Here is a 55630-nt window from a genome sequence, read left to right as displayed (position 1 = left end):
GGTCGGGGGCAGGGTGCTCAGCAGGCTGCCGTCGCGGTCGCGCTGCTGATAGTCCGCAGGGGCGAGGGCCGACAATGGTTTCTCGACCCCGGGGAAATCCGCAAACAGGTTGTTGAAGCTGCGGTTTTCGGCGTAGATCACCACCACGGTTTTAACCTGTTCGTGCAGGGCCTTGTCCAGCTCTTGCGGCGTCAGCGGGCGATCCACCGGCTTGCCGGGTGCCTCGCTGGTATTGCCGCAGGCACTCAGGGTCGCACCCACGCCCAGCACGGCCGCGCCTCCCAGGAAGCGCCGCCGGCTGGTGTCGACTGGCGGTTTGGCTTCAATGTCTTGGGAAGGGCGGTCTTTGTGCTCGTCGCTCATTGCGGGGAGTCCATGCAGGTTAGTTGTTGCAATATGTTTCGCCGGAACGGTAGCAATGGAATGTGACGGAACGAAGACAGCGGTGTGATCATGTGGGCATGCTTCCTGATCCCAAGCACTGCTAGACTGGCCCGATATTGCATACCGCAGAGGTGCCCCATGAAACCTTCAACTGCCCTGGATCTCAAGAGGGCTGCCGTGCGTGAAGTAGTAGGACGTTTCCATACCTCCAACCCAAGGGTGTTTGGGTCCGTTTTGTTGGGGACTGATAAAGACGGCAGTGATCTCGATTTACTGGTTGATGCGCTACCGGGAGCGACCCTTTTTGACCTTGGTGGGCTGCAGGTGGAGTTGGAAGACTTGCTCGGGGTAAACGTCGATTTGCTGACGCCTGGCGATCTGCCTCTGAAGTTTCGTGCTCAAGTCTTGGCTGAGGCCCGGCCCGTATGATCTCAAATCGGATTGGCGACTACCTGGAGCACATGCGCCAGGCATCGTCCGACGCGATCACCTTTGTCGAAGGGGTGAGCAAACCTGAGTTTTTTGAAGACAAGCGTACCTAACAAGCCGTGATCATGAGTTTGATCATCATCGGCGAAGCGTCGACCAAAATAATGGATCAACATCCAGAGTTTGCAGCCGCCCAACCGCAGGTGCCTTGGCGCAGTATGCGCGGGATGCGCAACCGGATTGCCCATGGTTACTTCGACATAAATCTTGAAGTGGTATGGGACACGGTTCAGCACGCGCTACCTGAGCTGCTGAACAACCTGCCAGCCGCACCCGCCTGAAGAGCGGGTGCAGCTTCAGATAATTAAGGCATCACCGGCGGCAAATATTTAAGCGTCGTGCCCAACGCCCACAGCAGGAACAACACCAGCGGCGTATGCACCAGCAACTGCACAAACGAAAAGCCGATCAAGTCCCGCGCCTTCAACCCCAGCACGCCCAGCAGCGGCAGCATATAGAACGGGTTGATCAGGTTAGGCAGCGCTTCGGCGGCGTTGTAGATCTGCACCGCCCAGCCCAGGTGATATTCCAGGTCGTTGGCGACCTGCATCACGTACGGCGCCTCGATGATCCACTTGCCGCCGCCCGACGGGATAAAGAAGCCCAGCACCGCCGAGTACACACCCATCAACAGCGCGTAGGTGTCGTGGGACGCGATCGAGGTGAAGAAGGTCGAGATGTGGTGCGCCAGGGTCGCGCCGTCACTGCCTTTCACCACGGTCATCAGCGCGGCAATCGAGCCATACAGCGGGAACTGGATCAGCACCCCGGTGGTGGTGGGTACCGCACGGGCCACCGCATCGAGAAAACTGCGCGGACGCCAGTGCAGTAGGGCACCGACCATCAGGAACAGGAAGTTATAGGTGTTCAGCCCCGAGATCGCGCTGATCGCCGGCTTGGTCGAGAATTCATGGAACAACCAACCGGCGGCCAGCAACGCCAGCAGGATGGTCAGCAACGGGCTGTGCTCCAGCCACTCGCCCGGACGGGTCGGCGGTTGCGGCTTGGGCATGTTGAAGGCAGGGTCGATACCGCAAGCCTTGGCGTCACGGGCGGAGTTCGGCCCGGGCGCGGTGGCGTAGGCGATGATCAGCGACACCACGATCAGCGCCAGCAACAGCACGCCGGACTGCCACAGAAAGATGGTGTCGGTGAACGGGATCATCCCGGTGATCGACAGGATCGACGGCGGCAAACTGGCCGGGTTGGCCTGCAACTGCGCCGCTGACGACGACAGCCCCAGCGCCCAAACAGCACCCAGGCCGAGGTAGGCCGCAGCACCGGCCGCGCGGTAATCCATGCGCAAATCCGTACGCCGGGCCAGCGCACGCACCAGCAAACCACCGAACACCAGGGACAGGCCCCAGTTGAGCAACGAGGCGACCATCGAAATCAGCGCCACCCAGGCCACGGCAGAACGGCCGTTCTTCGGGATGCGCGCCAGGCGGTCGATCAACTTTACGGCGGGCGGGGAGCTGGCGACCACGTAACCGCCAATCACCACAAAGGCCATTTGCATGGTGAACGGGATCAAACTCCAGAAACCGTCACCAAACGCCTTGGCGGCCTCGGTCGGCGCGGCGCCCATGCCCAGGGTCGCCACGGCGACAATGATCACGGCGAGGGCGGCAAACACCCAGGAGTCAGGGAACCAGCGCTCGGCGAAGTTTGAACAACGCAGGGCGAATCGGGCGTAGCGGCTGTCTTCGATAGCATCGGCCACGTTCAGTACCTCTATTTGTATTTATTATGGGGGCGGCAGTTTTGCTGCATGTTCCTCTACGGCTATTCATTTGGGAATGTAGTTATCTTCATTGATCAATGAGTAAAGCAAATATATCCGGCGAGATTGCCATCACCGGGCCCAGCTCATAACCTGCAGGCCATTTTGTTTGTCTGCCGAGCTTTTCCATGACTGCCACCTCTTATCCACAGGCGCAGCGTTTCTCCCGCTCCGACTACAAAACCCTGGGCCTGGCTGCCCTGGGCGGGGCCCTGGAAATCTACGACTTCATCATCTTCGTATTTTTCGCGCTGACCCTCAGCCAGCTGTTCTTCCCGCCGGAAATGCCCGAGTGGCTGCGCCTGCTGCAAAGCTTCGGCATCTTCGTCACGGGCTACCTGGCACGCCCACTGGGCGGAATCCTGATGGCGCACTTCGCCGATCACCTGGGGCGTAAACGGGTGTTCAGCCTGAGCATCCTGATGATGGCGCTGCCGTGCTTGCTGATTGGGATCATGCCCACCTACGCACAAATCGGTTATTTCGCGCCTTTGATCCTGCTGGCGTTGCGCATCCTCCAGGGTGCGGCAGTGGGCGGGGAAGTGCCCAGCGCCTGGGTGTTTGTCGCCGAACACGCTCCGGACAACCATCGTGGTTATGCCCTGGGCTTCCTCCAGGCCGGGCTGACCTTCGGCTACCTGCTCGGCGCGCTGACGGCGACGCTGCTGGCGCAAGTCTTCACCCCGGCCGAAATCCTCGACTACGCCTGGCGCTTCCCGTTTCTGCTCGGCGGCGTGTTCGGCGTGATCGGTGTCTGGCTGCGGCGCTGGCTCAGCGAAACCCCGGTGTTCCTGCAAATGCAGGCCCGTCGCCAGGCCGGCGCCGAACTGCCGCTGCGTACCGTCCTGCGGGAACATCGCAGCGCGCTGCTGCCGGCGATGATCCTCACCTGCGTGCTCACCTCGGCCGTCGTCGTACTGGTGGTGATCACCCCGACCATGATGCAGAAAACCTTCGGCATGAGCCCCAGCCACACCTTCGCCCTGAGCGCGTTGGGCATCGTGTTCCTGAATATCGGTTGCGTGTTGGCCGGGCTCCTGGTGGACCGCATCGGCGCCTGGCGTGCGGTGTTGGTCTATAGCCTGCTGCTGCCGGTGGGGATTGCCGTGCTCTATGCGAGCCTGATTGCCGGTGGCGTGTGGCTGGGCGCAGCGTATGCAATTGCCGGCTTGAGTTGCGGGGTGGTGGGCGCGGTGCCGTCGGTGATGGTCAGCCTGTTCCCGGCGCAGGTGCGGGTGTCGGGGATTTCCTTCACCTACAACATTGCCTATGCGCTGTGGGCGAGTACCACGCCGCTGATGTTGATCGCGTTGATGCCGACCAGCCCGTGGATCTGCGTGGGGTATTGCGTGGTGATGGGCGCGGTGGGCGCAGTGAGTGCGGCGCATTTTGGCAAGCGCCAACCTACCTGATCGTTCCCACGCTCTGCGTGGGAACGCCTCACTGGACGCTCCGCGTCCGCTTGTGTGACGCGGAGCGTCACGGATGCATTCCCACGCGGAGCGTGGGAACGATCATTACGTCAGGAAGTGCCACATCAGCAGCGTGCCCACCAGGCCCACCACCGACACAATGGTCTGCAACACCGACCACACCCAGATCGTCTGCTTCAGTTGCAAGCCGAAGTATTCGCGCACCATCCAGAAGCCGGCATCGTTGACGTGGCAGAAGAACACCGAGCCGGCACCAATCGCCAGGGCGACCAGTGAGCTTTGCGTCGCCGCCAACCCCGCCATCATCGGCGCGAGGATGCCCGCCGTTGTCGTGGTGGCGACGGTCGCCGACCCCGTGGCCTGACGCAGCGCCACCGCAATCAACCAGGCCAGCAACAGGTACGGCATGTGCGCGCCTTCGGCCACCTTGCTGATGGTCTGGCTCACGCCGGCATCCAGCAGGGTTTGCTTCAACCCGCCACCGGCGCCGATGGTCAGCAACAGCACCGCGATCGGCGCCAGCGCCTTGCGCAGGGTGTTGCCGACATCGGCCCGCGGCATGCCGCTGGCCCAGCCCAGGCAGATCACCGCGGCAATCACCGCCAGGCCCAGCGCGATCAACGGCTCACCGAGGAACTTCAAGGTCAGTGCCACCGGGCTTTCCGGCGACATGGCAACCTTGGCCAGGGTGCTGCCGAGCATCAGGATCACCGGCAACAGGATGATCAGCAGCGACACACCAAAACTCGGCTGGCGCGGCGCCTTGGGCGGAGCACTGAACAGCGCGCCAATGTCGGCCGGCTCATCCACGTGCATGCGCTTGGACAGCCAGTTGCCGTACAACGGGCCGGCCAGAATCACGGCCGGTACCGCCAGGCAGAAGCCCAGCAACATGGTCAGGCCCAGGTCGGCGTGCAACGCGCTGACCGCAATCAGCGGCCCCGGATGCGGTGGCATCAAGGCGTGCAGGGTGGTCATCCCCGCCAGCGCCGGAATTGCGATTTTCAGCAGCGGCTGGTTCGAACGCTTGGCCATCACGAAGATGATCGGCACCATCATCACCAGGCCCACTTCGAAGAACAGCGGCAGGCCAATCACCATCGCCACCAGCGCCATCACCCACGGCAATGACTTGCCTTTACCCAACCCCAGCAGGGTGGTGGCGATACGATCGGCAGCGCCGGATTCGGCCATCAACGCGCCGAGCATCGAGCCCAGGGCAATGATGATCCCGGCTTCACCGAGAATCGCCCCGGCGCCTTTGCTGAAGGCCTTGGCCACTTCTTCCGGCGGCAAGCCCGCGCCGACACCCGCGATAAACGTACCGATCAGGATCGACAGGAAGGGCGGCAGCTTGGTCGCGCTGATCAACACAATGATGCTGGCGATGGCCAGTAATACGCAGAACATGAGGCGGGTGTCGTGAACCATCCACGCGGCAGTCGATAACTCCAAAACGGGACTCCTTATCGAACAGGTTGGCTAATATGTTTCTTTTTGTTTCCTGCTCGAAAAGCATACCTGATACAACGGTTCCAGAGCGTTCATGTTCAATTTTGGTGCGTATGGCTTAACGCTCAGCTGACGGCGAGATGACAATTTTGCAACTCGTGCCGGTGGTTTTGGCCTAGAGCTCTATGATCAACCGGACGACCACCCACGAGGATATTTCATGAGCGCAGGACACAGCCACGCCCAGGTACGCGCCGGCCACGAACGGCTGTTATGGATCGCATTGGCACTGACCGGCAGCTTTATGATCGCCGAGGTGATCGGCGCCTTTATCACCGGCAGCCTGGCGCTGTTGTCCGATGCCGCGCACATGATGACCGACGCCCTGGCGCTAGGGATTTCCCTGGTGGCGATCCAGGTCGCCAAGCGCGCCGCCGACCGCAAGCGCACCTTCGGCTATGCGCGTTTCGAGATCCTGGCGGCAGCGTTTAATGCGCTGCTGCTGTTCGGCGTGGCGTTCTACATCCTGTATGAGGCGTATCAACGCTTGCAGGCGCCCGCCGAGATCCAGTCCACCGGCATGCTGGTGATCGCGGTGCTGGGGCTGATCGTCAACCTGATTTCCATGCGCTTGCTGAGTGCGGCCAGCGGCGAAAGCCTGAATGTGAAGGGCGCTTACCTGGAAGTCTGGAGTGACATGCTCGGCTCCATCGGCGTGATCATCGCGGCGCTGGTGATCATGTACACCGGCTGGGGCTGGGTGGATTCGGTGGTGGCGGCAGCGATTGGCTTCTGGGTGTTGCCCCGCACCTGGACGCTGCTCAAGGAAAGCATGAACGTGCTGCTGCAAGGTGTGCCGGATGGCATTGATATCGACAAGGTGGAGCAGGCGATTCGCGGCGTTCCCGGGGTCAAGGACGTGCACGACCTGCATATCTGGGCCCTCACCAGCGGCAAAAATGTGCTGAGTACTCATCTGGTGGCGGATTCGGCGCAAGGCAGCGAGCAACAGATCCTCAGCCAGGTGACGGAGTTACTGCATGAACAATTCGATATTTCCCACGCCACGATCCAGATCGAAGGCGAAGGTTTTCAGCATGACGAGCATGACGAGGTGCATGCCTGACCGTCACTCACGGTCTTCCAGCACATAACCCACGCCGCGCAAGGTATGGATCAACTTGCGCTCGAACGGGTCATCAATCTTTGCCCGCAGGCGGCGGATCGACACTTCCACCACATTGGTGTCGCAATCAAAGTTCATGTCCCACACGAACGAGATAATTTGCGTGCGCGACAGCACCACGCCGCTCTGGCGCATCAGCAGGTGCAGCAGGGCGAACTCCTTGGTGGTCAGGTCGATGCGCTGCAAACCGCGAAACGCCCGGTGGCGGCCCTGATCCAATTCCAGGTCGGCCACCCGCAACACATCCGGCACCGGCGAGTGCACGCTGCGGCGCATCAAGGTGCGCACCCGCGCGAGTAATTCGGGGAACTCAAACGGCTTGACCAGGTAATCATCGGCGCCCAGGTCCAGTCCCTTGATCCGGTCGGCGAGGCGGCCCTGGGCGGTCAGCATCATGATGCGGGTGCTGCTGTTCTGGCGGATGCGTTGCAGCACGTCCCAGCCATCCATCAACGGCAAATTCACGTCGAGCATCACCAGGTCGTAGGCGTGCTGGCGAGACAAATGCAGGCCGTCGGCGCCGGTGGCGGCACAGTCGACGATATAGCCACTTTCGCTCAATCCCTGGTGTAGATAATCGGCGGTTTTAGGTTCGTCTTCGATAACCAGAATACGCATGTCGAGGATCCCGCTGGGCAGTGGAAAAGTTGCCCGGAGCTTAAAGCAAAAGCCCGCGCCAGAGCCGTTGCTAACGGATTTGTAATGTTATGGCCACTCCTCTGATAAGTACCGAAAGTTACATTGCCCACCTGTTAATTCATGGGCATGGAACTCTTGTTATGCCAACTTTTGTCCGCACGTTTATCGGCGCTTCGGTGCTGTTGCTGATGACGGTCCAGGGCGCAAACGCGCAAACCCTGACCCTCGAATCGGCCCTGCAAACCGCCTTCGCCAACAACCCCGACATGGCCGCTGCGCAGTGGGAAATCGACATCGCCCAAGGCGGTCGCCAGCAGGCCGGTTTGATCCCGAATCCGGTGGCCTCCTGGGATGCCGAAGACACCCGCCGCAACTCGCGCACCACCACCGTGAAACTGAGCCAAACCCTGGAGCTGGGTGGCAAGCGCGGCGCCCGGATTGATGTCGCCACCCGTGCCCAGGAGGCGGCCGCACTCACCCTGGAACAGCGCCGCAACGGTCTGCGAGCGGAGGTCATCGACGGTTACTACGGTGCACTTCGCGCCCAGGAACGCCTCGACCTGGCCCAGCGCTCATTGGCATTGGCCGAGCGCGGCCTGGTGGTGGCCAATGGTCGCGTCACCGCCGGCAAAACGTCCCCGGTGGAAGCCACCCGCGCCCAGGTGCAACTCTCGGAAATCCGCCTGGAATTCAACCGCGCGCAGATGGGCCTGAGCGATGCCTACCGGCGCCTCGCGGCCAGTACTGGCGCGGCCAGCACTGATTTCCAGGCCGTCGCCACCCAAGCCCAGGCCGCCCCGGCGTTACCGTCGCCCACGCAGTTGCTGGGGCGCCTGGAACAGACCGCCGAACTGCGCCTGGCCGAGCTGCAAATCGTCCAGGGCGAAGCGGCCCTGGGCCTGGAAAAAGCCCAGCGCATTCCCGACCTCGACGTGTCCATCGGCAGCCAATACGACGCCAGCGTGCGCGAGCGGGTCAACGTGGTGGGCGTGTCGATGCCAATCCCGCTGTTCAACCGCAACCAGGGCAACGTGCTGGCCGCGAGTCGCCGCGCCGACCAGGCCCGCGACCTGCGCAACGCTGCCGAACTGCGCCTGCGCACCGAAACCCGCCAGGCCCTGGACCTTTGGCAAACCGCGAATACCGAAGTGCGCTCGTTCAACCAACAGATCCTGCCCGCCGCCCAAAGCGCGGTGGACAGCGCCACCCGCGGTTTCGAGATGGGCAAGTTCAACTTCCTCGACGTACTCGACGCCCAGCGCACCTTGATTGCGGCCCGCACCCAATACCTCGCGGCGACCGCCCAGGCCACCGAAGCCTGGGTGCGCATCGAACGGATTTACGGCGACCTCGCCCGGTTTTGATTTTTTCAGGAGCGTTCCATGAACAACAAACACAGGATGGCGCTGGCCGTTGCGCTGATGCTGGCGTGGCCGGCCATCAGCGGTGCGGCAGAGGCGGAAGAAGAAGGCAAGATCGAGCTGACCGAACAGCAGGTCCAGGCCGCCGGTATTCAACTGGCCCCGGCGCAATCCCGGCAGATCAGCACTGTGCTTTCGCTGCCGGGCGAGGTGCGTTTCGACGAAGACCGCACCTCCCACATCGTCCCGCGTGCTGCCGGCGTGGTGGAGTCGGTGAAGGTCAACCTCGGCCAATCGGTGAAGAAGGGCGAGCTGCTGGCAGTGATCGCCAGCCAGCAGATTTCCGATCAGCGCAGTGAACTGGCGGCCAGTGAGCGCCGGGTGGTACTGGCCCGCACCACCTTCCAGCGCGAGCGCCAGTTGTGGCAGGACAGGATCTCCGCCGAACAGGATTACCTGCTGGCGCGCCAGGCGCTGCAAGAGGCCGAAATCGCCCTGAACAATGCCCGGCAAAAGATGAATGCCCTGAGCGGCAGCGCTGTATTGGTCGGCGGCAATCGCTACGAACTGCGGGCGCCGTTCGACGGCGTAGTAGTGGAAAAACACCTGGGTGTCGGCGAAGTGGTGAGCGAGACCAGCAACGCCTTCACCCTGTCGGACCTGTCCCAGGTGTGGGTCACCTTCGGCGTGTTCCCCAAGGATTTGAACAAGGTCCGGGTCGGCAAACCGGTGAAGGTCACGTCCTCGGAAATGGGTACCGAAGTGCTCGGAACCGTGGCCTATGTCGGCAACTTGCTGGGGGAGCAGACCCGCACCGCCACCGTACGCGTCACGGTGCCGAACCCCGACGCTTCGTGGCGTCCAGGGCTGTTCGTTTCCGTGCAGGTCGCCACCGACACCTACCCGGCCAAGGTCACCGTCCCCCAGGAGGCGATCCAGACCGTCGAGGACAAACCCTCGGTGTTCGTGCGCACCAGCGACGGCTTCATGACCCGGCATATCGAACTGGGCGTCAGCGAAAACGGCTTCGTCGAAGTGCGCCAGGGCCTAGACGCCGGCGCGCAGGTGGCCACCGCCGGCAGCTTCATCCTCAAGTCCGAGTTGGGCAAGGCCTCGGCCGAGCACGCCCATTGACCCTGCGAGTGATTTCCCATGTTTGAGCGCCTTATCCAATTCGCCATCGAGCAGCGCATCATCGTGCTGCTGGCGGTGCTGTTGATGGCCGGTGTCGGCATCGCCAGCTATCAGAAATTGCCCATCGACGCGGTGCCGGATATCACCAACGTCCAGGTGCAGATCAACTCGGCGGCGGCGGGTTTTTCGCCGCTGGAAACCGAGCAGCGCATCACCTTTCCCATCGAGACCGCCATGGCCGGTCTGCCGGGCTTGCAGCAGACCCGCTCGCTGTCGCGCTCGGGCTTGTCCCAGGTCACGGTGATTTTCAAGGACGGCACCGACCTGTTCTTCGCGCGCCAGTTGGTCAACGAACGCTTGCAGGTGGCTCGCGAGCAACTGCCCGATGGCATCGAAAGCATGATGGGGCCGATCTCCACCGGGCTCGGGGAAATCTTCCTGTGGACCGTGGAGGCGAAAGACGGCGCGCGCAAGGAGGACGGCTCAGCCTATACGCCGACCGACCTGCGGGTGATCCAGGACTGGATCATCAAGCCGCAACTGCGCAACGTGCCGGGGGTGGCCGAGATCAACACCATCGGCGGGTTTGCCAAGGAATACCAGATCGCCCCGGACCCCAAGCGCCTGGCGGCCTACAACCTGACCTTGGGCGACCTGGTCACGGCGCTGGAGCGCAACAACGCCAACGTCGGCGCCGGCTACATCGAGCGCAGTGGCGAGCAATTGCTGATCCGTGCGCCGGGGCAAGTCGCGTCCATCGACGACATTGCCAACATCGTCATCACCACTTCCGACGGTACGCCGATTCGGGTGCGCAACGTCGCCCAGGTCGACATTGGCCGCGAGCTGCGTACCGGTGCCGCCACGGAAAATGGCCGCGAAGTGGTGCTGGGCACGGTGTTCATGTTGATCGGCGAAAACAGCCGCACGGTGTCCCAGGCGGTCGCGAAAAAACTCGAAGAGATCAACCGTTCGCTGCCTGAAGGTGTGGTGGCCGTCACCGTCTACGACCGCACCAACCTGGTGGAAAAAGCCATCAGCACCGTGAAGAAAAACCTCTTCGAAGGGGCGCTGCTGGTGGTGGCGGTGCTGTTTCTGTTCCTCGGCAATATCCGCGCTGCGCTGATCACCGCGATGGTGATTCCCCTGGCCATGTTGTTCACCTTTACCGGGATGTTTACCAACAAGGTCAGCGCCAACCTGATGAGCCTCGGCGCGCTGGATTTCGGGATTATCGTGGATGGCGCGGTGGTGATCGTCGAAAACGCCATCCGCCGCCTGGCCCACGCCCAGCAGCGCCACGGGCGATTGCTGACCCGCAGCGAGCGCCTGCATGAAGTGTTTGCGGCGGCCAAGGAAGCGCGGCGCGCGCTGATCTTCGGGCAACTGATCATCATGGTGGTGTACCTGCCGATCTTCGCCCTCACCGGGGTGGCCGGGAAGATGTTCCACCCGATGGCGTTCACCGTGGTGATCGCGCTGCTGGGGGCAATGATTCTGTCCGTGACCTTCGTGCCGGCGGCCATTGCGCTGTTCGTCACCGGCAAGGTCAAGGAAGAGGAAAACCTGGTGATGCGCAGCGCACGCCGTGTCTACGCGCCGGTGCTGGATTGGGTGATGGCGCGCCGGCCGCTGGTGTTCGGCCTGGCGGTGCTGGCCATCGTTGCGTCGGGCCTGGTGGCCAGTCGCATGGGCAGCGAATTTATCCCCAGCCTCAGCGAGGGTGATTTCGCTCAACAAGCGTTGCGGGTGCCGGGCACCAGCCTGACGCAGTCGGTACAGATGCAGCAGCAACTGGAAAAGACCTTGATGGCCGAGGTGCCGGAAATCGAGCGGGTATTCGCCCGCACCGGCACCGCGGAAATCGCCTCCGACCCGATGCCGCCGAACATCTCCGACAGCTACGTGATGCTCAAGCCCAAGGACCAGTGGCCCGACCCGAAGAAGTCCCGCGAGGCAATTATCGCCGACATCCAGCGCGCCAGTGCGATTGTGCCGGGCAGCGTGTATGAACTGTCGCAACCGATCCAGTTGCGCTTCAACGAACTGATTTCCGGCGTGCGCAGTGACGTGGCGGTGAAGGTGTTTGGTGACGACATGGCGGTGCTCAACAAGACCGCCGGGGAAATCGCCGAGACCTTGCAAACCCTCAAGGGCGCCTCGGAAGTGAAGGTGGAACAGACCTCCGGCCTGCCGGTGCTGACCATCAATATCGACCGCGACAAGGCCGCGCGTTTCGGCCTGAACGTGGGCGATGTGCAAGACACGATTGCCGTCGCCGTGGGTGGGCGCCAGGCCGGGACGATGTACGAAGGCGACCGGCGTTTTGATATGGTCGTGCGTTTGTCGGACGCGCTGCGCACCGATATCGAAGGCCTGTCGCGGCTGTTGATTCCGATCCCGGCGCTGGCGAATAACGCGGCGGGGCAGTTGGGTTTTATCGCGCTGTCGGAAGTCGCCAGCCTGGACCTGGTGCTCGGCCCCAACCAGATCAGCCGCGAAAACGGCAAGCGCCTGGTGATCGTCAGCGCCAACGTGCGTGGGCGCGATATCGGCTCGTTTGTCGAGGAAGCCGGGACGGCCATCGACACTCAGGTGAAAATCCCCGCGGGCTACTGGACCACCTGGGGCGGCCAGTTCGAGCAGTTGAAGGAAGCTTCCGAGCGCTTGCGCATCGTGGTGCCGGTGGCGTTGCTGCTGGTGTTCGGGTTGCTGTTCATGATGTTCAACAACCTCAAGGACGGGCTGCTGGTGTTCACCGGGATTCCCTTCGCGTTGACCGGCGGGATCATGGCGCTGTGGCTGCGGGACATTCCGTTGTCGATCTCGGCGGGCGTGGGTTTTATCGCGCTGTCGGGGGTGGCGGTGCTGAACGGATTGGTGATGATTGCGTTCATTCGCAACCTGCGGGAAGAGGGGCGCTCATTGTCGGTAGCCATCAACGAAGGCGCCCTGACGCGCTTGCGCCCGGTGTTGATGACGGCGTTGGTGGCGTCGCTGGGGTTTATCCCCATGGCCCTGGCCACCGGCACCGGCGCCGAAGTACAGCGCCCGTTGGCGACGGTGGTGATTGGCGGGATTATTTCGTCGACGCTGCTGACCCTGCTGGTATTGCCGGCGCTGTATCACTGGGCGCACCGGCGTGAAGAACAGGAAGACCGCCCGATGCCTGACCAATAACCTGTGGTGAGGGAGCAAGCTCCCTCACCACAATGGGTTATTGGCAGATAGCGTTGGTATGAAGGGGAAACACCAACCGAAACACAGTGAAATCTCCGGGCTCGCTGCTGACTTCTGCCCGGCCTTGATGCAGGGTCATGATCGACCGCACGATGGCCAGCCCCAGCCCGGTCCCCCCTTCGGAGCGGGCGCGGCTGCTGTCGACGCGGTAGAAACGCTCGAACAGGTTCGGCAGGTGGTGCGCTTCAATCCCCGGACCCGGGTTGCCCACCGACAGCGAGACTTGCTGCCCGTGGGTTTCCACCTGCAACGACACCGTGGAAGCGTGTGGCGTATGCCGGATGGCATTGGACAACAAGTTGGAAATCGCCCGCTGAATCATCAGGCGGTCGCCATGCACCGAGGCATCACCGTGAAGGCTCAGGCTCAGTTGCTTGTCTTCGGCACTCAACGCAAACAGCTCCATCACCCGGCGCGCTTCATCGGCCAGGGACACGGGTGCAAACGAAACCCGCGCCGCCGGGTGGCTGACCTGTGCCAGGAACAGCATGTCGGAAACGATCCGCGCCAGGCGCTCCATTTCTTCGGTGCTGGACTCCAGCACCGCCTTGTACTCCTCGGGCGGTCGCTCCCGGGACAACGTCACCTGGGCCTTGCCCATCAAGTTGGTCAGTGGCGCGCGCAGTTCGTGGGCCAGGTCATCGGAGAACTGCGACAGCTGCTGCACACCGCCATCCAGGCGCTGCAGCATGAAATTGATGCCCTGCGCCAACTCGCCCAACTCGTTGGGCAAGTTATCCACAGCCAGGCGGTGGGTCAGATCCTGTGTGGTGACCTTGGCCGCGACGCGGCTGAACTGTTGCAGCGGTGCGAGCCCGCGTTGCACCACCCACCACGCGCCGATGCCGATCAGCAGCAACAGCAGCGGCAGGGCGATCACCGTGGAACGCAGGTAAGCACTGAGCAATGCCTGATCGTCCATGCGGTCCAGGGACAGCAGCACCCGCACGCGTTCGCCGCTGGACAGGCGCATCAGGCTGGAGGCGCTGAGCACCTGGTTGCCGTTGCTGTCGTCCCAGTTCAGGTAACCGAGGGTCTGGCGTGGTGCGAAGTCGGTCAGCAACGGTTCCTGTGGCTTGGCACCGACGCTCAGCAGCACCGCTTCATCGGGTGCGGTGCCGACGATGGTCAGGTAGAAATTGTCATGCCCCATCACCAGGTCCATCAGCGAATGCGGGCGGGCCTTTATGTCGCGGGTGTCCAGGCCGAGGGCGAGGCTGTGCTGGATCTGCTCCATCTTGCTTTCCAGGCCCTTGCGCGCCAGTTTCTCAAGCTCGTGGGTCAGCGCCAGGTAGGCCAGTGTCGCGAGCAGCACCACCAGGCCCGCGCCCATCAGGCTCACCGTCAGCCCGAGGCGCATCGACAGGCTGCTGGCTTTCATTGGCGGGCCTCCAGCACATAGCCCACGCCGCGAATGGTATGGATCAGCTTGACGTCACTCTGGTCATCGACCTTGGCCCGCAGGCGGCTGATGGAGACCTCCACCACGTTGGTGTCGCAGTCGAAATTCATGTCCCACACCAGGGAAATAATCTGCGTGCGGGTCAGCACTTCGCCGGACTGACGCATCAGCACATGCAGCAGCGCGAACTCCTTGGTGGTCAGGTCAATGCGCCGGGTGCCGCGATAGGCGCGGTGGCGGCGCGGGTCCAGTTCAAGGTCCGACACGCGGAAGACTTCCGGCACCGGTATGTGCTCGCTGCGGCGCAACAGCGTACGCACCCGGGCCAGCAATTCGGGGAACTCGAAGGGTTTGACCAGGTAATCATCGGCGCCCATGTCCAGGCCCTTGATCTTGTCAGTCAGCCGGCCACGGGCTGTGAGCATCATCACCCGTTGGTTGCTGTCGCGGCGCAGTTGCTCAAGCACTTCCCAGCCGTCCTTGGCCGGCAGGTTTACATCGAGAATCACCAGTTCATAAGCGTGTTGCCCGGCCAGGTGCAGGCCGTCCACGCCGCTGGCGGCGCAGTCGACCACGTAACCGCTTTCGGTCAGGCCCTGCTGCAGGTAGGCGGCGGTTTTTTGCTCGTCCTCAACCACAAGGATACGCATGGGGGTTTACCTTTTACTGATAGAGAGAGACTGAAATTCGAATTTTCCGAAGCCTGAAGGCTGAAGTAGCTACAGGGTCAATCAGCCAGTTTGTGACTGGTTGTTGCGGTGCAGAACGGGCGGGCAAAAAAAACGCCCCATCCGGGGCGTTAAAAATTCATCTCTTTCCAAAGGAGCTACACAAAAGCTTCAGAGATGAATGTGCTCGGTGTGCGCCGTTCAGATCGACTGCTTCTGTGCGTCGGCGGGCGCGGTCTCGGCCACGGACTGTTCACCGTGGACCTGCTGCTGTTGCTGGCGGAACTCGGCGAGGAACTGCCGGGAGCGGTCGGCGCCGTCGTCGGCGAATGCGAGGGTGGAAGTGGCGCCGAGAAAACTGATCAATAACAGGCGGGATGGCTTCATGACGTGTCTCCAAATAAGGCGTGTGCCGTTAGTTGTGACCAGTATATGAAGCGCAACTTAACGAGAAGGTGAGGCGCATATTACAGTTCTGACAGGCTTCAATTTGTGAACAGATGTTAGTCAACGGCAAATGAATGTAAGCATTTGCCGTTGTGTTCATTTACAGAATTGCCAATGGGTATTCGACAATCAACCGAACTTCTTCCAAGTCCGACTCAAAGGCACTTGAGCGAACGGTCGCCTGGCGCAAACGCAGCGACAGGTCTTTCAAGTTACCGCCCTGCACCACGTACTTCGCCTCGATATCCCGCTCCCAGCGGCGTTGATCGGTCAGCGGGTCGCCGGCCGCGTCACGGCGCATGTACACGCTGTTGGCGTTGCTGTAGTCGGCGCCGGTACCTTTGCCATAGCGGGTCATGAAGGTCAGGCCAGGAATGCCGAAGGCCTGCATGTCGAGGTTATAGGCGAGCATCCACGAGCGTTCCCTGGGCGAGTTGAAGTCGCTGTACTGGATCGAGTTGTTGAGGAAGATCGAGTCCGACATGCGCAGGTAGTCAAAGTCGTCATCGCCGTTGTTGCGCTGGTGCGACAGGGCCAGGCTGTGGGCGCCGACCTTGACCCCGAGCCTGGCGCTCCAGATGTTGTTATCGAACTCGCCAAGGCGTTTCTTGCCCTCGTCCACGGCCTTGTAATAGTTGAAGTCGCCAAACAGCGACACGTCATCGTTCAGCGGGTAGCTGGCGGCGCTGCCGAAGTAGTACTGGTCCCAGGCATCCTTCAGGCGGCTGGTGTACAGGCTGACGCTGAGGTGTTTGTTCACCTGGTAGTCGCCGCCGGCATAGCCGATCCAGGGTGAATCCACCTTGCCCGCATAAAACGTCGCGAAGCCTTTATCCATGCCGCTTTGAGTAGGCTGGCTCATGCCGCTCAAGTGCCCGGCCTGCAAGCTCAAGCCGTCAATGCTGGTGTTTTGCGCGGTGACGCCACGGAAGCTTTCCGGCAACACCCGCGAGTCGCCGTAGGCCACCACCGGGGTCAGCGGGAACACGTCACCGGCCTTGATCACGGTATCCAGCAGGCGCACTTTTACCGCGCCGCCGAGCTTGCTGTAGCCGTCCTCGGGGTGGTTGTCGCTGTCTACCGGCAGTACGCCGAACGAGCCCTTGCCGCCGCTGCGGCCGGTGCCGGAGTCGAGTTTCAGGCCATACATCGCAAACGCATCGAGGCCGAAACCCACCGGACCCTGAGTGAATCCGGATTCGAACTTGCCGATAAAACCCTGGGCCCAGGCTTCGGAATAGCCATTGCCGGTGGGGCTCGACTGGCCCTTGCGGTCATCGCGGTTGAAGTAGAAGTTGCGGGCCAGCACGTTCAAGGTGCTGCCTTCGATAAACCCTTCGGGTTTTTCTTCCACGGCCATGCCTGACAGCGGGGTGAGCCCCGCCAGGGCGGCAATCATGGAGAGTGAAAATGTGCGGTTAGTGCTCATGTAGCGCTCCTCGGTAGTGGCAGCTATCAGCTTCTTATCGATGGGGCATTCTTGTTGTGATGGTGCCCGGGCAGATAGTTGCAAACACGAGATAACGGCGAGGTGGCGCACAGATTACAATTTTGGAATTTCAATAAAACATAACGGATAAGTAATCTTTCGGTGAACTTTGCGACAGGCTTGGTTAGTTATTCTTGCTCTGAACTTTTAATTCAATAAGTCAGACGAGGACGCCCTCATGAATACCCTGAAAACCACTGTCGCTGCATTGGCCCTGATCGTTTCCGCCGGCGCGATGGCCGAAGGTGGAGGCGACCGCACCTTCGCCCAATTGATGCAAAACAATGAGCAAGCCATGGCCGCCTACGCCGCCAGAAAGGGCAAGCCTGCGCCCGAGGTGCTGGTGTATCGCTACGGCATGAAGCTGGACATTGCCAAGGTGGTGAATGTCACGCCGCCGATCCGCTCGTGCAGCGCGGTGCCGTCACGCATGACCTACGAAGACTCCACCGGCAAGCTCAACACGCTCCACTACCAAGTGATGGGCATCTGCCGTAACAACGGCAGTTGAGGGGCTGAAAAAATATAGTTGGGCAATGGGCTAAAGCTCTCTTAAGAAAATGCCGGCAGCGCCGATGCAGGTCAGATCCCGCCCTCATTTGCCCACCGGTGCCTCCATGTTCAACACCCGTCTCAAGCAGGAGCTGTCTGCTCTTCGCGAAGAATTATCCAGTTTGCAGCAGGTCAAGGAGAGCCTGGAAAGCGAAATGATGGCCCTGACCCTGGATCCCGAAGGGCGCATCGAGTCCGTCAATGCCATCTTCCTTCAAGAGATGGCTTACCAGGCAAGCCAGCTGCAAGGCCGCCTGATCGAGGATCTGGTGCCGGCGCACGTCAAGCACGACACCTTTCAACTGCGCTTCACGAACGCCCTGGTGCGTGGCGAACACTTCGCCGGTTCCGTACGCCTGATGCGCGGCAACGGCGATGAGGCGTGGCTGCGCTCCATCGTGCAACCGGTGCGTGGCAGTGACGGGCGTATCAAGCATATTTCGATGTACTCCAGCGACCTGACCCGCACCATCGAGGCGTCCCGCGAGCACGAAAACCTGATCACCGCGCTGGTGCGTTCCACGGCAGTGATCGAGTTCGACCTCAACGGTAATGTGCTGACGGCCAACGACCGTTTCCTCAACGGCATGGGTTACAGCCTGGCGCAGATCCAGGGCAAACATCACCGGATATTCTGTGAGCCGCAGGATGCCGGCAGCGTCGAGTACCAGCAGTTCTGGAAGCGCCTGAACGCCGGTGAATTCGTCGCGGGGCGCTTCAAGCGGGTGGACAGCCACGGGCGGGTGGTGTGGCTGGAGGCTTCGTATAACCCGGTGCTCGACGCCAACGAGCGGCTGTACAAAGTGGTCAAGTTCGCCACGGTGATCACCGACCAGGTCAACCAGGAACAGGCCGTGGCCGACGCGGCCAACATCGCCTACAGCACCTCGCTGCACACCGACAGCAGCGCCCAGCGCGGCACCACCGTGGTCACCCAGGCGGTGGAGGTGATGCGCGACCTGGCCAAGCACATGGAGCAGGCGGGTGAGGGCATTGAAGCGCTGAACGCCCAGTCCCAGGTGATTGGCAGCATCGTCAAGACCATCAGCGGCATCGCCGAGCAGACCAACCTGCTGGCACTCAACGCCGCCATCGAAGCCGCCCGCGCCGGTGAGCAAGGCCGTGGTTTTGCGGTGGTGGCCGACGAGGTTCGGCAACTGGCGTCGCGTACCAGCAAGGCCACCGAGGAAATCGTCGGCGTGGTGCGCCAGAACCAGGACATGGCCCGCGATGCAGTGGCGCTGATGACCGATGGCCGCCTGCAGGCCGAGCAAGGGCTGGCATTGGCGGCCGAGGCGGGCACAGTGATCGTCGAGATCCAGGACGGCGCCCAGAAAGTGGTCAGCGCTGTAGGGCAATTCGCCAATCAACTGAGCAGCTAGTCACCCGGGCTCATGCTTGAGGTATCGTAGGTTTTTTTTCCGAGCCTTTCGTCCATGAGCCCTAACCATCGCCGTCCCGTCCCGCTGTCCAAGGCCTACCGCTTGCTCAACCACGGCCCGACCGTACTGGTCAGCGCCGCGCACAACGGCCAGCGCAACATCATGGCTGCGGCATGGGCGATGCCGCTGGATTTCGAGCCGCCCAAAGTCGCCGTCGTGCTGGATAAGGCCACCTGGACCCGGCAACTGCTCGAAGGCGCCGGCACTTTCGTGCTCAACGTACCGTGTGCGGCCCAGGCCGATATCGTGCAGACCGTGGGCAACACCACCGGCAGCGAGACCGACAAGTTCGCCGCATATGGCTTGCAGACGTTCAGCGGCGAACACGCCGAAGCGCCGATGCTTGAAGGCTGCGTGGCGTGGCTGGAATGCCGCTTGCTGCCGGAACCGCATAACCAGCAGACCTACGATCTGTTCCTCGCCGAAGTGGTGGCCGCCCAGGCTGATGAGCGCGTATTCAGCGACGGTCGCTGGCATTTCGAAGGGCAGGATGCGCTGCGTACCTTGCACCATGTGGCGGGCGGGCATTTCCTGACGATTGGTGAGCCTATTGATGGGCGACAGCTTTAAGCCCAGTGCCAATTCTTCCGGTACAGCCTGGTTTTGTGGCGAGGGAGCTTGCTCCCGCTGGAGCGCGAAGCGGTCCCATTGTTTCCTGCCAATACACTTGGTCGGTAGATATACGACTGCTGCGCAGCCGAGCGGGAGCAAGCTCCCTAGCCACAAAGGTTGTGTTACCACTGGGTTTTGCTGAGCGCCTCGGCAAACGCCATCAACTTCGGCGAGTACTGCCGCGATGGCGGATACACCAGCGATATCGCCCGACTGCGCCCGGCAAAGTCCTCCAGCAAGGGCACCAGGCGCCCGGCCGCCAGATCTTCCCGCACCGCAAAGTCCATCACCTGGGCGATGCCGAATCCGCCCAGCGCACCGTCCACCAGCGCATCGCCGATATCAAAGATCAACCGCCCCTCGACACTCACGTCCTGCACCCTGCCATCGAGCATGAACTGCCAGTCCACCAGCCGGCTGGTGCGCAGGTTGCGCACGGTCAGGCAATTATGGTCCTTGAGTTCATCGACGGTCTGCGGCGTACCAAAACGCGCGAGATAAGCCGGGGCGGCGACGGTGACCCAGCGCAGCGGTGGCAGTGCCCGGGCGATCAGGCGTTGGTCCTGGATGTCGCCGGTGCGCAGCAAGGCGTCAAAGCCTTCGTCGACGATGTCCACCAGGCGGTCGGTCATTACCGCTTCAATGCGCAGCTCGGGGTATTGCAGGGTCAGCTCGCCGATCACCGGCATCACCACCTTGCGGCCAAACAACGAGGGCGTGCTGATCTTCAGCAAACCGGACGGTGAGGCACGGCGGTCGAGCATTTGCCGCTCGGCTTCGGCCAGTTCCGCCAGCAGCGGCGCGCTGCGTTCATACAGCATCTGCCCGTCGGGCGTGAGGCTGACGCTGCGGGTGTTGCGTTGCAGCAGGCGCACACCCAGCTGGTTTTCCAGCCGGGAAATGGCCCGGGACAAGCCCGATTGGGTCAGCCCCAGGTCTCCGGCGGCGCGAGTGAAACTGCGGGTTTCGGCGACGCGCACCAGCAGGCGAACAGCATTCAGATCCATGATTAAAGTCATTACTGAAAGAGTGATAGGGCTATTTATCATCTGTTGGGCATGAAAGAAACTGGCGCCTCTCATTTTCAGGCAGGACGCTGTGATGTCTTCTTCTCGACCCTCTGGCTGGATGCTGTTGCTGCTGGCAACCGCGCAACTGATCATCGCCCTCGACGCGACCATTGTGTTTGTCGCGCTGCCGCAAATCGGCAGCCACCTGGGTTTTTCTGCCCAGCAATTGCAGTGGGTGGTCAGTGCCTACAGCGTGGCGTTTGGTGGCTTCCTGTTGCTGGGCGGTCGGGCGGCGGACCTGTTGGGCAAGCGGCGCTTGTACATGCTTGGCCAGTCGCTGTACGCGCTGTCTTCCCTGGCGGCGGTGCTCGGTGGCAGCGCCTTGCTGCTGGTGCTGGCGCGGGCGGTGCAGGGCGTGGGCGGCGCGCTGTTGTTCCCGGCCACGCTGGCTCTGATCAACACCCACTACGCCGAAGGGCCCGCGCGTAATCGGGCGTTTGCCGTGTGGAGCGCGGCGTCTGCGGCGGGCCTGGCATTGGGCGCGTTGCTCGGCGGCGTGCTGACCCAGGCCTGGGGCTGGGAAGCGGTGTTCCTGGTGAACGTGCCGTTGGCCGGCGCCTGCGCCCTGGCGGCGCGCTACTGGATTCCCGCCGATGGCGAGCGGGCCCGCGGGCGCAACTTTGATATCAGCGGTGCGTTGACCGTGACGCTGGGCGGCACCTTGCTGGTGTTCTCCCTGGTGCAGGGGCCGGAGTGGGGCTGGGCGGCGCCGTCGACCCTGGGCTGCATGGTCCTGGCGTTGGTGCTGCTCGGGTTGTTTGGGTGGATTGAACACCGGGGCCGTGATCCGTTGATGCCGCTACGCTTGTTGGGCTATCGCGAGTTGCGCATGGCCATGGTGTTGACGGCGGTGTTCATGAGCAGCTTTGGCGTGCAGTACTACTTTCTGGCGGTGTACTACCAGCAGGTCTACGGCTACAGCGTGTTGCAGGCGGGGTTGGCGTTTTTGCCGGCAACGCTGGTGTGCACCGCGGGTATCTGGCTGGCGGAGCGTTCATTGGCGCGGCTGGGGTTGCGCAACACCCTGGTCAGCGGCCAGTTGGCGGGCGCGGTGGGTATCGCTTTGGTATGTGTGGCGTTGCCGACGGGGGCGGGGTTCTGGTCGTTGCTGCCGGGGATTTTCATCCTGAGTATTGGCCAGGGCATGACCTGGACGGCGATGTGGGTGGCCGCCGGGCTGGGCATCCGGCCGGGCGAGCAGGGCGTGGCGGCGGGCATGGCGTCCACCAGCCAGCAGATTGGCGGTGCGTTGGGGCTGGCGTTGCTGGTGTCGTTGGCGAACGCCGGTGGGTCGACGGGCGCGGCGCAGGCGGGCGGGATTGAACTGGCGTTGTGGTGGAGCGCGGCGATTGCCCTGGCGGGGGCGGTTCTGGCGTTAGCACTTAAAGAGCGCGCTATAGAGTCGGATGCGATTTCAGCAGCGACATAAATCAACTGTAGGAGCTGGCTTGCCTGCGATGGCGGAGTGTCAGCCAACAATTTATTAACTGACCCACCGCCATCGCAGGCAAGCCAGCTCCTACAGGTTGATCGCGTTTCAAGGCGGGATTTCAGCGCCCGAGCATCTTTACCCAGCGCGACGGTGGCATGCCGAAAGTGCTGCGGAACTGGCGGGTCATGTGGCTCTGGTCGGTGAAGCCGGCGGTCAGTGCCGCATCTACCAATGACTGGCCCTGGCCCAGCAGGCTGCGCACCAGGTCCAGGCGGCGCATGGTCAGGTAGCGATAGGGGCTGGTGCCGAACAACAAACGAAAATCCCGCGACAACGCCCAGCGGTCGCGGTTGGCGTATTCCGCCATTTCATCGAGGGTAATCGGCCGGCCCAGGGCACTGTGGATAAATTCCCGTGCGCGCTCGGCGGCCCGGTAGTCGAAGGTCTTGCGATTGACCGTGATGCCCGACGCGTTATTCAGCGCCTGGGCCAAGTCAAACATCGCGTCCTGTTCCTGCAGCGGGTCAATCGGGCAATCCAGGCTTTGCAGCAACACTTCACTGGCGCGGTACAGCCACGGGTCGCTGGACAATCCGCCGGGGATGAACGGTAACGGCTTGCCGCCGAGCACCTGCTGGATCAGCGCCGGCTCCACGTAAATCATCCGGTATTTGAAACCTTCCTCGCTGCCGGCCCAGCCGTCATGCACTTCATCGGGATGGATCACCATGGTCCGCCCCGGCAGGCTGTGGGTCATGCCGCCGCGATAGTGAAAGCTCTGCACACCGAACAGGGTACGGCCGATGGCATAGGTGTCGTGGCGATGGGGGTCGAAGCCAAACCCGGCAAAATACGCCTCGATGCGCTCCAGGCCACTGGCGTGGGGCGCGCGGTGCAGCCAGTCGAGAGAGGGTTTGATCATGGTGTCAGTCGCAGGTCGGGACGCAAATACGTTACCCCAGTGTGACCGGGCTGTCTGCTGCGGTCTTGAACGATTGTGCCACTGCTGAAATTTTGGGGGGCAGTATCGGTTTTGTGTTCAGGTATCGCTAATCATTAAAAAATGATTGTTTTACGATAATTAATCGTTTATTTTTCCGCCTCAAATTTCTGAGAGGCTTACCTATGAATTCCCAACGTCTTGCCCAGCTCAGCCAGCGCATGGCATTGCTTACCCTGTTGTTGATCGTCGCCATACTGCTGCTCAATACCGCCGCGTGGCTTTACCCGGTGCAAAGCGCTTCGTTCGGGTTTGGTTTCGCCCTGAGTGGTCAACAGATCGAGGGACGGGCGGAGATCGTTGCGACGTTCCCTTGGTGGCAGACACTGGGCGGCGTCCTGCTCTCCAGCATTCCCTTGATGGCGCTGGTGTCCGGTTTGAATCATTTGCGCCAGCTGTTCCAGAACTATGCTCGTGGGGAGTATTTTTCCAGCGACGCCGCGCAGCACTTGGGTAAAGTAGGCCGGGCCGTGGCACTGTGGGTGTTGCTGGATTTTCTGTGTGAGCCCTTGCTCAGTGTCTGGGTCACGATGAACGAGCCGGTTGGCCAGCGGCTGCTCACCTTGAGTTTTACCCCGCCCAGCATCGTGGCGCTGTTTCTCGCCGGCTGCATCTCGGTGATCGCGCGTATCCTGTGGCAGGCCAGTGAAGTGGATTCTGAAAACCGCACGTTTGTTTGAGAACAGCATGTCTATTGTGATTGAGTTGGACGTTATGCTCGCCCGGCGCAAGGTCAAGTCCAAGGACCTGGCCGCCGCCATTGGTATCACCGAACAAAACCTGTCATTGCTCAAGCAAGGCAAGGTCAAGGGCATACGGCTGGCGACCCTGGATGCAATCTGCAAGTATCTGGAGTGTCAGCCGGGCGACCTACTGGTGCATGAACCCGAACCTGAGCTGTAAACGGCAAGGATCTTTAATTCCCTGAAGGATGGATCAACCGATGCTTTTCCCAAGCCTGCCGTACGCCGCGCCTCTTCTGTCGCTGGCCTTGCTCTGGACCGTCGCGGTCGTGACGCCAGGCCCGAATTTCTTCAACACGGCGCAATTGGCCGCCAGTTGCTCACGCCGCCATGGCGTGGTGGCGTCCGCAGGCGTGGCCACCGGCACCGTGATGTGGGGCCTGGCCGGCGGCTTGGGGATCAAGTCATTGTTTACCGCAGCGCCGATGTTGTACCTCGCGTTCAAGATCATCGGCGGCTGCTACCTGATTTACCTGGGGTTGAAACTGTTCCGGCGCTCGGCACCGGCCATGGCCCAGAACCTGTTGCCCGACGAACTACGGCGCTCGTTGTTTTCCGCCTGGCGGCTGGGTTTATTGGGCAACCTGTCCAACCCCAAGGCGGCGCTGTTTGTCGCGACGATCTTTGCGTCCACCATGCCCCCATCACCGTCGCCGATGCTGCTGACCCTGGCCGTGATCACCATGGCGACGCTGTCATTCAGTTGGTATTCCTGCGTGGCACTGGTGTTTTCCAGTGAACGGATGGCCAACGTCTACAGCCGCTCGCGCAAGTGGCTGGACCGGTTTGCCGGTGGTTGTTATGTGCTGTTCGGCGCCACGCTGGTAGCGAATCGCTGACGGCTCATGGTAAGAAGCCTTACTTTCAAATGTGAGGCCGATCATGAGCAAGCTGCGGGTAGGGATTATTTTTGGTGGCCGTTCGGCCGAGCATGAAGTGTCGCTGCAGTCGGCGCGCAACATCGTCGATGCGCTGGACCGTTCGCGCTTCGAGCCGATCCTGATCGGCATCGACAAGGCCGGCCACTGGCACCTCAACGACACCTCGGGTTTCCTGCTCAACGAAGAAAACCCGGCGCTGATCGCCCTCAATCAATCCAATCGTAAACTGGCGGTCGTGCCGGGTAAGGCCAGCCAGCAACTGGTGGAAACCTCGAGCCAGGCCTCATTGGAACACGTCGATGTGATCTTCCCGATCGTCCACGGCACCCTCGGCGAAGACGGCTGCCTGCAAGGCCTGCTGCGCATGGCGGACCTGCCGTTTGTCGGCTCCGACGTGCTGGGCTCGGCGGTGTGCATGGACAAGGACATCAGCAAACGCCTGCTGCGGGATGCCGGGATTGCCGTGACGCCGTTCATCACCCTCAACCGCAGGAATGCGGCGCGTACCACCTTCGACCAAGCGCAACAGAAACTCGGATTGCCGATGTTCGTGAAACCGGCGAACCAGGGATCGTCCGTGGGGGTGAGCAAGGTGGGCAGCGAGGCTGAATATCACGCTGCTGTAGAGCTGGCACTTGGGTTTGATGAAAAGGTGCTGGTGGAGTCGGCGGTAAAAGGCCGGGAAATTGAATGTGCCGTGTTGGGTAACGAGAACCCCATCGCCAGCGGCTGCGGCGAGATCGTGGTGCGCGACGGGTTCTATTCCTACGACAGCAAATACATTGATGACCAGGCAGCCCAAGTGGTAGTGCCGGCGGATATCAGTGTTGAAGCCAGCGAGCGCATTCGTGCGTTGGCCATCGAAGCGTTTGAAACCCTGGGCTGCGCCGGGCTGGCACGGGTGGATGTGTTCTTGACGGATGAGGGCGAGGTGCTGATCAACGAAATCAACTCGTTGCCTGGGTTCACCCGCATCAGCATGTACCCGAAGTTGTGGCAGGCGGCAGGCATGAGCTACAGCGAGCTGGTGAGCCGCTTGATCGAGCTGGCGCTGGAGCGGCATGCGGCGCGTAAGGGGTTGAAGATCAGCCGGTGATTTTTACGGCGTTAGACTTGGGAGCGCCGATTACTTTTTCATGAGCGCGACTCCATTGTGGCGAGGGAGCTTGCTCCCGTTGGGCTGCGCAGCAGCCCTGAAAACTGAGTTTGGTGCTCTTGCTGAAAAAAACGCATCAACTCATTCTGGGGGCGCTTCGCACCCCAGCGGGAGCAAGCTCCCTCGCCACAAATATGGTGTTGCCGGAGAGGCTCTATTCGGCCGCTTTATCGTTGCGTTTTTCGCGAAATCCACGAATACAACAACGTCTTCCTCTCCGTACTGTCATGGGTCCTTCTGCGATAACTCGCAAACGCCGGCGAGCTGCAATACGTACACACTTCGCTTACCTCAACCTGCTCACGTTTTATCCCTGCCGCCTCCAGCAAGATCAGCGCATAGCGGCTCAAATCAAACCACGCACTCAAGGCCTGCCTGGGTTCTGGCGGCTGAATCTCCGGTGCCAACAAAGGCCCCGGCTGCTCGAACGTCCACGGCGCATTTCCATCCCGCCACAAATGCCCCTGACTCGCCTGCAACTGCGCCACAAACTCGCCACTCACCTCATAACAACAAGGCTTGATCGAAGGCCCAATCGCAATCCGCAACTGATCCAACGCGACACCCTCGGCGGTAAACCGTTGCATGGCATTGGCGATGATCCCGCCTTGCAGTCCTTTCCAGCCGCCATGTATCGCCGCGACAAATTCCCCGTCCTCCGAGGCCATCAGCAACGGCAGGCAGTCGGCGGTAATCACCGCAATCGGCTGCAGATCCCGGCTGAAAACCCCATCGGCTTCAACCGTATTGGCGGCGAGCTCCGGGCGCCATTCAATGGTCGTGGCGCTGTGCACCTGCTTGCAGATGAACACCTCGTCAGGCCGCAACGGATCGTCAATCGAACAAAACCCATGATCGACGCCCATCAGGGCGCCGAGGTTATTTGCCTTGTGCACGCGCAGCTCTCCAGTGAGTCAACTCAATCCCCCAGCGCTTCGCCTTCACGGCGTGGATCAGCCCCGCCGATCAACGACGCTTTGCCCTGCGCATCGCGCACCCGGACAATCGCCTGGGCGCCGCTGGTCATGTCGATTTCGCTCAGGGCGTGGCCCTTGTCTTTCAGCGCCTGTTTCAACGGTGCGCTGAATAAACCGGTTTCCAGCTCGGTCGCGCCGTTGCGGCTGCCAAAGTTGGGCAGGCCGACGGCCGCTTGCGGGTCGAGGTTCCAGTCGAGCATGGCCACCAGGGATTTGCTCACATATTCGATGATCTGCGAACCGCCCGGCGAGCCAACGGTGGCCACCAGCTCGCCGCTTTGACGATCAAACACCAGGGTCGGCGCCATGGACGAACGCGGGCGCTTGCCCGGCTCGATCCGGTTGGCCACCGGCTGGCCGTTCTCTTCGGGGATGAAGGAGAAGTCGGTCATCTGGTTATTCAGCAAAAAGCCCTGGACCATCACATGGGAACCGAACGCCGCTTCCACCGTAGTGGTCATCGACACCGCGCCACCCACGTCATCCACTGCCACCACTTGCGAGGTGGAAATGCGCAGCGGCGAGCGATCCGGCGCATAGGCCACTTCAATCCCGGCCGGCTTGCCCGGCTTGGCGATGCCCATGCTGCGCTCACCAATCAACGCAGCGCGGCTGGCCAGGTAATTCGGAGCGATCAATCCGGCAACCGGCACCGGCACGTAGTCCGAATCGGCCACGTACTGGGCGCGGTCGGCGTAGGCCAGGCGGTCGGCTTCGGCGATCAGGTGCACCGCTTCGGGCACCGGCTCCAGGCCTGCCGGGGAATCGGTTTTCACCGGCTTCAACGGCGCGAGGGCCATGCGCGGGTCACGGGCTTCCAGGGCCTGCAATGTGCCGAGGATCTGTGCAATAGCAATCCCGCCCGACGACGGTGGCGGCATGCCGCAGACTTTCCAGCGCTTGTAGTCAGTGCACAACGGCGCCCGCTCAACCGCGCTGTAACCCTTGAGGTCGGTCAGCGTCAGGCTGCCGGCGTTGCTGTTGCCCTGCACCTTGCGGGTGATTTCTTCGGCAATCGGGCCGTAGTACAGCGCATCCGGCCCTTCCTTGGCGATGCGTTTGAAGACGTTGGCCAGCGCCGGGTTTTTCAGCAGCGTACCGGTGGCCTTCGGGCTGCCGTCGGCGTTCAGGAAGTACGCGGTCATTTCCGGCGAGCGGGTGATGTAGCGGTCGGCGGCAATCAGGCTGTGCAAGCGCGCAGAAATCGGGAAGCCCTGTTCAGCCAGGCGAATGGCCGGCTCGAATAAGGTTGCCCATTGCAGATGGCCGGTCTTTTTGTGGGCCATCTCCAAGGCGCGCAACACGCCTGGAGTTGCCACGGACCTCCCGCCAATCTGTGCCTCGGGGAAGGCCATCGGCGTACCGTCGGCCTTCAGGAACAACCGCTCGGTAGCGCCCGCCGGTGCGGTTTCGCGACCGTCGTAGGCGTGCACCTGCTTGCCGTCCCACAGCATGATGAACGCACCGCCGCCGATCCCGGACGACTGCGGTTCCACCAGCGTCAGTACGGCCTGCATGGTAATCGCGGCGTCGATGGCCGAGCCGCCCTTGCGCAGGATTTCCCGCCCGGCTTCGGCGGCCAGCGGGTTGGCGGCGGCGGCCATATGGCGCTCGGCGTGGCGGGTGCTCATGTCGGTGCGATAGCCCGAGCCGAGCTCCGGGGCGGGCGGCAGTTCAGGCGCGGTGGCGCTGTGGCAGGCGGCGAGGGTGAGGGCGGCGGTGATCAGCGAGAGGGTGGTAAGGCGTTGGCGGTGGAAAATCGAAAGCACGCGATGACTCCGTTCATTTGAGAATGATCTGTTGTCCGTGGGGAGGGAATGTACCTCAGTGATTTGCTGGAAGGGAGATTGATCTGCATATGGTTGTTCGATACAACTATATCTCTTCATTCGGGCAAGAGGTTTTCCACGTGAACCGTTCCAGGCCAGACCTTATCGATCAGATCCGCTGTGCCTCACGCCTCATGGTGCGAGAGCTGGGTTTCATGCAGCCGAAGTTGGCAGCCAGCCGTTATCCACCGTCGTCGGTGCACACGATTGTTGAAATCGGCGAGCGTGGCGCATTGACGGCGGCTGAACTGGTCACCTTGCTGGGCCTGGAAAAATCCTCGGTGAGCCGCATGGTGCGCAAGCTGATCGAGGCGGGCGAGCTGGAAGAGTTTGCCAACGAGGACGATGCCCGCTCGAAAAAGCTGCGGCTCACCACACGAGGCCAGAAGACGTTACGCGACATTGAAACGTTTGCCCGGCGCCAAGTGGGCGAGGCGATTGGCGACTTGTCCAGCGAACAGCAACAGGCCGTCAGCCGCGGACTTGATCAGTACGCCGCAGCCCTGCAAACCCAACGCACCGGCGCCCGGCAGCCAAGGCACTACAGCATTGCCCGTGGCTACCGGCCTGGGGTGATTGGGCGCATCGCGCAGATGCACGCGGAGTACTACGCCAAGCATGCGAATTTTGGCCAACCATTTGAAAGCCTGGTGGCGGCGGACATGGCCGAGTTGATGGGACGCCTGGCCAACCCGCGCAACGAAGTGTGGGCGGTACTGGATGGGACGCAGATTGTAGGTTCGATTGCCATTGATGGCGAGGGCGAAAACGGCGAGGCGATCTTGCGCTGCTTCATCCTGGACCCGTCGGCCCACGGCCAGGGTTTGGGTAAACGGCTGTTGCAGGAGGCGCTGGATTTCTGTGACGGGCACCGGTTCCCGGCGGTGCGGCTGTGGACGTTCAAGGGCCTCGATGTGGCGCGCAAGCTCTATGAAAACGCGGGCTTTGTGCTGGAGTCGGAACAGGAGGGGCAGCAGTGGGGCAAGTCGGTGGTGGAGCAGTGTTTTGTGCGGCACGCTGTTTGACGCAACAGCGCCCCATGTCACGGGGCGCTGGCGCCTGGCCGGTTAAAAGTCCCAGCGCGTGGTGAGCATCACATTGCGCGGGGTGCCGTAGTAGGCCGTGTTATAGAACCCGATGTTGGTGTAGTACTGCTTGTCGAACAGGTTGTTGACGTTCAGCGTCGCGGAAAGATGTTCGCTGACCTGATACTTGGCCATCGCGTCCACCACCCAATACGCTTCCTGCGAGAATTCTTCGTTTTGCGCCTTGGGCCGGTTGTACACCACTTGCCAGCTTCTGCTCTGCCAGCGTGCTCCGCCGCCGAGGGTCAGGCGGTCCAGCGGGCCCTTGAGCTTGTACGAGGTGAAGAAGCTGAGCTGGTCCTCCGGCTCCCAAGTCGAAGCCTTGTCGCCATGCTCATCCCGCAGGATCTTGTGGGTGTAGCCGGCCTGGGCCTGCCAGCCCGGCGCCAGCTCGCCGGACATCTCGGCCTCGAAGCCCTTGGTCTTGGCCTTGATGCCTTTTTCGGCATAACCCAGGGACGGATTGGTAGGCGCGGCGTTGTATTCGGCGTCCGGCTCCGCGCGGTTGGTTTCATGCACTTCGAAGTAGGCCACGCTGGTGTTGAGCCGGCCCTCGAAGAACTCGCCCTTGAGGCCGGTCTCGTAGTTCTTGCCTTCATCCGGTTCCAGCAATTTGTTGTTGCGGGAGCGGCTGTAGCTCGACGGCATGAAGATGTCGGTGTAGCTGGCATACGCGGTGAAGTTGTCGTTCAGGTCGTAGGTGACCCCGGCGTAGGGCACCAGCTTGCCGGTCTCGGTGGAGTCGTCGTCGCCACGCAATTTGTAGTTGGCCACGCGGCTGCCGAGGAACAGGTTCAGGTCGTCCGTGAGGTTGAAACGTGCGGCCATGTAGCCGGCGGATTGCCGGGTGGTGGCGTCGATGGTGCGGGTCGGCGCGCCCCAGTCTGGCTCCGGCACATTGCCGTCGAAATTCCAGAAATCGATCTGGTTGTTGCCCACATAAGTGGGGGCGCCGTAGTCCTTTCCGGTCCAGTGGGAGTTCGAGGCCGACGCGCCAATCACCAGTTCATGGGTACGGCCCAGCAGGCTGAATGGGCCGCTGGCGTAGACATCGCCCGAGTCGGCGCGGGTATTGCCGGTGAACTTGTTCGCGTACAGGGACGACAGTCCGGTGGCGGGGAACGGGCCACTCATGATCGAGCCCAGGGGCGCGTCGTAGCCCATGATTTGGTGGGTGTATTGGCCCTTGATCACCCAGCCATTGTCGAAGTTATGCTCGAGGGTGGAGAACGCGCTGCGGGAATACTGCTCCCAACGGCTCCACTTGGCGCCGTTGTTGTAGGAGCGTTTCACGTCAATGCGGTTGCCGCTGCGGTCGAACAGCGCACGGCTGCCGGACCAGCCCGAGCCTTGCGGGTCGCTGTTCTGGTAATCGAAGCCGACGGTGAGCAGGGTGTCTTCGGTCAGGTCGGCTTCCAGCGTGCCGAAATACACATTGGTGTTGCGCTGGTAGTGGTCCATGAACGAGTGCTTGTCCTGATACGCCGCCACCGCGCGGCCACGCACGTTGCCGCTGTCGGTCAGCGGGCCACTCACGTCGATCTGGGAGCGATAGTTGTCCCAACTGCCGGCGCCGAGTTCCACGCTGGCCTTGAAGTCGCGGGTGGGCTTTTTGCGGATCAGGTTGATCGTCGCGCCGGGGGCGCCAGCGCCAGTCAGCAGCCCGGTGGCGCCCTTGAGAATTTCCACGCGGTCATAGATCGCCATGTCGGTCAGGGTCTGGCCGGACGAATAGGCGGAGTTGCGCAGGGTAGGAATGCCGTCGTACTGGAAGTTCTCCACCGAGAAGCCGCGTGCGTAGTAGTTATTGCGCTCGCTGTCGAAGGTCGACACGGTGATGCCCGGCGTATGGCGCATCACGTCATCGATTGAGGTGAGCGCGAAGTCATCCATATGCTGGCGCGTGATCACGGTGATCGACTGCGGGGTTTCCCGTGGGGTCAGCACCATGCGCGTGGCGGTGGCGATGGTGCCCGGAGTATAGGAACCACTGCCTTCGGTGATAGTGCCCAACTGGTTGGCAGTGATCTCTGTGGCGCCCAGCGACAGCGCGCTGCCGGCTACCGGCAGGCTTTCCAACTGATAGCCATCGGCATTGCCGGTTGCGGCGAAACCGGTGCCGGCCAGCACCTGCGCGAACCCGTCCGCCACGCTGTAGCTGCCGCGCACACCGGGACTGTTCAACCCGGCCACCTGTTGCGACAGGAACGAAATCGGCACACCGGCGGCCTGGGCGAAGCGGGTCAGTACATCACCGAGTTTGCCGGGCGCGATGTCGAACGCCTGTACCTGCTGTTGCGCGTAAGCCAGGCCCGGCACCGCCAGCGGCAGGCAGCCAAGCAACAGTCGACTGGCCAGTAACAGGCCGCCGCGTGTGGGGGTTGAAGACATGTTATCGGTGCTCCTTTGGATGTTGGCCAAGGAAAGGACGCGGTAAAACCGAAAACACGCAACGCTGCGTAAGAATTATCCGGCGGGGACTTTCAGGCGCACACGCGTGAGCCACGGGGTGTACGTGCTGACCTCAATCGGCAGGGTGCGCGTGAGCAGGCGCAACGCGCGGTCGCTGTCGTCCGTCGGCAGCATCACGGTCACCCGAATGCCTTGCAGCGCCTTGCGATCGAACATCAGCACACCCGGGCGATGCCGCGCCAGGCGCTCAAGCACATCCGCCAGCGGCTCGTCATTGGCCAGCAACTGGTGGGCCGTCCAGGCTTGCTGCTGCGCCTGCACATCGACACTTTTCGGCGTGCCCGGGCCGTTTGCATCCAGGCGCACTTGCTCGCCGGGGCCGAGGGTGATCGTGTGCCCGGCACTGTCGATGCGGGTTGAAGATTCGAGCATCTTGACCACCGTGGCGGTGTCGCTGAGTTCGACGATAAAACGCGTACCCAGGGCGCGAATGCTGCCCTGCGGAGTGTCGACATAAAAAGGCCGCTGGGCATCCTTGGCCACCGCCACCAGGAGTTCGCCGTGCAGCAGTTGCACGCGGCGTTCGCTAGCGTCCAGGTGCAGGTTCACGGCGGAGTTGCCTTCCAGTTGCAGGTCACTGCCGTCGGCCAGCAGCGTTTGGCGCCATTGGCCACGGTCGGTGCTCAGGTCGGCGAACAGATAGCCACGTTGCTCGTACTGGTACGCCGGCACCCCCGCGAGCAGCAGGGCCAGGGCGAGACACTTGACCAGCGTTGCCCCTTGGCGAGGCTGCCGGGCCCGGCGCAATGCGGCACGGGCCGGGGCTTGTTTGAGAGGCAGCAAGTGGCCCTGAAGGCGGGCAATGGCTTGCGGGTGCTGCGGGTCGGCGGCCAGCCAGGCGCGAAACGCCTGTTCGTTGGCGGCATTGCCTTCGTGATCCAGCCGCACCAGCCATTCGGCGGCCTGGCGCAGCACAGCGTGGGGCATAGGCTGGTTCATGGCTGGGCGCACGCATCGCACGCCAGCAAGGCTTCCACCAGATCGTTCTGTACTGTGCGCACCGAGACACCCAGGCGCTGGGCGATTTGCGCCTGGTCCAGGCCTTCGAGGTAACGCAGGATGAAGGTGTCGCGGATCCGCTTGTGCATGCGTGCCAAGGCCCGGTCGATCGCCTCAAGCATTTGCGCGGCTTGCAGGATCTGCTCCGGTGAAGGCGCCTGTTCAAGGTACGCGGCGCAGCGTTCGAGCTCTTCGCGGTAGGCCTGTTCCAGGCGTCGGCGGCGGCCATTGTCCATCAGCAACCGGCGCGCGATGGTGGCCAGATAAGCCCGTGGCTCACCCGGCGCCACGTAAGTACCCGATGCCAACAAGCGTACGAAAGTGTCTTGCGCCACGTCGGCCGCCTGATGGGAGCAATGCACACGACGCCGCAACCAGGTCAACAACCAGCCGTGGTAGCCGCGGTACAGCGCATCGAGCGTAGGAGCGTCGGTGGGCGAAGACAGCTTCATGAGAGAGAATCGTAAGTGAGAATTAATCCCATTCTAGTGGTTTAAAACTTCGGGCTGCAATAGACGGTCGCTTGCCGGATTGATCAGTGCCGTTAACACATGGTCCGCCCAGACCCCGTTGATCCTCAGATACGCCCGCGCCTCGCCCTCTTTTTCAAACCCCAGCCGTGCCAGCAGGCGCGCACTGCGCTCATTCTCTGGGCGGTAGTTGGCTATGATTCGGTGCAGCTGCATGGCGTCGAACACATGGGCAATCGCCGCCGTCAGCGCTTCGTGCATCAAGCCTTGGCCTTGGGCGGATTCAGCCAGCGCATAACCCAAGTGGCAGGCCTGAAACGCACCGCGCACGATGTTGCTGAAGTTGCAGGCGCCGATGATTTGGTCCTGGCTGAATATCAGCAGGTGCAACGCTTCGCCGCTGGCGGTTTTGTCGGCCATGGCGTGGAGGCGTTCGGTGATGGCGTCCGGTTCAAAAAAGGCGTCGTCACGCGAAGGCTCCCAAGGCTGCAGAAAGGCGCGATTTTGCAGCAGGTACATTTGCAGGGCGCGAGCGTGGGAAGGGTGGGCGCCCAGCAGTAAGAGGCGGTCAGTGCTGATGCCGGTAGCGGGGAATGTCATGCGTCACCTTCTTGTGGTTTGCCAGCCGGGCTATCCTGCCGCTTCAGTCGTACAGAATCCAGCCAGGCTGGCATTCACATAATTCTTACCCGGGCACGGCTATGATGCTCGTCCTTATGCAATAAGCCTGACAGGGCAACCCATTATGAATGTGAGCGTTCTCTACGCGTTGGCTGCTGCGGCGTTGTTCGGCGCCAGCACTCCGCTTGCCAAGCTCTTGGGGCTGGATACGCCGCCCATCCTGTTGGCAGGGCTGCTCTATCTGGGCAGCGGCCTGGGCCTGGCCATCGTTCGGTTTGCTCGCGACCACGGCTGGAAACGGCCCGGGCTTGCAGCCGGAGAGTGGCCCTGGTTGGTGGGCGCCATTGTCTTTGGGGGCGTGCTTGCGCCTGTGGCGCTCATGTACGGGCTCACCCGCACAGCGGGCGCCACCGCATCGCTGATGCTCAATCTTGAGTCGGTGCTCACGGCCGTGCTGGCGTGGGTCGTGTTCAAAGAGAACGCAGATCGCCGCATCGTGATCGGCATGATCGCTATTGTTCTGGGCGGGATCGTTTTGTCATGGCCGCAAGGGACGGCGACGGCACATGATTGGACGGGGCCGCTGGCCGTGGCGTTTGCCTGTTTTTGTTGGGCCATCGACAATAACCTGACCCGTAAGGTCTCTGCCTCGGATGCGCTGTTTATCGCCGGCAGCAAAGGCTTGGCGGCGGGTGTGGTGAATTGCTGTTTGGCGTTGGCCATCGGGTCGCAACTGCCAGCGGTGGCCACGCTCGGGTCAACCATGGTGGTTGGGCTGCTTGGGTATGGCGTGAGTCTGGTGCTGTTTGTGCTCGCTCTGCGCGGGCTTGGCAGTGCGCGCACCGGCGCCTATTTTTCCACGGCTCCCTTCCTGGGCGCGGTCATCTCGATCCTGATCGTGGGCGAGTCAGTTTCGCTGATGTTCTTGCTCGCGGCCGCCTTGATGGCCATCGGGGTGTGGATTCATCTGATGGAACATCATGCGCACGAGCATCAGCACGATCCCCTCATGCACGGTCATCGCCATACACACGATGAGCACCACCAGCATGTGCATAACTTTGCGTGGGACGGTACCGAGCCACATAGTCATGCCCATGAGCACGCACCGATCCAGCACAGTCATGCGCATTTTCCCGATGTGCACCATCGGCATAAACACTGACGTCTGTGGGGCAATAGGGCGGTTTACTTTTCTTCAGGCATAAAAAAACGGCCTACCTTTCGGTAAGCCGTTTTTAGTACTTGGTGGCTACACAGGGACTTGAACCCCGGACCCCAGCATTATGAATGCTATGCTCTAACCAACTGAGCTATGTAGCCAAGTGGCGCGCATTATTCGCGGAGAACGGGAATGCGTCAAGCGCTTTTTTTGAAAATTTATCTACGCTATCAACTGTTTAACGGGAAACACCGGGTTTGGTGACGAGCGGTTGGGGTTTGCGCAGATCCCAAGGCAGCGAAGATCAAAAGGTGGGAGCGGGCTTGCTCGCGAATGCGGTGTGTCAGTCAGCAGAGGTATTGGCTGGTCCACCGCCTTCGCGAGCAAGCCCGCTCCCACATTTGATCTGCGGTGTTCTGGCGTTCGCGCGTCAGGTTTTGCGCGGGTGCAGGCACTCTATCGAGCGATCCACCATGGCTTTGGCCATTTCCAGCAGGTGCCACACGGCAAGCACTTTGGCACGCTCGGGGCTTTGCAGTTGTTCGCCACAGTCGAGCGCGGTGGCCGAGGCGCTGTGCAGCAGGTCAGCAGTGAAGAGCAGGGAGTCTTCGAAGCTGATTTCGTCGCTGATGGCGTAGAAGTTTGTCGAGGGTTGCGGCGGGTCGGTGGGCAGGTAGTGGTCGAGCGCTCGGTTGAAGGCGGCGCGGTCTTTGGCTTGGTCACGGGGTGAGTCGGGGACGATCTTGAACATGGTGTAGCTCCTATTGACCTGAAGAAGCTGCCACCTTCGCTGCTAAACGTAGGGTGGCGGCTGTACGCGGGTTAGCAGACCAGTCAATAGGAAAACCGGCGCACCCGAAGGTGCCCCACGCACAGCCACCATAAAACGTGACCGTAGAACGTGTGCCTATTGAGTTCAGGCTGCTAAACCCGATCACTGAAAACCAGCGACGGACCGAAGACTAGCCACCGACTCCCCCAGGCACAAGGCCGAAAGATTCTCTAGGAAACGTCCCGCAAATTAAAGGGATTCATCTTGCTGGCCCTTTACAAACCATGACCGCTGCATCGATTCATCTACTCGTTAGCCTGCTAACGGGATAGCCTTCCTGCACCCAAAAGTGGCACATTGTCGCACCTGCACCTGTGCATCCATCTGCTGTACGGAAAACCTCCCATGGCTCTGAGCAATTCCCAGCCCTCCGTGGCTACGGCGCCTGCCGCCGGGCAAACCAGCCCGTTGGTGATGCGTGTAATCGGCGCGGTGGCGCTGGCGCATTTGATCAATGACTTGATCCAGTCGGTACTGCCCTCGATCTACCCGATGCTCAAGGCCAATTACGGCCTGACGTTCACCCAGGTCGGCCTGATCACCCTCACGTTCCAGCTCACCGCGTCCCTGCTGCAGCCGTGGGTGGGTTATTACACCGATCGCCATCCCAAGCCGTACCTGTTGCCCTGCGGAATGATCTGCACGCTGGTGGGCATCCTGATGATGTCCCAGGTGGGCAGCTTTCCGTTGATCCTGCTGGCGGCGGGGTTGATCGGCATCGGCTCGTCGACCTTCCACCCGGAAGCCTCCCGCGTGGCGCGCCTGGCCTCGGGCGGGCGTTATGGTTTGGCGCAGTCGACGTTCCAGGTGGGCGGTAATGCCGGCTCGGCCTTCGGCCCGTTGCTGGCGGCGGCGATCATCATTCCGTTCGGCCAGGGCAATGTGGCCTGGTTCGGCCTGTTCGCGGTGTTTGCGTTGTTTGTGCTGTATGCGATCAGCCGCTGGTACGCCCACCACTTGAACCTGTTCAAGCTCAAGCAAGGCCAGGCGGCCACTCACGGCCTGTCCAAGGGCCGGGTGCTGAGCGCGCTGGTGGTGCTGGGGCTGCTGGTGTTTTCCAAGTACTTCTACATGGCCAGTTTCACCAGTTACTTCACCTTCTACCTGATCGAGAAGTTCGACCTGTCGGTGGCCAGTTCCCAGCTGCATCTGTTCCTGTTCCTCGGCGCGGTGGCGGCGGGCACGTTCTTTGGCGGGCCGATTGGCGACAAGATCGGCCGTAAGGCAGTGATCTGGTTTTCGATCCTCGGGGTGGCGCCGTTCACCCTGATTCTGCCCCATGTGGACCTGTTCTGGACCAGCATCCTGAGCGTGGTGATCGGCTTTATCCTGGCCTCGGCGTTCTCGGCAATTGTGGTGTATGCGCAAGAGTTGGTGCCGGGCAATGTGGGGATGATCGCCGGGGTGTTCTTCGGTTTGATGTTCGGTTTTGGCGGGATCGGTGCGGCGCTGCTGGGGCACCTGGCAGACATCCACGGCATCGAGTACGTGTACACGCTGTGCTCGTTCCTGCCGCTGTTCGGGGTGTTGGCGATTCTGTTGCCGCGTACCAAAAAGGCCTGATACCAGATCAATCGAGTCGGGCAGATATCCCTGCTGCCCAACGCTTGCGTCAAACGGGTAAATCAACTGCTCCTGCAAAGGGTGTCGGCGTTGCGCCGGTGCCCTGATTTACGCCTACAGCGGGTTGTAGGTGGCCCGCTTCAGATGTTCGCGCGCCCGGGACAAACGTGAGCGCACGGTGCCAATGGGGATGTCCATGGCGTCGGCGGTGTCCTGGTAGCTGCCGTCGGTCTCCAGTGAGGCGTACAGCGTTTTACGCATTTCCAGCGGCAAATCCGTGATCGCCCGCAGGGTTCTTTCGAGCTTGCGGTTGACCTCGAACTGCCAGTCCAGGTTGTTGTTGTCTTCCTGCCCATGCCACAGCGCCTCATCGAACTCGCAATGCACCGGCTTGGCATACATGCGCCGAAAGTGATTGCGGATCAGGTTCTGGGCAATCCCGCACATCCACGTGCTGACGGTGGCCTGGCCGCTGAAGCGGTCTCGGCTGCGCCAGGCCTCCAGGTACGTCAGTTGCAGAATATCGTCTGCATCTTCCGGGTTGAGTACGCGTTTATGAATGAAGCGCCGGAGTTTCTTGTGGTGGTCTTCCGACAGGTTCTGGATGGAGCGGTGCGGGTCAGGTGTAAGGTGAACTAAAACATCGATAGGGATATCCATGATTTTTTCCTCAGGGTAGACACGGTCGAAATGATTTCGACGGGAACCCTCTTAGCACTGCCTGTGCCAAGGGAAAAAAATTCATAAGCAATTGATTTATATAAATAAATATCTTGTTTCCAGGCTTTTTTGTGCAAGGTTTTGCACAAGTGGCTGCGGGCGCGTGCCGATCTTTTCACATGCCCGGTATCGTCGATAAACATGGAACCGTAACGGGATTGCCAGCCACACAAGGAAACGAAACTTCCTGTCCAGGCATCTCCATGAAACTTGATCCTTCTATTGATGTGCAAAAAAACCAGAGCCTGGATCAGCCTGTTCCAGCGAGTATTGATAACCCGCCAGTTCGCCAGGCACCCGCCGGGACGGCGGTCGACAATTTCGAGGCGCTGTTCGGCCTGGAGGTTGAACTCAACAGCAAGGCCTTGAGCCGGCGTATGTTGGGGCTGGGCGTGACGCCTGTGGCGCAGTTGACACAACTCTATGAGCAACTGGGCCATCCCGCTCAGGCAACACTGGCGACCATTGCGCGCTCCATCAGGGTTCAACTGTTGCTCAAGCCCAGCCTCGAGAAGTTGCTGGAGCTGACAGGAAACGACCCGGCCCGTACGTTTGTCGTACTCAAGCAGGTGGCTGCGCAGGCACAAGCTGAAGCGCGTACCTCCGAGGCGGCGCTGGCCAGCGATGCCCTGGCGCGGCTGGAGGTCCGCTTCAAGCCGCAGATCCAGGCCGGCTTGAACATCGCGCAGGCCTTGCAGGCAAGCAGTGACGACCCGAGTTTGCGGCAGGCGGTACGCAGTGTGTATTACGCCAGCGTGGTCGCCCGGCAATCGCTCGCCAGCATGATGCAGGCGCTGTTGGGGTTGTTCGGTGGCGATGAGTTTGGCCGCGGGTTGAAATTGATGCGTCGGGCCCTGGCAGACGACATTGCGGCGTATTGCCCTTCGCTCCCCACCGCCCAGCTGCGCACCTTGCTGTTGGGGTTGAGCAGTTGTGGTCAACTGGGCAGTGTGCTGGCCAGCTGCCGTGACTTGATCGATCGGCTGGCCGTATTGCACCCCGAAATTGATCGGGACACCGTAGCGCTGCTGCAGCGCATTCTCGGTTACGCGGGCACGGGCATCGCGTCTGCCGAAGTCCAGCGCCTGGCCTGCGAGTTGGGTGGGCCGGCATCATCCGTCCAGATTGTTTCGCTCAATGCCCTTTACCCCGTGCTCGGGAGCCTGCCCCTGGCGTTGTGGCGCGACAGCAAGGGCCGCCAGGAAGCGTTGCACAATTTCATGGTGGTAATGGATGAGTACGCTCGCATCGAACGAGGCTCCCGGCATGTCGGCGCGCTGCCGATAAACCACTCATGAGTGCGCTGCGGGCAGTCAACGCGATACTGCTCAAGGTTGCACAACGCGCCGAGGTGCTGGGTGCGGTCGTGATCCTGGGCATTGTGTTCATCTTTATCGTGCCGTTGCCGACCTGGCTGGTGGATATCCTGATTGCCGTCAACATTTGCATTTCGTGCCTGTTGATCGTGCTGGCGCTTTACCTGCCCGGGCCGCTTGCGTTTTCCTCGTTTCCGTCGATCCTGCTGTTGACCACCATGTTCCGCCTGGCGTTGTCGATTGCGACCACGCGCCTGATCCTGCTGGAGCAGGACGCCGGTGACATTGTGGAGGCCTTCGGCAACTTCGTGGTGGGGGGCAACCTGGCGGTGGGGTTGGTGATCTTCATGATCCTGACCATCGTCAACTTCCTGGTGATCACCAAGGGTTCGGAGCGTGTCGCCGAAGTGGCGGCGCGCTTCAGCCTGGATGCCATGCCCGGCAAGCAGATGTCCATCGACAGCGACTTGCGTGCCGGCCTGATCGATGGTGGACAGGCGCGCGACAAACGCGAGCAGTTGTCCCGTGAGAGCCAGCTGTTCGGGGCGATGGACGGGGCCATGAAGTTCGTCAAGGGCGATGCCGTGGCCGGGCTGATTATCGTGGTGATCAACTTGCTGGGCGGGTTCAGCACCGGCATGTTCCAGCATGGCATGAGCGCCGCCGACTCCATGGCGCTGTATTCGGTACTGACGATTGGCGATGGCCTGATTGCGCAGATTCCCGCACTGCTGATCTCCCTGACCGCCGGCATGATCATTACCCGTGTAGCACCGGCCGGGGCGAATAAAGGGGCCAATAACATGGGCGCCGAAATCGCCCGGCAAATGACCAGTGAGCCCAAGAGCTGGATCATTGCTTCGATCGGCATGCTGGCTTTTGCAGCGCTTCCGGGCATGCCGACGGTGGTCTTTATCCTCATTTCGCTGATGACGGGCTCGCTGGGTTATTACCTCATGCGTCAGCGTCAAAAGCAGGACGCGCCCGCAGATGCGGCGGCTGACGCCGTCCCGGCGGAGATCAACGGTGACGAAGACCTGCGCGCCTTTGATCCATCCCGGCCTTACTTGCTGCAGTTTTCATCGGGCCTGCAGGGCTCTGACCGAACAGCGCAAGTGGTTCATGGCATTCGCCAGGCCCGAAACCGCCTGGTTGCCCATATCGGCCTGACACTGCCGCCGTTTAACGTCGAGTTTATTCCCGCCTTATCCGACGATGAGTTTCGCTTTTGCGTGCACGAAGTCCCTGTGATCAAAGCTACCTTCGGTGATCGGGTCGCGGTGGAATCGGCGGCGCTGGGCGTCGAGCCACAAGCAGGTACCCAGGGTCTGGCGGAGCGAGACGAGCAAGACTGGTTATGGTTGGCGCCCGATGATCCGCTGCTCGACGATGCACAGCTTGAACGCCATACCGCCCATGACTTGATCATCGAGCGCATGACACGCGCGATGCTGCTCAGCGGGCCGCAGTTTCTCGGTATCCAGGAGTGCAAGTCGATTCTCAGCTGGCTCGAGTTCAACCAGCCGGAGCTGGTTCAGGAGCTGCAGCGGATCATGCCGCTTTCGCGCTTCTCTGCCGTGTTGCAGCGCCTGGCCAGCGAGGGCGTTCCGCTGCGGGCGGTGCGGTTGATTGTCGAGTCGTTGATCGAGTACGGCCAGCATGAGCGTGAAGCGGATGCCCTGGCCGACTATGCGCGAATCGCCCTCAAGTCGCAGATTCTGCACCAGTACAGCGAGGCTGATGGCCTGCACGCCTGGTTGTTGTCACCGCATACCGAGAATGTCCTGCGCGAGGCGCTGCGCCAGACCCAGACCGGGGTGTTCTTTTCCCTCGACAACGACAGCAGTGCGACGCTGGTGAGCTTGCTCAAGCAAGCCTTTACCGTGCGGGCCAAGAGCAAAAGTGTGCTGCTGGTTGCGCAAGACTTGCGCAGCCCCCTGCGGACATTGCTTGTGGAAGAGTTCAACCATGTGCCGGTGTTGTCGTTTGCCGAGTTGGGCAGTTCGTCGAAGGTCAAGGTGCTGGGGCGGTTTGACCTGAGTCATGAAGATCTGCTGCGTGGGGCCGTGGCATGAGTACTGTTTTGGCGATTGCGCATTGCCTTGAAACGGACGGTGCTGCGTGGGGCCGGTTGGTCCGTGCGGCCATGAGGGCCTGACAATGTTTGAGCTACGAGTACTCGATGGTATGCACCAGGGGGCTGCGCTGCCGTTGTTCGGCGAGCAGTGGAGCATTGGTGCGCACCCTGACGCTGACCTGGCGCTATACGACCCGGGCATTGCCGAGCGTCATGTGCGATTGCAGTGTGTTGACCAGCGCTGGTTGGTGCAGGCCGAGGGAGGGGTGATGCAGGATGCCGCCGGCCTGATCCTGGCGCAGATTGCCGACCTGGCACTCAACACGACATTTTCGATTGGCAACGTTCGGCTCTGCGTCACCCGCGCCGACCAGCCCTGGCCTCAGCCGACGGTGACTGCCGAACAGGCGCCCACGCCTGCGGCCGAGCCCCTCGTGCCGCTGAAGCTTTCCTCAATTTCGAGCACGCAGCAGAAACGCTTGATCAGCCTGGTCGTCGTCGTTGCGGTCATCATCACCGCGCTGGGCATGACCACTAGCGGTGACCGCGAAGCCCAGGCGTCGTTGATGTCACCGGTGATCCGCAAGAACGAGCTGGCCTCACCTTTCGAGGTGCGCCAGCAGTTGCTCAGGATGCTCAGCGAGCGCGAATTGATCAACCGTATAAGCATCCAGTTGGTCAATGACCAGGTGCTGCTCGACGGCGATGTACTCCAGGAAGACATGGAGTTGGTATCGCGCATGCTCAGCCGGTTTGGCGAACAGTTCGATACCGCGGTGCCGGTGATGAGCCGGGTCAGGACTCGCGACGGAACGTTCCCTTTCAAGATTTTGCAGATTGTCGGCGGCCCCAACGGTCACGTGGTTCTGGAACAGGGGAACCGACTGTTTGTGGGGGATGAAGTGGACGGCTTGCGACTGGTGCTGATCGATAACACCAAAGTGGTGTTCGACGGTAAGCAACGCTTCGAGGTGCGCTGGTGAGCCGTGACCTGCAAGCCCGTCTTGAGGCCTGGGAGCAACGCCAGTCGAGTGCGCTGGCCAGCTTCGCGCCGGTGTCGGTGCGCGGTCGTATCCAGCGGGTGAACGGCATGTTGTTGCAATGCCGGCTGCCCCAGGCGCGCATCGGTGATTTGTGCCAGGTCGAAAAGTCCATCGGTGAATACATGCTGGCGGAGATCATCGGTTTCGACCAGCAGGATGCAGTGCTCAGTGCGTTGGGCAATCTTGAAGGCGTGCGCGTGGGTGCCAGTGTGCAACGCCTGGGGGTGCCACACCGGGTACGGGTCGGCGACGATTTGCTCGGCCAGGTGCTCGATGGGTTTGGCCGGCCGATTGCGGGCGATGGCCCCAGCGCCTTTGTGGAGGCCGACATCGCAGAGGCGAGCACGGTATTGTGCGAGGCGCCGTTGCCTACCGAACGCCCCAGAATCAGCCGGGCGTTGTCCACCGGCGTACGCTCGATTGATGGATTGATCACGCTGGGAGAAGGGCAGCGCGTCGGCCTGTTCGCCGGCGCGGGCTGCGGCAAGACCACCTTGTTGGCCGAGATCGCCCGAAACGTCGAGTGCGATGTGATCGTGTTCGGGTTGATTGGTGAGCGCGGACGCGAGCTGCGGGAATTTCTCGACCATGAGCTGGATGATCAACTGCGCGCCAAGGCGGTGCTGGTGTGTGCCACCTCCGACCGCTCAAGCATGGAACGCGCCCGCGCGGCGTTCACTGCGACAGCGCTGGCCGAAGGGTTCCGGCGCAAGGGCCAGCGGGTACTGCTGCTGATTGACTCCCTGACCCGATTTGCCCGGGCCCAGCGTGAAATCGGCCTGGCCGCGGGCGAGCCCCTGGGCCGCGGCGGCTTGCCACCGTCGGTATACAGCCTGATGCCGCGCCTGGTGGAGCGGGCCGGGCTGACCCGTGACGGAGTGATTACCGCCATCTACACCGTGCTGATCGAGCAGGACTCGATGAACGATCCGGTAGCGGATGAAGTGCGCTCCCTGCTCGACGGCCACATCGTGTTGTCACGCAAGCTGGCCGAGCGTGGCCACTACCCGGCGGTGGATGTGCTGGGCAGCCTTTCGCGGATCTTGAGCAACGTCGCCACGCCCGAGCATATAAGGGCGGGCACCGCCTTGCGCCGCTTGTTGTCGGCGTATCAGCAGATCGAACTGATGCTCAAGTTGGGCGAGTACCAACCCGGCAGTGATGCCCTGACCGACCTGGCGGTGGACAGCCGCCAGGCCGTCGATGGCTTTCTGCGCCAGGACCTGCGTGAGCCGGCCGCGATGGCGATGACGCTGGACCAATTGATGGAGTTGACCACCGATGTCCCTTTCTGAAATCGATACCTTGCGGCGTTTGCGCAAGCACCGGGCTGACCGGGCGGAGCGCGCGCTGCGTGCCGCCAAAAGGCAACAGCAAGCGCTGCTGTTGCAGATCCGGCAGGCGGCGGATGCCCTTGAACAGACCCGGCTAGACGAAGCCCGGAAAACCGCTGAGTTGCTGAGCAAGCATCAAGGGCAAGTGATCTCGTTCCAGGACATCAAGTCCTGGAATGCCCAGGAGCGCACGTTGTCCGCCGACACCCGCCGCGAAGAAGGGCAGTTACATGAGCTGCACGGCCAGCGCGATGAGCAGTTGATCCACATCGACAGCGCGCAGAAGCAGGTTACCCAGTGCTTGCGCGAGGTTGAAAAACTCCAGGAACTGTCCCTTTTGTTGGGGCAGGAAGAAGCCGTGCAGGAAGAAACATGACGCAAGTTCCAGTGAACAGTCCTGAGCGCCCGCGTCCGGACGAGCCTCGGGATGAACGTGAACCCGGCCCGGGGGCGATAGTGCCATGGGAGCACGGACGGTTATTTGCCCAGCTGTTTGGCAACGATGATGAAGGGGGCGGTTTCGGTTCCGCCCTACCGGGAACCCCTGCATCAAGTCATGCCGCGATGATCGCGGCCATGACCGAGCAGTTGGTACCGCGGATTCACGTCGCTGTTCAGTGGCCTTTGCACGCTGTGCTTTACCTGCCGAGCCTGGGGCGGATCAACGCCAGCGTGCGCCGCGAGCAAGGTACCTGGAACGTTGAGCTGGAGGCGCAGGAAGAGCGCACCGCGCGCTGGCTGCCTGGGGTGCGCCAGCACCTTGAGGACGGGCTGGCCGGCGCGTTGGCGCAGCCTGTCACCGTACACCTGGCACATGTGGACCCGGCATGATCATGCCGTTTTTAACCTTGCCGGTGGTCAGCGGCGCCAATGTCGCGGCGCGGCGCAGGCTGGGGCGCGGCTTGCGCATGGCGTTTCAGGTCGCGGGGCAGAACGGTGAACTGTTGATGGAACCGGGCCGTGCCCCCGCAGGCGTCAAGCCGCTGTTTTTCGAGAGCGCCTGCGGGGTGCTGGCTTTCGCCGAACCAGGGCCGCTGTTCAGCCTGCTGGGGGAGTGCCCGGTGACGCTGGCGGAGGCCGATAACGATCCAGACTCGTGGTTCTGGGAACTGTTCCAGCACCACCTGAGCCCGCAGGTGCGGGGGCTGTTTGGCTTCCTGCGGTTGCTGCCGGCACCCAGGAAATTGAACTTCGGTTGTCGCTTCACGGTGACGCTGGGGAAGTCCAGGGTCGTGGGTTACCTGTGGCTGACTCCAGAGCGCTTGCTGGCACTGTGCGAGGCCGGTCCGTGGCAGTCGATAGCGGGGCCATTGCCGGCGTCGTTCCAGTTGGCAGTGGCGATGACCCTGGGCCGCCTGAAGCTATCCATCACGCAATTGAGCGGTGTCCGTGCCGGTGACGTGGTGATGCTTGAGCAACCCTTTTTCGATGTGCAGGGCAATGGTCACCTGTATGTCGGCAAGCACCGGCTGCAAGGGTGCATTGATGATGAATCCGGGCCGTTGTGCCTGACGCTTGTTTCGATCGAGGAAACGTCCGTGGACGAGGATTTTGCAACATCGCAGTACCCGGGGGATGAGCTGGATGAACCGGTAGTGGATGTCTTTGGCCACGAGCCTTTCGATGAGTTGAACATGGCCCTGACGGTACGTTGTGGCACCCTGAACCTGACCCTGGGCGAACTGCGCAATCTCGCCCCCGGTGCGGTGTTGGGCATTGCCGGGTACGCGCCGGGCATGGCCGGGCTTTATTACGGCGACAGGCCGATAGGGCAAGGGCAGTTGGTGGAAGTAGATGGGCGCCTTGGTTTGCAGTTGTCCCGCGTGATTTTTTCGCGATGACATTTCAGGGGGTCGACCCTCTTGTCCTGGCGCTGTTTTTAGGTTCGTTGTCGCTGATGCCAATGCTGCTGATCATCTGCACATCGTTCTTGAAGATCGTGATTGTGCTGATGATCACCCGTAACGCCATCGGCGTGCAGCAGGTACCGCCGAGCATGGCCATCAACGGAATAGCGCTGGCTGCGACACTGTTCATCATGGCGCCCGTGGGGTACCAGATCGCCGAGAACGTCAAGGCCTCGCCCGTGGACACGAGTAGCGTGCAAAGCCTTCTGGAAACCGGGCAGGCGGCCATACAGCCGTTGCGTGCGTTCATGCTGCGCAACACCGATGCAGATGTGTTGACTCACCTGCTGGAAAACAGTGCGCGCATGTGGCCGCCTGAAATGGCGCAGAGCACCCAGCGCGAAGACTTGATCCTGCTGGTCCCGGCCTTCGTGCTGTCGCAACTGCAGGCGGGGTTCGAGATCGGCTTTCTGATCTACATTCCGTTCATCGTCATCGATTTGATTGTGTCCAACCTGCTGTTGGCCCTCGGTATGCAGATGGTCTCGCCCATGACCATTTCGCTGCCGCTCAAACTGCTGTTGTTCGTCATGGTTTCCGGGTGGTCGCGGCTGCTCGACAGCCTGTTCCTTTCTTACCTCTGAGTGCCCTATGGAACCGATCGTGCTGTTCAAGCAGGGCATGTTGCTGGTGGTGGTGCTGTCGGCGCCGCCGCTGATCGTGGCGGTGGTCGTCGGTGTGTTGACGTCGCTGGTGCAGGCCCTGATGCAGATACAGGACCAGACGCTGCCCTTTGGCATCAAGCTGGTTGCGGTGGGCATCACGCTGATTTTGACCGGTCGCTGGATTGGCGTGGAGCTGATCCAACTGATCAACCTGATGTTCGACATGATTGCCCGCTCGGCATTGAACTGAGGGCCTGCGTGTGCTGCTTTATCTTGAATTCCTGCCCAGCCTGCTCGTGGCCATGGCGCGCATTTATCCCTGTGCATTTCTGGTGCCTGCGTTTTGTTTCCAACATATACGCGGTATGCCCCGCCACATCATCGTGATGGTCATGGCGTTGATTCCGGCGCCCGGCATTCATGCCGTCCTGGCTGCCAAGGATTACTCCGCGCTGATGATCAGCGGGTTGGTACTCAAGGAAGCTGCCCTGGGGTTTTTGCTGGGGATTCTGTTGGCCATGCCGTTCTGGATGTTCGAGTCAGTGGGCGCACTGCTGGATAACCAGCGGGGGGCTTTGGCGGGTGGCCAACTCAACCCCTCGCTGGGGCCGGATGCGACGCCGATCGGGCACCTGTTCAAACAGTTGGTGATTTATTTGCTGATTGCCGTCCTGGGCTTGAGCGTGCTGACCCAAGTGATCTGGGACAGCTACCTGATCTGGCCGCCAACCGCCTGGTTGCCGCTGCCGGCGGTCAATGGGTTCAGTGTATTCATCGGGCTGCTGGGCGATACTTTTACCCACATGATGCTGTATGCCGCACCGTTTATTGCCGTGCTGCTGTTCCTGGAGTTCGGCTTCGCCTTGTTGGGCCTGTACAGCCCGCAATTGCAAGTCTCTACCCTGGCAACGCCGGTCAAGAGCTTGGCGGGGCTGGTTATCCTGCTGCTGTACTTCCCGCTGTTGCAGGACTTGATCGTCGGGCGCATGGCGCAGTTGGGAGACCTCAAGCATTCCCTCGGCCTGATGTTCAGGGGCTCGGGACATGAGTGATTCGGGTGAGAAAAAACACGCGGCCACGCCCAAGAAACTCAAGGATCAGCGCCAGAAAGGCCAGGTCGCCCAAAGCCAGGACGTCGGTAAGCTACTGGTGTTGACCGCCCTCAGCGAAATCGCGTTGTTCACCGCCGAAACCAGCATGCAGCGCTTCCAGCAGTTGCTGGTGATGCCCATGTCACGTTTCGGGCAGCCCTTTGTGCGGGCGCTGGAGGAAGTGCTGACGGAAGGCTTGATCGTGTTTTTTTCCTTCGCCTTGCTGATGGCCGGATTGGCGATCGCGGTGAAGTTGATCAGCGGCTGGATTCAGTTCGGTTTCCTGTTTGCGCCGGAAAGCCTGAAGCTGAATTTCAGCCGTCTCAACCCACTCAGCCAGGTCAAGCAGATGTTCTCTGCCAAGTCAGTGACGAACCTGTTGATGGGGTTGGCCAAGGCGCTACTGCTTGCGCTGATTTTGTACGTGGTGATCAGTCCGTCACTAGGGGCCTTGATCAATCTGGCCACCAGCGACCTGCAGAGTTACATCCTCGCGCTGATCATCCTGTTTCGCCATCTGCTGCACGCTTGCCTGGGATTGCTGCTGGTCCTGGCATTGATCGACATGGCGCTGCAGAAGCACTTCTTTGCCAAGAGCATGCGCATGACTCAGGTCGAGGTGGTCAAGGAATACAAGGACATGGAGGGCGACCCTCACGTCAAGGGGCAGCGCCGCGCCCTGGCCCAACAGCTGGCCCAGGAGGAGCCGAAGGTCAAGTTGCCCAAGCTGGAGGAGGCCGACATGTTGGTGGTCAACCCGACGCACTTTGCGGTCGCGCTGTACTACCGGCCGGGCAAAACGCCGCTGCCGCTGCTGGTGGATAAAGGCACGGATGCCGAGGCCCGGAAACTGATAGACCGGGCCAAGGCGGCCGACGTGCCGGTGATCCAGTGTGTATGGCTCGCGCGCACGCTGTACGAGAAGAAGCTTGGGGCGAACATTCCCCGGGAGACGTTGCAGGCGGTAGCGTTCCTCTACCGCACCCTGCGTGAGCTCAATGACGAGGCCAAGCGTGAAACGCTGGAGTTTCCGGAGCTTAAGCAACGTTAACGGTAGCGGTGCACGTCCAGCATATCGAGGCAGCCCAGCGAAAGCAGCTTGCCGATGATCTCATCTGCCTCCTCTGCACCTGCCGGCAGCGCGTGCCAGATCACCAGGGCATCCTTGGCATCGAGACAGGCAAAGCAGCCGTCAAACGCCACCGCCTGTTCAAAAAGCCGCTCCAGTACCCGTTCCAACTGTCCGGCTTCCAGCGCTCCACGGTCGACCAGCAACGCAAGCCCGGGTTTACCACCGGCCTTTAACCGGCACACGCTTATGCCCGGGCCGAGGGACAGGTGGGCGTCCTTGCCGCCCACCAGGTTATCCAGGAATACCTGGCGAGACGACGTATCGTTCGGCCCCATGGAACTTACCGTTCCAGTGAGATCGTTTGATAGTCGGAGCGCTCGCCGGCAGGGCCCGATTCGACGCGCATCTGCGGCGGCCACCAGACCACCAGCTTATCGGCGCCCGATTGCGGGCGTGAACAGGAGTCGCCCTTGCACGTCGGCGTACAACCAACGATAAGCAGGGCCAGGCCGAGGAGGGTGAGTAGGCGTTTCATGGCGCGTTCTTCCGGGTGGGGGTGATCAGGGAGGGGCGGGACACACCGATGTGTTCATCTTTGACCACGGGCCGCATGGCGATAAATACCTCCGCCTCTTCTCCCGGCTTGAGCCAGGCACGTGGCCAGACGCTGACGGCCAGGGTCTGGGAGTTGCTGCATTCTCTTTCATCGATGCGCACGTTACGGTTGAACTGATTGCGTACCACCACCACGGCCACATTGAACTGCGGGCCTGCATACCATTGGCTGCGTTCGGTGTTCAGGGCCAATAGCTCGCGGGTGCTGCACAAGGTGTCCAGGCCCAATGGCATGGGCGCGGCCTTGAAGGCCGTGGGTACTTGCCCGCTGACGAGGTGAGCCAGGGTGCTGGTGATGTCGCTGCGCTTGATCACCGGTTGATGCTCGGCATACCGCCGGGCCAATGGCTTGAGTGCGGCCTGCAGTTCGGCTTGATCCTCCTGGGGCAAGTAGCGTGAAGGATCAGCCTGATCGCCGATCACGCGCGGCGTCAGGATAAACAGGCGTTCGCGCCGGTTGTTCTGGCGCTCGGAGGAAGAAAACAGGGCCTTGCCCAGCAGCGGAATGTCTCCCAGCAGAGGGATCTTGCTTTGTTTGTCGGTGCGTTCAGTGACATGGAAGCCACCGACCACCAGCGAACGTTTTTCCGCCATGACCGCCTGGGTGCTGACTTTGCCGCGGCGTACATCGGGGCTGGTGCGCGCGGGGTTGGACTCGTCGAAGTTACCGTCCTCGATATCCACCACCAGGTGGATCTGGTGATTGCCGCGGGTAGTGATCACCCTCGGTACCACCTGGAAGCTGGTGCCGACCGTGATGGGCAGGATGGTTGCAGTCTCGGTGCCGGCGGTGAGGTATTGGGTGCGGTTGAAATCGATCACCGCCGGCTGGTTTTCCAAAGTAAGCACCGACGGGTTGGACACCATGGTCGCCAGGCCACGTTGCTCCAATGCGCGAATATCGGCGTTGAAACGATCACGGTGCTCGATCGACAGCTGTGATGAAGACCCGGGCGCCATGTTCACGCCACCCCGGAAACGGCTGTTTTGAAAACCCCATCTAATCCCGAATTCCCGCAGTTGAGTACGCTCGATATCAAGAATGATCGCATCGATTTCCACCAGCTTGCGGGCTACGTCGAGCTGGCTGATCAGCTCACGGTACATCGCCTGGCGCTCCGGCAGGTCGTAGATCAGGATGGCGTTGTTGCGCACATCGGCTTCGACTCGGATTTTGCTGGTGGAGACCGGTACCCGAGGGGTGAGTGACATGCCGGTGTCTGCCGGCCCCGGGTTCATCGTCTGACCGAGCATTTGCCCCAGCATCGGGTTACTCAGGCGCGGAAATACCGGGGTTATGGGTGAGGGTTGGGCGGCAGAGGGAGGGCGTGGGCTCATGCCTGAAAGCGTCGAGGCCGTGCGAGGTTCCAGCAGCCCCCGCAGCATGCTGGCAACGCCTGGGATGGTCAGTTTCTCGCCGCGATAATCAATCTGGCGGTCCGCCGCATTGGCGAACTTCAGCGGGTAGCTGAGGACGCTCTGCTTTTCATCCGGGGACTTGCGCTGGCTGCTGAACTGCTTGATCTGTTCGATATAGCGCTTGGGCCCGGAGACCAGTACGACGCCGTCCTCAGGCAATTCGCCCCAGCCGAAGCGGCTATCGAGCAAGCCTATATCGGTGAGGGCCTGCTTGAGGTCGGCGATGGTCTCGGAGGAGACCTCCAGGCGTGCAGATTCCTGTTGGTCCAGGGTGCTGACGTACAGCGTGTTGTTGTACAGGTACCACTGGAAGCGGTGCTCTACGCCGAGCCTGTCGAGAAGCGATTGTGGGGTATTGGCGCGTATCTTGCCGTTGACGTTGCCTTCGAGGAGGCCGTCGACTTGCAGTTGGGTGCCGAAGGTCTGGGCGAAGTCTTCCAGCACATCCCGCAGGGGCTTGTGTTCGGCCTCATAGGCATAGGCGGTGTTTTTCCATTCGCTGGGGACGGCGGCCAGGGTGCTTTCCAGGGGCGCCAACAACCAGGGCATGAGGATCAGGTAGCGCCAACGGGCAGGCTTTACGGCGGCGGCAGGCGAATTGACGCGCAAGCGGATGTGCTTGTCGATCTTGTTAGGCATTGAGAATTCTCTGTTTTAGTGACGCAGCGACCGAAGCGAAGTAGGCCTAAGTTTCCGGGCTGGGCTGGCAAGGTGCGCAACAATGCCCCGCCAGGTATCACGCTGGTTCAGCAGGGTTTCGAGTTTGCCAAGCAGGTGGGGCAGGGCACAGTCGCCAGGGAGTTTTTGAAGCAGCCAAAGATGACCAGTCATTGCTTCCTGCGCCAAGGCACCCTGGAAATGCCTCAGACTTTCCAGTCCGAGGCGCATCCACGCCTCCAAGGCTCTTTTGTCGACCCGATGGTGGGTCAGTTGAACACTGATCAAAAAAGCTTGTTGGTCGCGCCGCACCTTGATTTCGTCATTATCTTCAAACAACGTGATCAGCGGTTCGCTGCTACTCAACCAACGACCGAGTAACGCTTCCACTCACTGTATGCCTTCGATAACGGTCTTGGCTGTTTCGCTCATGTAATTGGTGTAGGTGGAACTGGCTGATAACGTGGCCGCGAGGAAGACTTTTTCGTCATTCATTGCCGCCAGGGCTTCGTCGTTGTTCAATCCATCGCGTTCTATCTTTTCAAAGCGCTTTTGCGAATTTTCCAGTTGCCTGTAGAGATTCGCTTGCAGGCGATAATCAAAGCTCATTGGTTTTGCTCCAGAGGATGTTACGTTCTGTGTGGCTCGACGCGTGATTCCAGTTCCACGGGTATTTCGTTAAACGTCAGCGCTCGTTGAACCGCAGCCCCTGCGTGTTATTGGGTTGAACCCGACGTGCCGGAATTCCATAGGGTTTCCACCATCGAATCCCAGTCGATCCGAAATCCACCTTCGGGCGTTTCCAGAATGAGCATTTGAGGTGCGATGTTCTCCTCGGTGCGCAGTGTCCAGGGAAGGTCTGTGTGCCTGCTCAGCCACTGGTCTACGTTTTTACGGTCCAATGGATTGCAGAGCAAAGTGGCTTCGATTCGCGGGACCTGGGTGGCCAGTAATTGCTTTAGCAGGACGCTCAGGCGTTGGGGGGAGACTGTTTCCTCCAGCAGGTTACGAATGGCCAGGCTGGTGATGGAGGCGGCAATGGGTTCAATGTTGTCGTAGATAGCCTGGCGTTCAATCTCCCAGCGTTGCAACTGAGTGTTGGCGCGTTCCCAGAACTCACGGCAAGCATTTGCGTAAAGTATTTCGCGCTGCTCTTCGGCCTGGCGTAGTAGTTCGCGCGCTTCGGCTTTGGCGCGAATAAGTAATGTGCCCGCCTGAGCACAGTCGATAAGCATCTCTCGGGCAATCAGGGTTTGTGGCAGGTCCTGGCCTTTATTCAGCTCAATTTTACGTCGGCATAACATGCAGGTTGGTTGCTCCTGATCAGGGCCACGCGTGATCATTCGTGATGGCGGTAGCTCGCCAGATGACGGCTCGCCACAGAGTATCCAGCCGACCATGACGGTCGGGCAGGTTGGAATATTTCTCCAGGTCGACTACCCGTTGATTCGCAAAGCCAAGTCGTAGGCGTTGCCATACCGCAGGCTCAACCCAGGCGCGCAGGTACTGCAGAGGATCGTCTGTGTTCAGTACCCGTGAGTCCGCAGGGAGCGCTTTGGCAAGGCGCTGACACCAGAGGTATTCATCCTCCTCCAGCAAGTGGTCGCGTACAGGCTGGCAGACACTGCCGATCAGCGTCAGCATGCGATCGCGTTGTGGTGGGGAGGCTTGCACCAGGTGCAGCAAGGCAGGGGAGGGTGAGGGTGGCAGGCAGGGGGTGATGGCCAGTGCGGTGCTCACTCGTTCATGCCGGCTGCGACATAGATCGGTCGAGGCGATATATGGTCTGAGGACCTCCCAGTCACACGCTGGCGTTTCCCATGGGCGGGCCCACCATCGAACCCACGCCAGCTGATTACTCATGAACAGACGGGTTTAGTGATGCATGAGCCGGTACGACAGATGAGTCGTGTTGTTGATTCACCCCCCGTTTGCGCCAGATAAACGCGCCAGCCCCCGCAAGCGTCAATATGATGAGCAATACGGTAAGACTCATGCGCCAGAAACCGAGATCGTTATCCTGAACCAGGAACGGACCAAAATAGGTCAGACGTTGCTGCTCCAGATACGCCGCGGCGGGGACAAACACTACGGTTAATTTTTGAGTGTTTTCTACAGCGGCTGCCATGCCGGGGATACTGCTGGCCACCATCCTGCGTACTCGGGGGCGGATATTATCAGGCTCAAGTCGTGGATCATGTTTGATGAACACCGAGGCTGATGCCGGTTGTACGGGTTCACCCGGGGCAATCCGTTCGGGGAGCACGACATGAACTCGAGCGACGATGACCCCGTCGATGTTCGACAAGGTTGCCTCCAGCTCCTGAGACAATGCATAGATATAGCGGGCACGTTCTTCCAGCGGTGTTGAGATAACGCCTTCTTTACGGAAGATATCGCCCAGGGTCGACCGGGCCAGTTTGGGCAGGCCAGCGGCCTCGAGCGTCCGGACCGCCCTGCTGATGTCCGACGCGTTGACGCGCACAACAACGCCGTCTTTGGCTGGCACTTTTTGGGCCCGGATTTGTTTATCCGCGAGTTCTGCAACAACCTCATTAGCCTCCTGTTCGGACAGTCGGCTATGGAGTTCTACTTTTTCACCGCAACCGGCCAGCAGCAATGCCAATGATAAAACTAATGGGGTGGTGATCCAGCGGAGCATGACTTACCTACTGAAGGTTGGTTATTTTCTCGCAACATTGCACGGTTTTGCTGATGACCTTGACTGACATGGACAGCTCCCGATGGGCGTCTGAAAGTGACTTGGCAATTTGATGCATTTCCGTTGATTTTTTATTAAGGCTCAGGTCACGCAAACCTTTGGTCGCACGTTTTGATAGCCTCGTTAAATGAGAAGACTGTTCGGATAGCGCGTTCGTACCGACCATTGAATTTTGGCTACCCGGGGAAGACGCGCGATCAACCAGGCTGGCTTGGAAAAAATTCATGTCGGAAGCAGAGGTATCAATACCTCGTGATTCAACCGTTCGTGAAACCGGGCGTTCTGTGAAGTCGTCAGCGAGCACGCGCATGTAAACCTCCGGCAAGACGCTAGGAACGTTCTTGTTGGTTTGGGAGTAATGTTGGTTTTTTTCGACGGTTCAGCATGAGCCATGCCAGCAAACGGGTTGCTTCCTCTATGTTTAATAGAGGAAGCAAAGGTTTAAAACCTTAGTTTGCCTATGTTTTCGAGTTCTTTTGTCAGTATTTCGTTTTTAACCTCCTGTATTTTTAGTCGACGCATTTCAGCTTTTTTTGCCGCTTCGATATCGGCATTGTCTCCGCCACCAAGACTGCCGGCAGTAACCCGCTTGTTAACATCGATTTCACTCATAACATCACCTCTGAGTTGCTTGATTTAAATTTTTTGTTTGTTTATGCGTTGATGCTTAACCACGAACGTAGACCCATCATTGCCCGTCAGGCATATGAACCAAGCACATGGCTGGCCCGATCGGCGAAGTTGCTGATCATGTAGATGGCCTTTCCTTGAGTGGTTAAATGAAGATTTCAGTTCCAGAAAAAACTGCTGGTCCTGGGTTTAACCTGTTCCGCCGAGTGATATATCCAGTTGTTTCATCCTGTAGTACAGCGTGCGCTTGGCAACCCCCAATTCCCCGGCTACTACATCCACGTTGCCGCCGTGACGGCGCAGCGACTCTTCAATCAGCGATTTCTCGATTTGCTGTAGCCGCGCCTTGAGGTTCATCTCTATGTCCTGATGGTCCCTCATCGACTCTGAAAGCGGCGGAAGATCCAACACAAAGCG

General features: G+C 61.0%; 57 protein-coding genes, 1 tRNA gene and 2 pseudogenes (2 of these 60 running past the window's edge). 31 read left to right on the top strand and 29 right to left on the bottom strand.

What is annotated here, in order from left to right:
- Window positions 1-363, bottom strand: the beginning of a protein-coding gene (gene acpA, locus HX824_RS28365; protein ID WP_102604740.1) for an acid phosphatase. It extends 1338 nt beyond the left edge of the window; the window shows 363 of its 1701 coding nt (coding positions 1-363); its start codon is at window positions 361-363; the stop codon falls past the left edge of the window.
- Between the two features lie 159 nt (window positions 364-522).
- Between acpA and HX824_RS28360 the strand changes: the two genes are divergently transcribed.
- Together HX824_RS28360 and HX824_RS28355 are read left to right on the top strand one after the other, a co-directional pair.
- Window positions 523-813: a nucleotidyltransferase family protein gene (locus HX824_RS28360; RefSeq protein WP_003214393.1), complete on the top strand. Its 291-nt coding sequence runs from the start codon at window positions 523-525 to the stop codon at window positions 811-813.
- A pseudogene (locus HX824_RS28355) lies at window positions 810-1154 on the top strand (DUF86 domain-containing protein). Before HX824_RS28360 ends, HX824_RS28355 begins: the two are co-directional and overlap by 4 nt.
- A 23-nt stretch (window positions 1155-1177) precedes the next feature.
- On the opposite strand, the gene HX824_RS28350 reads toward HX824_RS28355, so the two are convergent.
- Window positions 1178-2596 (bottom strand): short-chain fatty acid transporter, encoded by a 1419-nt coding sequence (locus HX824_RS28350; RefSeq protein ID WP_008437512.1) that lies wholly within the window; start codon window positions 2594-2596, stop codon window positions 1178-1180.
- A gap of 188 nt (window positions 2597-2784) precedes the next feature.
- Here HX824_RS28350 and HX824_RS28345 point away from each other — a divergent pair, with 188 nt between their 5' ends.
- On the top strand, window positions 2785-4068 hold the full coding sequence (locus tag HX824_RS28345) for an MFS transporter (protein ID WP_063033178.1): 1284 nt from the start codon (window positions 2785-2787) through the stop codon (window positions 4066-4068).
- A gap of 105 nt (window positions 4069-4173) precedes the next feature.
- Here HX824_RS28345 and HX824_RS28340 read toward each other — a convergent pair whose 3' ends face one another.
- Window positions 4174-5544: a gluconate:H+ symporter gene (locus tag HX824_RS28340; protein ID WP_008437508.1), complete on the bottom strand. Its 1371-nt coding sequence runs from the start codon at window positions 5542-5544 to the stop codon at window positions 4174-4176.
- 217 nt (window positions 5545-5761) lie between these two features.
- On the opposite strand from HX824_RS28340, the gene HX824_RS28335 reads away from it, so the two are divergent.
- Window positions 5762-6667, top strand: coding sequence for a cation diffusion facilitator family transporter (locus HX824_RS28335; protein WP_003214407.1), 906 nt, complete (start codon window positions 5762-5764; stop codon window positions 6665-6667).
- A 3-nt stretch (window positions 6668-6670) separates the two neighbouring features.
- On the opposite strand, the gene HX824_RS28330 is transcribed toward HX824_RS28335, so the two are convergent.
- Window positions 6671-7345, bottom strand: a complete 675-nt coding sequence (locus tag HX824_RS28330) for a heavy metal response regulator transcription factor (RefSeq protein WP_008437506.1) — start codon at window positions 7343-7345, stop codon at window positions 6671-6673.
- A gap of 161 nt (window positions 7346-7506) precedes the next feature.
- Here HX824_RS28330 and HX824_RS28325 point away from each other — a divergent pair, with 161 nt between their 5' ends.
- The 3 genes from HX824_RS28325 to HX824_RS28315 are packed head-to-tail and all read left to right on the top strand — an operon-like array spanning window position 7507 to window position 13041.
- Complete coding sequence (locus HX824_RS28325) at window positions 7507-8730, top strand: TolC family protein (RefSeq protein ID WP_177055704.1); 1224 nt, start codon at window positions 7507-7509, stop codon at window positions 8728-8730.
- A gap of 18 nt (window positions 8731-8748) precedes the next feature.
- Window positions 8749-9861: an efflux RND transporter periplasmic adaptor subunit gene (locus HX824_RS28320; RefSeq protein WP_102604737.1), complete on the top strand. Its 1113-nt coding sequence runs from the start codon at window positions 8749-8751 to the stop codon at window positions 9859-9861.
- An 18-nt stretch (window positions 9862-9879) separates the two neighbouring features.
- On the top strand, window positions 9880-13041 hold the full coding sequence (locus tag HX824_RS28315; RefSeq protein ID WP_177055702.1) for a CusA/CzcA family heavy metal efflux RND transporter: 3162 nt from the start codon (window positions 9880-9882) through the stop codon (window positions 13039-13041).
- Window positions 13042-13078: 37 nt separating this feature from the next.
- On the opposite strand, the gene HX824_RS28310 is transcribed toward HX824_RS28315, so the two are convergent.
- From HX824_RS28310 to HX824_RS28295, 4 genes are all read right to left on the bottom strand, one after another.
- Complete coding sequence (locus HX824_RS28310) at window positions 13079-14482, bottom strand: heavy metal sensor histidine kinase (RefSeq protein ID WP_177055700.1); 1404 nt, start codon at window positions 14480-14482, stop codon at window positions 13079-13081.
- On the bottom strand, window positions 14479-15153 hold the full coding sequence (locus HX824_RS28305; RefSeq protein WP_003214417.1) for a heavy metal response regulator transcription factor: 675 nt from the start codon (window positions 15151-15153) through the stop codon (window positions 14479-14481). The genes HX824_RS28310 and HX824_RS28305 overlap by 4 nt, the downstream gene beginning before the upstream one ends.
- A gap of 219 nt (window positions 15154-15372) precedes the next feature.
- A complete protein-coding gene (locus HX824_RS28300) occupies window positions 15373-15558 on the bottom strand; it encodes a hypothetical protein (RefSeq protein WP_102604734.1) in 186 nt (61 codons plus the stop codon).
- Window positions 15559-15718: 160 nt separating this feature from the next.
- The gene (locus HX824_RS28295) at window positions 15719-17047 is read right to left on the bottom strand and encodes an OprD family porin (RefSeq protein WP_134325732.1); all 1329 of its coding nucleotides are present in this window, start codon (window positions 17045-17047) and stop codon (window positions 15719-15721) included.
- Between the two features lie 238 nt (window positions 17048-17285).
- Between HX824_RS28295 and HX824_RS28290 the strand changes: the two genes are divergently transcribed.
- From HX824_RS28290 to HX824_RS28280, 4 genes and pseudogenes are all read left to right on the top strand, one after another.
- Window positions 17286-17618, top strand: a complete 333-nt coding sequence (locus HX824_RS28290; RefSeq protein WP_087693789.1) for a DUF2790 domain-containing protein — start codon at window positions 17286-17288, stop codon at window positions 17616-17618.
- Window positions 17619-17667: 49 nt separating this feature from the next.
- Window positions 17668-18501, top strand: a pseudogene (locus HX824_RS33060) (PAS domain-containing protein); the annotation flags it as partial.
- A gap of 108 nt (window positions 18502-18609) precedes the next feature.
- The gene (locus HX824_RS33055) at window positions 18610-19041 is read left to right on the top strand and encodes a methyl-accepting chemotaxis protein (protein ID WP_371132413.1); all 432 of its coding nucleotides are present in this window, start codon (window positions 18610-18612) and stop codon (window positions 19039-19041) included.
- A gap of 54 nt (window positions 19042-19095) precedes the next feature.
- On the top strand, window positions 19096-19671 hold the full coding sequence (locus HX824_RS28280; RefSeq protein WP_177055696.1) for a flavin reductase family protein: 576 nt from the start codon (window positions 19096-19098) through the stop codon (window positions 19669-19671).
- A gap of 164 nt (window positions 19672-19835) precedes the next feature.
- Here the strand turns inward: HX824_RS28280 and HX824_RS28275 are convergent, their stop codons facing one another.
- Complete coding sequence (locus HX824_RS28275) at window positions 19836-20720, bottom strand: LysR family transcriptional regulator (protein WP_177055694.1); 885 nt, start codon at window positions 20718-20720, stop codon at window positions 19836-19838.
- A gap of 121 nt (window positions 20721-20841) precedes the next feature.
- On the opposite strand from HX824_RS28275, the gene HX824_RS28270 reads away from it, so the two are divergent.
- Window positions 20842-22212, top strand: coding sequence for an MFS transporter (locus tag HX824_RS28270; RefSeq protein WP_218180532.1), 1371 nt, complete (start codon window positions 20842-20844; stop codon window positions 22210-22212).
- A gap of 121 nt (window positions 22213-22333) precedes the next feature.
- Here the strand turns inward: HX824_RS28270 and HX824_RS28265 are convergent, their stop codons facing one another.
- Window positions 22334-23137 (bottom strand): AraC family transcriptional regulator, encoded by an 804-nt coding sequence (locus HX824_RS28265; RefSeq protein ID WP_076014932.1) that lies wholly within the window; start codon window positions 23135-23137, stop codon window positions 22334-22336.
- A 203-nt stretch (window positions 23138-23340) separates the two neighbouring features.
- Here HX824_RS28265 and HX824_RS28260 point away from each other — a divergent pair, with 203 nt between their 5' ends.
- Genes HX824_RS28260 through ddlA form a run of 4 tightly spaced genes read left to right on the top strand, consistent with a single transcriptional unit; the run spans window position 23341 to window position 25935 of the window.
- Complete coding sequence (locus HX824_RS28260; protein ID WP_177055690.1) at window positions 23341-23895, top strand: DUF2975 domain-containing protein; 555 nt, start codon at window positions 23341-23343, stop codon at window positions 23893-23895.
- Between the two features lie 7 nt (window positions 23896-23902).
- On the top strand, window positions 23903-24118 hold the full coding sequence (locus HX824_RS28255) for a helix-turn-helix transcriptional regulator (RefSeq protein ID WP_010177071.1): 216 nt from the start codon (window positions 23903-23905) through the stop codon (window positions 24116-24118).
- A 40-nt stretch (window positions 24119-24158) separates the two neighbouring features.
- Window positions 24159-24797, top strand: coding sequence for a LysE family transporter (locus HX824_RS28250; RefSeq protein ID WP_177055688.1), 639 nt, complete (start codon window positions 24159-24161; stop codon window positions 24795-24797).
- Window positions 24798-24840: 43 nt separating this feature from the next.
- Complete coding sequence (gene ddlA, locus HX824_RS28245) at window positions 24841-25935, top strand: D-alanine--D-alanine ligase (protein ID WP_177055686.1); 1095 nt, start codon at window positions 24841-24843, stop codon at window positions 25933-25935.
- Window positions 25936-26162: 227 nt separating this feature from the next.
- Here the strand turns inward: ddlA and HX824_RS28240 are convergent, their stop codons facing one another.
- Together HX824_RS28240 and ggt are read right to left on the bottom strand one after the other, a co-directional pair.
- On the bottom strand, window positions 26163-26891 hold the full coding sequence (locus HX824_RS28240) for a polyphenol oxidase family protein (RefSeq protein ID WP_177055684.1): 729 nt from the start codon (window positions 26889-26891) through the stop codon (window positions 26163-26165).
- A gap of 23 nt (window positions 26892-26914) precedes the next feature.
- Window positions 26915-28741: a gamma-glutamyltransferase gene (ggt, locus tag HX824_RS28235; protein ID WP_177055682.1), complete on the bottom strand. Its 1827-nt coding sequence runs from the start codon at window positions 28739-28741 to the stop codon at window positions 26915-26917.
- A gap of 194 nt (window positions 28742-28935) precedes the next feature.
- Here ggt and HX824_RS28230 point away from each other — a divergent pair, with 194 nt between their 5' ends.
- The gene (locus tag HX824_RS28230) at window positions 28936-29826 is read left to right on the top strand and encodes a bifunctional helix-turn-helix transcriptional regulator/GNAT family N-acetyltransferase (RefSeq protein WP_177055712.1); all 891 of its coding nucleotides are present in this window, start codon (window positions 28936-28938) and stop codon (window positions 29824-29826) included.
- Window positions 29827-29868: 42 nt separating this feature from the next.
- On the opposite strand, the gene HX824_RS28225 is transcribed toward HX824_RS28230, so the two are convergent.
- The 4 genes from HX824_RS28225 to rimJ form a co-directional block, all read right to left on the bottom strand.
- Window positions 29869-32277, bottom strand: a complete 2409-nt coding sequence (locus HX824_RS28225) for a TonB-dependent siderophore receptor (protein WP_177026467.1) — start codon at window positions 32275-32277, stop codon at window positions 29869-29871.
- Between the two features lie 75 nt (window positions 32278-32352).
- Entirely contained in the window at window positions 32353-33285 is a 933-nt protein-coding gene (locus tag HX824_RS28220; RefSeq protein ID WP_256347059.1) for a FecR domain-containing protein, read from the bottom strand.
- A gap of 8 nt (window positions 33286-33293) precedes the next feature.
- The gene (locus HX824_RS28215; protein ID WP_003217834.1) at window positions 33294-33809 is read right to left on the bottom strand and encodes a sigma-70 family RNA polymerase sigma factor; all 516 of its coding nucleotides are present in this window, start codon (window positions 33807-33809) and stop codon (window positions 33294-33296) included.
- Window positions 33810-33842: 33 nt separating this feature from the next.
- Window positions 33843-34427, bottom strand: coding sequence for a ribosomal protein S5-alanine N-acetyltransferase (gene rimJ / locus HX824_RS28210; protein WP_177055678.1), 585 nt, complete (start codon window positions 34425-34427; stop codon window positions 33843-33845).
- 145 nt (window positions 34428-34572) lie between these two features.
- Between rimJ and HX824_RS28205 the strand changes: the two genes are divergently transcribed.
- The gene (locus HX824_RS28205) at window positions 34573-35613 is read left to right on the top strand and encodes a DMT family transporter (RefSeq protein ID WP_177055676.1); all 1041 of its coding nucleotides are present in this window, start codon (window positions 34573-34575) and stop codon (window positions 35611-35613) included.
- 81 nt (window positions 35614-35694) lie between these two features.
- Here HX824_RS28205 and HX824_RS28200 read toward each other — a convergent pair.
- A tRNA-Met gene (locus HX824_RS28200) sits at window positions 35695-35771 on the bottom strand.
- Window positions 35772-36040: 269 nt separating this feature from the next.
- A complete protein-coding gene (locus tag HX824_RS28195; RefSeq protein WP_177055674.1) occupies window positions 36041-36361 on the bottom strand; it encodes a DUF6124 family protein in 321 nt (106 codons plus the stop codon).
- A 426-nt stretch (window positions 36362-36787) separates the two neighbouring features.
- On the opposite strand from HX824_RS28195, the gene HX824_RS28190 reads away from it, so the two are divergent.
- Window positions 36788-38005 carry an MFS transporter gene (locus HX824_RS28190; RefSeq protein ID WP_063033153.1) on the top strand — a complete coding sequence of 406 codons (1218 nt, stop codon included), beginning with the start codon at window positions 36788-36790 and terminating at the stop codon, window positions 38003-38005.
- A 114-nt stretch (window positions 38006-38119) separates the two neighbouring features.
- Here HX824_RS28190 and HX824_RS28185 read toward each other — a convergent pair whose 3' ends face one another.
- Window positions 38120-38665, bottom strand: coding sequence for an RNA polymerase sigma factor (locus HX824_RS28185; RefSeq protein WP_003208348.1), 546 nt, complete (start codon window positions 38663-38665; stop codon window positions 38120-38122).
- A 263-nt stretch (window positions 38666-38928) separates the two neighbouring features.
- On the opposite strand from HX824_RS28185, the gene sctW reads away from it, so the two are divergent.
- The 11 genes from sctW to sctU all read left to right on the top strand — a co-directional run bounded on the left by sctW (window position 38929) and on the right by sctU (window position 49149).
- Window positions 38929-40023, top strand: coding sequence for a type III secretion system gatekeeper subunit SctW (sctW, locus tag HX824_RS28180; RefSeq protein ID WP_008430704.1), 1095 nt, complete (start codon window positions 38929-38931; stop codon window positions 40021-40023).
- Complete coding sequence (sctV, locus tag HX824_RS28175) at window positions 40020-42116, top strand: type III secretion system export apparatus subunit SctV (protein ID WP_177055673.1); 2097 nt, start codon at window positions 40020-40022, stop codon at window positions 42114-42116. The genes sctW and sctV overlap by 4 nt, the downstream gene beginning before the upstream one ends.
- Before the next feature lie 85 nt (window positions 42117-42201).
- Window positions 42202-43101, top strand: coding sequence for an FHA domain-containing protein (locus tag HX824_RS28170; protein WP_177055671.1), 900 nt, complete (start codon window positions 42202-42204; stop codon window positions 43099-43101).
- A complete protein-coding gene (locus HX824_RS28165) occupies window positions 43098-44456 on the top strand; it encodes a FliI/YscN family ATPase (RefSeq protein WP_177055670.1) in 1359 nt (452 codons plus the stop codon). Before HX824_RS28170 ends, HX824_RS28165 begins: the two co-directional genes overlap by 4 nt.
- Window positions 44443-44871: a YscO family type III secretion system apparatus protein gene (locus HX824_RS28160; RefSeq protein ID WP_003208357.1), complete on the top strand. Its 429-nt coding sequence runs from the start codon at window positions 44443-44445 to the stop codon at window positions 44869-44871. The genes HX824_RS28165 and HX824_RS28160 overlap by 14 nt, the downstream gene beginning before the upstream one ends.
- Window positions 44868-45326, top strand: coding sequence for a type III secretion system HrpP C-terminal domain-containing protein (locus HX824_RS32730; RefSeq protein ID WP_256347058.1), 459 nt, complete (start codon window positions 44868-44870; stop codon window positions 45324-45326). Before HX824_RS28160 ends, HX824_RS32730 begins: the two co-directional genes overlap by 4 nt.
- Window positions 45323-46336 carry a FliM/FliN family flagellar motor switch protein gene (locus HX824_RS28150; RefSeq protein WP_008430697.1) on the top strand — a complete coding sequence of 338 codons (1014 nt, stop codon included), beginning with the start codon at window positions 45323-45325 and terminating at the stop codon, window positions 46334-46336. The genes HX824_RS32730 and HX824_RS28150 overlap by 4 nt, the downstream gene beginning before the upstream one ends.
- Complete coding sequence (gene sctR, locus HX824_RS28145; protein WP_003208361.1) at window positions 46333-46986, top strand: type III secretion system export apparatus subunit SctR; 654 nt, start codon at window positions 46333-46335, stop codon at window positions 46984-46986. The genes HX824_RS28150 and sctR overlap by 4 nt, the downstream gene beginning before the upstream one ends.
- Window positions 46987-46993: 7 nt before the next feature.
- Window positions 46994-47257 carry a type III secretion system export apparatus subunit SctS gene (gene sctS / locus HX824_RS28140; protein WP_003208363.1) on the top strand — a complete coding sequence of 88 codons (264 nt, stop codon included), beginning with the start codon at window positions 46994-46996 and terminating at the stop codon, window positions 47255-47257.
- 10 nt (window positions 47258-47267) lie between these two features.
- Window positions 47268-48059, top strand: a complete 792-nt coding sequence (sctT, locus tag HX824_RS28135; protein WP_003208364.1) for a type III secretion system export apparatus subunit SctT — start codon at window positions 47268-47270, stop codon at window positions 48057-48059.
- Complete coding sequence (sctU, locus tag HX824_RS28130; protein ID WP_177009592.1) at window positions 48052-49149, top strand: type III secretion system export apparatus subunit SctU; 1098 nt, start codon at window positions 48052-48054, stop codon at window positions 49147-49149. Before sctT ends, sctU begins: the two co-directional genes overlap by 8 nt.
- Here sctU and HX824_RS28125 read toward each other — a convergent pair.
- From HX824_RS28125 to sctC, 3 genes are read right to left on the bottom strand one after another with little or no spacing between them, the layout of a single operon-like run.
- Window positions 49146-49505, bottom strand: coding sequence for a hypothetical protein (locus tag HX824_RS28125; protein WP_008430695.1), 360 nt, complete (start codon window positions 49503-49505; stop codon window positions 49146-49148). The two genes, sctU and HX824_RS28125, sit on opposite strands and share 4 nt — an antisense overlap.
- Window positions 49506-49510: 5 nt before the next feature.
- A complete protein-coding gene (gene hrpT, locus HX824_RS28120; RefSeq protein WP_003208370.1) occupies window positions 49511-49705 on the bottom strand; it encodes an HrpT family type III secretion system protein in 195 nt (64 codons plus the stop codon).
- A complete protein-coding gene (gene sctC / locus HX824_RS28115) occupies window positions 49702-51843 on the bottom strand; it encodes a type III secretion system outer membrane ring subunit SctC (protein WP_177055669.1) in 2142 nt (713 codons plus the stop codon). The genes hrpT and sctC overlap by 4 nt, the downstream gene beginning before the upstream one ends.
- Before the next feature lie 72 nt (window positions 51844-51915).
- On the opposite strand from sctC, the gene HX824_RS28110 reads away from it, so the two are divergent.
- Window positions 51916-52242 (top strand): hypothetical protein, encoded by a 327-nt coding sequence (locus HX824_RS28110; RefSeq protein WP_173406097.1) that lies wholly within the window; start codon window positions 51916-51918, stop codon window positions 52240-52242.
- Between the two features lie 9 nt (window positions 52243-52251).
- Here HX824_RS28110 and HX824_RS28105 read toward each other — a convergent pair whose 3' ends face one another.
- The 7 genes from HX824_RS28105 to HX824_RS28075 form a co-directional block, all read right to left on the bottom strand.
- A complete protein-coding gene (locus HX824_RS28105; protein WP_003208375.1) occupies window positions 52252-52470 on the bottom strand; it encodes a hypothetical protein in 219 nt (72 codons plus the stop codon).
- Between the two features lie 107 nt (window positions 52471-52577).
- Window positions 52578-53165 (bottom strand): type III secretion system stator protein SctL, encoded by a 588-nt coding sequence (gene sctL / locus HX824_RS28100; RefSeq protein ID WP_177009590.1) that lies wholly within the window; start codon window positions 53163-53165, stop codon window positions 52578-52580.
- Window positions 53166-53184: 19 nt separating this feature from the next.
- Window positions 53185-53505, bottom strand: coding sequence for a type III secretion protein (locus HX824_RS28095; RefSeq protein ID WP_218169027.1), 321 nt, complete (start codon window positions 53503-53505; stop codon window positions 53185-53187).
- 211 nt (window positions 53506-53716) lie between these two features.
- Window positions 53717-54523, bottom strand: coding sequence for a type III secretion system inner membrane ring lipoprotein SctJ (gene sctJ / locus HX824_RS28090; protein WP_177009588.1), 807 nt, complete (start codon window positions 54521-54523; stop codon window positions 53717-53719).
- Window positions 54524-54530: 7 nt separating this feature from the next.
- Entirely contained in the window at window positions 54531-54893 is a 363-nt protein-coding gene (locus tag HX824_RS28085; RefSeq protein ID WP_023659153.1) for a hypothetical protein, read from the bottom strand.
- Between the two features lie 131 nt (window positions 54894-55024).
- Entirely contained in the window at window positions 55025-55195 is a 171-nt protein-coding gene (locus tag HX824_RS28080) for a hypothetical protein (RefSeq protein WP_177009587.1), read from the bottom strand.
- Between the two features lie 207 nt (window positions 55196-55402).
- Window positions 55403-55630: the end of a sigma 54-interacting transcriptional regulator gene (locus tag HX824_RS28075; RefSeq protein WP_177009586.1), read on the bottom strand. It continues 705 nt past the right edge of the window; only the last 228 of its 933 coding nucleotides appear in the window; its start codon lies off the right edge, out of view; it ends in the stop codon at window positions 55403-55405.

This window comes from Pseudomonas sp. D4002, assembly GCF_013385665.1.
Lineage (GTDB): Bacteria > Pseudomonadota > Gammaproteobacteria > Pseudomonadales > Pseudomonadaceae > Aquipseudomonas.
The sequence above is the reverse complement of the archived record's forward strand: the minus strand, read 5'-3'. Positions and strand labels throughout refer to the sequence as shown.

Coding starts and splice junctions, on each gene's coding strand:
- HX824_RS28360 (WP_003214393.1), top strand. CDS start 523: ATGAAACCTTCAACTGCCCTGGATCTCAAGAGGGCTGCCGTGCGTGAA.
- HX824_RS28345 (WP_063033178.1), top strand. CDS start 2,785: ATGACTGCCACCTCTTATCCACAGGCGCAGCGTTTCTCCCGCTCCGAC.
- HX824_RS28335 (WP_003214407.1), top strand. CDS start 5,762: ATGAGCGCAGGACACAGCCACGCCCAGGTACGCGCCGGCCACGAACGG.
- HX824_RS28330 (WP_008437506.1), bottom strand. CDS start 7,345: ATGCGTATTCTGGTTATCGAAGACGAACCTAAAACCGCCGATTATCTA.
- HX824_RS28325 (WP_177055704.1), top strand. CDS start 7,507: ATGCCAACTTTTGTCCGCACGTTTATCGGCGCTTCGGTGCTGTTGCTG.
- HX824_RS28320 (WP_102604737.1), top strand. CDS start 8,749: ATGAACAACAAACACAGGATGGCGCTGGCCGTTGCGCTGATGCTGGCG.
- HX824_RS28315 (WP_177055702.1), top strand. CDS start 9,880: ATGTTTGAGCGCCTTATCCAATTCGCCATCGAGCAGCGCATCATCGTG.
- HX824_RS28310 (WP_177055700.1), bottom strand. CDS start 14,482: ATGAAAGCCAGCAGCCTGTCGATGCGCCTCGGGCTGACGGTGAGCCTG.
- HX824_RS28305 (WP_003214417.1), bottom strand. CDS start 15,153: ATGCGTATCCTTGTGGTTGAGGACGAGCAAAAAACCGCCGCCTACCTG.
- HX824_RS28300 (WP_102604734.1), bottom strand. CDS start 15,558: ATGAAGCCATCCCGCCTGTTATTGATCAGTTTTCTCGGCGCCACTTCC.
- HX824_RS28295 (WP_134325732.1), bottom strand. CDS start 17,047: ATGAGCACTAACCGCACATTTTCACTCTCCATGATTGCCGCCCTGGCG.
- HX824_RS28290 (WP_087693789.1), top strand. CDS start 17,286: ATGAATACCCTGAAAACCACTGTCGCTGCATTGGCCCTGATCGTTTCC.
- HX824_RS33055 (WP_371132413.1), top strand. CDS start 18,610: ATGCGCGACCTGGCCAAGCACATGGAGCAGGCGGGTGAGGGCATTGAA.
- HX824_RS28280 (WP_177055696.1), top strand. CDS start 19,096: ATGAGCCCTAACCATCGCCGTCCCGTCCCGCTGTCCAAGGCCTACCGC.
- HX824_RS28275 (WP_177055694.1), bottom strand. CDS start 20,720: ATGGATCTGAATGCTGTTCGCCTGCTGGTGCGCGTCGCCGAAACCCGC.
- HX824_RS28270 (WP_218180532.1), top strand. CDS start 20,842: ATGCTGTTGCTGCTGGCAACCGCGCAACTGATCATCGCCCTCGACGCG.
- HX824_RS28265 (WP_076014932.1), bottom strand. CDS start 23,137: ATGATCAAACCCTCTCTCGACTGGCTGCACCGCGCGCCCCACGCCAGT.
- HX824_RS28260 (WP_177055690.1), top strand. CDS start 23,341: ATGAATTCCCAACGTCTTGCCCAGCTCAGCCAGCGCATGGCATTGCTT.
- HX824_RS28255 (WP_010177071.1), top strand. CDS start 23,903: ATGTCTATTGTGATTGAGTTGGACGTTATGCTCGCCCGGCGCAAGGTC.
- HX824_RS28250 (WP_177055688.1), top strand. CDS start 24,159: ATGCTTTTCCCAAGCCTGCCGTACGCCGCGCCTCTTCTGTCGCTGGCC.
- ddlA (WP_177055686.1), top strand. CDS start 24,841: ATGAGCAAGCTGCGGGTAGGGATTATTTTTGGTGGCCGTTCGGCCGAG.
- HX824_RS28230 (WP_177055712.1), top strand. CDS start 28,936: ATGGTGCGAGAGCTGGGTTTCATGCAGCCGAAGTTGGCAGCCAGCCGT.
- HX824_RS28225 (WP_177026467.1), bottom strand. CDS start 32,277: ATGTCTTCAACCCCCACACGCGGCGGCCTGTTACTGGCCAGTCGACTG.
- HX824_RS28220 (WP_256347059.1), bottom strand. CDS start 33,285: ATGCCCCACGCTGTGCTGCGCCAGGCCGCCGAATGGCTGGTGCGGCTG.
- HX824_RS28215 (WP_003217834.1), bottom strand. CDS start 33,809: ATGAAGCTGTCTTCGCCCACCGACGCTCCTACGCTCGATGCGCTGTAC.
- rimJ (WP_177055678.1), bottom strand. CDS start 34,427: ATGACATTCCCCGCTACCGGCATCAGCACTGACCGCCTCTTACTGCTG.
- HX824_RS28205 (WP_177055676.1), top strand. CDS start 34,573: ATGAATGTGAGCGTTCTCTACGCGTTGGCTGCTGCGGCGTTGTTCGGC.
- HX824_RS28195 (WP_177055674.1), bottom strand. CDS start 36,361: ATGTTCAAGATCGTCCCCGACTCACCCCGTGACCAAGCCAAAGACCGC.
- HX824_RS28190 (WP_063033153.1), top strand. CDS start 36,788: ATGGCTCTGAGCAATTCCCAGCCCTCCGTGGCTACGGCGCCTGCCGCC.
- HX824_RS28185 (WP_003208348.1), bottom strand. CDS start 38,665: ATGGATATCCCTATCGATGTTTTAGTTCACCTTACACCTGACCCGCAC.
- sctW (WP_008430704.1), top strand. CDS start 38,929: ATGAAACTTGATCCTTCTATTGATGTGCAAAAAAACCAGAGCCTGGAT.
- sctV (WP_177055673.1), top strand. CDS start 40,020: ATGAGTGCGCTGCGGGCAGTCAACGCGATACTGCTCAAGGTTGCACAA.
- HX824_RS28170 (WP_177055671.1), top strand. CDS start 42,202: ATGTTTGAGCTACGAGTACTCGATGGTATGCACCAGGGGGCTGCGCTG.
- HX824_RS28160 (WP_003208357.1), top strand. CDS start 44,443: ATGTCCCTTTCTGAAATCGATACCTTGCGGCGTTTGCGCAAGCACCGG.
- HX824_RS32730 (WP_256347058.1), top strand. CDS start 44,868: ATGACGCAAGTTCCAGTGAACAGTCCTGAGCGCCCGCGTCCGGACGAG.
- HX824_RS28150 (WP_008430697.1), top strand. CDS start 45,323: ATGATCATGCCGTTTTTAACCTTGCCGGTGGTCAGCGGCGCCAATGTC.
- sctR (WP_003208361.1), top strand. CDS start 46,333: ATGACATTTCAGGGGGTCGACCCTCTTGTCCTGGCGCTGTTTTTAGGT.
- sctS (WP_003208363.1), top strand. CDS start 46,994: ATGGAACCGATCGTGCTGTTCAAGCAGGGCATGTTGCTGGTGGTGGTG.
- sctU (WP_177009592.1), top strand. CDS start 48,052: ATGAGTGATTCGGGTGAGAAAAAACACGCGGCCACGCCCAAGAAACTC.
- HX824_RS28125 (WP_008430695.1), bottom strand. CDS start 49,505: ATGGGGCCGAACGATACGTCGTCTCGCCAGGTATTCCTGGATAACCTG.
- hrpT (WP_003208370.1), bottom strand. CDS start 49,705: ATGAAACGCCTACTCACCCTCCTCGGCCTGGCCCTGCTTATCGTTGGT.
- sctC (WP_177055669.1), bottom strand. CDS start 51,843: ATGCCTAACAAGATCGACAAGCACATCCGCTTGCGCGTCAATTCGCCT.
- HX824_RS28105 (WP_003208375.1), bottom strand. CDS start 52,470: ATGAGCTTTGATTATCGCCTGCAAGCGAATCTCTACAGGCAACTGGAA.
- sctL (WP_177009590.1), bottom strand. CDS start 53,165: ATGTTATGCCGACGTAAAATTGAGCTGAATAAAGGCCAGGACCTGCCA.
- HX824_RS28095 (WP_218169027.1), bottom strand. CDS start 53,505: ATGCTGACGCTGATCGGCAGTGTCTGCCAGCCTGTACGCGACCACTTG.
- sctJ (WP_177009588.1), bottom strand. CDS start 54,523: ATGCTCCGCTGGATCACCACCCCATTAGTTTTATCATTGGCATTGCTG.
- HX824_RS28085 (WP_023659153.1), bottom strand. CDS start 54,893: ATGCGCGTGCTCGCTGACGACTTCACAGAACGCCCGGTTTCACGAACG.
- HX824_RS28080 (WP_177009587.1), bottom strand. CDS start 55,195: ATGAGTGAAATCGATGTTAACAAGCGGGTTACTGCCGGCAGTCTTGGT.